The sequence below is a fragment of the Streptosporangium sandarakinum genome (genome assembly GCF_013409935.1).
GTDB classification, from domain to species: domain Bacteria; phylum Actinomycetota; class Actinomycetes; order Streptosporangiales; family Streptosporangiaceae; genus Streptosporangium; species Streptosporangium nondiastaticum.
On sequence record NZ_JACCCO010000002.1, the window covers coordinates 1,371,846 to 1,429,516 of the forward strand.

At 73.1% G+C, this 57,671-nt stretch carries 51 protein-coding genes and 1 tRNA gene (2 of these 52 cut by a window edge); 20 read left to right on the top strand and 32 right to left on the bottom strand.

The features are described from left to right. Both HDA43_RS24590 and HDA43_RS24595 read left to right on the top strand, forming a co-directional pair. On the top strand, positions 1-207 hold the 3' portion of the coding sequence (locus HDA43_RS24590) for a hypothetical protein (protein WP_179825537.1). 42 nt of this gene lie to the left of the window's left edge; the window shows 207 of its 249 coding nt (coding positions 43-249); its start codon lies off the left edge, out of view; the stop codon is at positions 205-207. Then, entirely contained in the window at positions 204-617 is a 414-nt protein-coding gene (locus HDA43_RS24595) for a type II toxin-antitoxin system VapC family toxin (protein WP_179825545.1), read from the top strand. Before HDA43_RS24590 ends, HDA43_RS24595 begins: the two co-directional genes overlap by 4 nt. A gap of 196 nt (positions 618-813) precedes the next feature. Here the strand turns inward: HDA43_RS24595 and HDA43_RS24600 are convergent, their stop codons facing one another. After that, positions 814-1,905 carry an ROK family protein gene (locus HDA43_RS24600; protein ID WP_179825547.1) on the bottom strand — a complete coding sequence of 364 codons (1,092 nt, stop codon included), beginning with the start codon at positions 1,903-1,905 and terminating at the stop codon, positions 814-816. Positions 1,906-1,914: 9 nt separating this feature from the next. Then, entirely contained in the window at positions 1,915-3,105 is a 1,191-nt protein-coding gene (locus tag HDA43_RS24605) for an FIST signal transduction protein (protein ID WP_312873520.1), read from the bottom strand. Positions 3,106-3,257: 152 nt separating this feature from the next. Here HDA43_RS24605 and HDA43_RS24610 point away from each other — a divergent pair, with 152 nt between their 5' ends. Both HDA43_RS24610 and HDA43_RS24615 read left to right on the top strand, forming a co-directional pair. Beyond that, a complete protein-coding gene (locus tag HDA43_RS24610) occupies positions 3,258-4,655 on the top strand; it encodes a sigma 54-interacting transcriptional regulator (RefSeq protein WP_179825550.1) in 1,398 nt (465 codons plus the stop codon). 50 nt (positions 4,656-4,705) lie between these two features. After that, complete coding sequence (locus HDA43_RS24615; protein WP_179825552.1) at positions 4,706-6,655, top strand: vWA domain-containing protein; 1,950 nt, start codon at positions 4,706-4,708, stop codon at positions 6,653-6,655. 75 nt (positions 6,656-6,730) lie between these two features. Here the strand turns inward: HDA43_RS24615 and HDA43_RS24620 are convergent, their stop codons facing one another. After that, positions 6,731-7,153, bottom strand: coding sequence for a DUF6292 family protein (locus HDA43_RS24620; RefSeq protein WP_179825554.1), 423 nt, complete (start codon positions 7,151-7,153; stop codon positions 6,731-6,733). Between the two features lie 354 nt (positions 7,154-7,507). Between HDA43_RS24620 and HDA43_RS24625 the strand changes: the two genes are divergently transcribed. Next, a complete protein-coding gene (locus tag HDA43_RS24625) occupies positions 7,508-7,951 on the top strand; it encodes a hypothetical protein (protein ID WP_179825556.1) in 444 nt (147 codons plus the stop codon). A 157-nt stretch (positions 7,952-8,108) separates the two neighbouring features. Here the strand turns inward: HDA43_RS24625 and HDA43_RS24630 are convergent, their stop codons facing one another. Then, positions 8,109-9,248 (bottom strand): cystathionine gamma-synthase, encoded by a 1,140-nt coding sequence (locus HDA43_RS24630; RefSeq protein ID WP_179825557.1) that lies wholly within the window; start codon positions 9,246-9,248, stop codon positions 8,109-8,111. A 130-nt stretch (positions 9,249-9,378) separates the two neighbouring features. After that, positions 9,379-9,624 carry a hypothetical protein gene (locus HDA43_RS24635; protein ID WP_179825558.1) on the bottom strand — a complete coding sequence of 82 codons (246 nt, stop codon included), beginning with the start codon at positions 9,622-9,624 and terminating at the stop codon, positions 9,379-9,381. A gap of 136 nt (positions 9,625-9,760) precedes the next feature. Here HDA43_RS24635 and HDA43_RS24640 point away from each other — a divergent pair, with 136 nt between their 5' ends. After that, the gene (locus HDA43_RS24640; RefSeq protein WP_179825559.1) at positions 9,761-10,957 is read left to right on the top strand and encodes a sensor histidine kinase; all 1,197 of its coding nucleotides are present in this window, start codon (positions 9,761-9,763) and stop codon (positions 10,955-10,957) included. Positions 10,958-11,156: 199 nt separating this feature from the next. Here HDA43_RS24640 and HDA43_RS24645 read toward each other — a convergent pair whose 3' ends face one another. Next, entirely contained in the window at positions 11,157-12,527 is a 1,371-nt protein-coding gene (locus HDA43_RS24645) for a cystathionine beta-synthase (RefSeq protein WP_179825560.1), read from the bottom strand. Positions 12,528-12,665: 138 nt separating this feature from the next. Here HDA43_RS24645 and HDA43_RS24650 point away from each other — a divergent pair, with 138 nt between their 5' ends. The 3 genes from HDA43_RS24650 (at position 12,666) to HDA43_RS24660 (ending at position 16,489) form a co-directional block, all read left to right on the top strand. Beyond that, positions 12,666-13,640 (top strand): SGNH/GDSL hydrolase family protein, encoded by a 975-nt coding sequence (locus HDA43_RS24650; RefSeq protein WP_179825561.1) that lies wholly within the window; start codon positions 12,666-12,668, stop codon positions 13,638-13,640. A 53-nt stretch (positions 13,641-13,693) separates the two neighbouring features. Then, positions 13,694-15,064, top strand: coding sequence for an outer membrane protein assembly factor BamB family protein (locus tag HDA43_RS24655; protein WP_179825562.1), 1,371 nt, complete (start codon positions 13,694-13,696; stop codon positions 15,062-15,064). A 204-nt stretch (positions 15,065-15,268) separates the two neighbouring features. Continuing rightward, positions 15,269-16,489: an acetyl-CoA C-acetyltransferase gene (locus HDA43_RS24660; RefSeq protein ID WP_179825563.1), complete on the top strand. Its 1,221-nt coding sequence runs from the start codon at positions 15,269-15,271 to the stop codon at positions 16,487-16,489. 171 nt (positions 16,490-16,660) lie between these two features. On the opposite strand, the gene HDA43_RS24665 is transcribed toward HDA43_RS24660, so the two are convergent. From HDA43_RS24665 to mfd, 14 genes are all read right to left on the bottom strand, one after another. Then, complete coding sequence (locus HDA43_RS24665) at positions 16,661-17,071, bottom strand: PPOX class F420-dependent oxidoreductase (protein ID WP_179825564.1); 411 nt, start codon at positions 17,069-17,071, stop codon at positions 16,661-16,663. Between the two features lie 69 nt (positions 17,072-17,140). Continuing rightward, positions 17,141-17,494: a DUF4287 domain-containing protein gene (locus tag HDA43_RS36760; RefSeq protein WP_376770521.1), complete on the bottom strand. Its 354-nt coding sequence runs from the start codon at positions 17,492-17,494 to the stop codon at positions 17,141-17,143. A 133-nt stretch (positions 17,495-17,627) separates the two neighbouring features. Continuing rightward, on the bottom strand, positions 17,628-18,410 hold the full coding sequence (locus HDA43_RS24675) for a Bax inhibitor-1/YccA family protein (protein WP_179825566.1): 783 nt from the start codon (positions 18,408-18,410) through the stop codon (positions 17,628-17,630). 264 nt (positions 18,411-18,674) lie between these two features. Next, positions 18,675-18,747: transfer RNA gene (locus HDA43_RS24680), tRNA-Leu, on the bottom strand. Between the two features lie 168 nt (positions 18,748-18,915). Continuing rightward, positions 18,916-20,232, bottom strand: coding sequence for an FAD-dependent oxidoreductase (locus HDA43_RS24685; RefSeq protein WP_179825568.1), 1,317 nt, complete (start codon positions 20,230-20,232; stop codon positions 18,916-18,918). Positions 20,233-20,401: 169 nt separating this feature from the next. Further along, positions 20,402-21,199 carry a uracil-DNA glycosylase gene (locus HDA43_RS24690; protein WP_179825570.1) on the bottom strand — a complete coding sequence of 266 codons (798 nt, stop codon included), beginning with the start codon at positions 21,197-21,199 and terminating at the stop codon, positions 20,402-20,404. A gap of 184 nt (positions 21,200-21,383) precedes the next feature. Further along, on the bottom strand, positions 21,384-22,772 hold the full coding sequence (locus HDA43_RS24695) for a hypothetical protein (protein WP_179825572.1): 1,389 nt from the start codon (positions 22,770-22,772) through the stop codon (positions 21,384-21,386). Positions 22,773-22,941: 169 nt separating this feature from the next. Then, positions 22,942-23,901, bottom strand: coding sequence for a Ppx/GppA phosphatase family protein (locus HDA43_RS24700; RefSeq protein WP_179825574.1), 960 nt, complete (start codon positions 23,899-23,901; stop codon positions 22,942-22,944). Continuing rightward, positions 23,898-24,449 (bottom strand): DUF501 domain-containing protein, encoded by a 552-nt coding sequence (locus HDA43_RS24705; RefSeq protein WP_179825576.1) that lies wholly within the window; start codon positions 24,447-24,449, stop codon positions 23,898-23,900. The genes HDA43_RS24700 and HDA43_RS24705 overlap by 4 nt, the downstream gene beginning before the upstream one ends. 41 nt (positions 24,450-24,490) lie before the next feature. Then, positions 24,491-24,913 carry an FtsB family cell division protein gene (locus tag HDA43_RS24710; protein ID WP_312873521.1) on the bottom strand — a complete coding sequence of 141 codons (423 nt, stop codon included), beginning with the start codon at positions 24,911-24,913 and terminating at the stop codon, positions 24,491-24,493. Positions 24,914-25,035: 122 nt separating this feature from the next. Further along, positions 25,036-26,313 (bottom strand): phosphopyruvate hydratase, encoded by a 1,278-nt coding sequence (gene eno / locus HDA43_RS24715; protein WP_179825578.1) that lies wholly within the window; start codon positions 26,311-26,313, stop codon positions 25,036-25,038. Between the two features lie 77 nt (positions 26,314-26,390). Further along, positions 26,391-27,368, bottom strand: a complete 978-nt coding sequence (locus HDA43_RS24720; RefSeq protein ID WP_179825580.1) for a nucleoside triphosphate pyrophosphohydrolase — start codon at positions 27,366-27,368, stop codon at positions 26,391-26,393. A 10-nt stretch (positions 27,369-27,378) separates the two neighbouring features. Next, a complete protein-coding gene (locus HDA43_RS24725) occupies positions 27,379-27,993 on the bottom strand; it encodes a SurA N-terminal domain-containing protein (protein ID WP_179825581.1) in 615 nt (204 codons plus the stop codon). 114 nt (positions 27,994-28,107) lie between these two features. Beyond that, the gene (gene mfd / locus HDA43_RS24730) at positions 28,108-31,677 is read right to left on the bottom strand and encodes a transcription-repair coupling factor (RefSeq protein WP_179825583.1); all 3,570 of its coding nucleotides are present in this window, start codon (positions 31,675-31,677) and stop codon (positions 28,108-28,110) included. A 152-nt stretch (positions 31,678-31,829) separates the two neighbouring features. Here mfd and HDA43_RS24735 point away from each other — a divergent pair, with 152 nt between their 5' ends. The 3 genes from HDA43_RS24735 to HDA43_RS24745 all read left to right on the top strand — a co-directional run bounded on the left by HDA43_RS24735 (position 31,830) and on the right by HDA43_RS24745 (position 34,899). After that, on the top strand, positions 31,830-32,558 hold the full coding sequence (locus HDA43_RS24735; protein ID WP_179825585.1) for a class I SAM-dependent methyltransferase: 729 nt from the start codon (positions 31,830-31,832) through the stop codon (positions 32,556-32,558). Between the two features lie 115 nt (positions 32,559-32,673). Further along, entirely contained in the window at positions 32,674-33,915 is a 1,242-nt protein-coding gene (gene cysC / locus HDA43_RS24740) for an adenylyl-sulfate kinase (RefSeq protein WP_179825586.1), read from the top strand. Positions 33,916-33,945: 30 nt separating this feature from the next. Then, a complete protein-coding gene (locus tag HDA43_RS24745; protein WP_179825588.1) occupies positions 33,946-34,899 on the top strand; it encodes a sulfite exporter TauE/SafE family protein in 954 nt (317 codons plus the stop codon). Here HDA43_RS24745 and HDA43_RS35325 read toward each other — a convergent pair. Next, the gene (locus HDA43_RS35325; protein ID WP_246424500.1) at positions 34,783-35,853 is read right to left on the bottom strand and encodes a glycoside hydrolase family 26 protein; all 1,071 of its coding nucleotides are present in this window, start codon (positions 35,851-35,853) and stop codon (positions 34,783-34,785) included. The genes HDA43_RS24745 and HDA43_RS35325 overlap by 117 nt on opposite strands. Before the next feature lie 833 nt (positions 35,854-36,686). Between HDA43_RS35325 and HDA43_RS24755 the strand changes: the two genes are divergently transcribed. From HDA43_RS24755 to HDA43_RS24790, 8 genes are all read left to right on the top strand, one after another. Beyond that, entirely contained in the window at positions 36,687-37,574 is an 888-nt protein-coding gene (locus HDA43_RS24755; RefSeq protein WP_179825590.1) for a Wzz/FepE/Etk N-terminal domain-containing protein, read from the top strand. Continuing rightward, entirely contained in the window at positions 37,571-38,905 is a 1,335-nt protein-coding gene (locus HDA43_RS24760; RefSeq protein WP_312873522.1) for an O-antigen ligase family protein, read from the top strand. Before HDA43_RS24755 ends, HDA43_RS24760 begins: the two co-directional genes overlap by 4 nt. Further along, the gene (locus HDA43_RS24765) at positions 38,902-39,903 is read left to right on the top strand and encodes a hypothetical protein (protein ID WP_179825592.1); all 1,002 of its coding nucleotides are present in this window, start codon (positions 38,902-38,904) and stop codon (positions 39,901-39,903) included. Before HDA43_RS24760 ends, HDA43_RS24765 begins: the two co-directional genes overlap by 4 nt. 128 nt (positions 39,904-40,031) lie before the next feature. Continuing rightward, a complete protein-coding gene (locus HDA43_RS24770) occupies positions 40,032-40,844 on the top strand; it encodes a sulfotransferase family protein (RefSeq protein WP_312873523.1) in 813 nt (270 codons plus the stop codon). Beyond that, the gene (locus HDA43_RS24775) at positions 40,832-42,523 is read left to right on the top strand and encodes a lipopolysaccharide biosynthesis protein (RefSeq protein ID WP_246424501.1); all 1,692 of its coding nucleotides are present in this window, start codon (positions 40,832-40,834) and stop codon (positions 42,521-42,523) included. The genes HDA43_RS24770 and HDA43_RS24775 overlap by 13 nt, the downstream gene beginning before the upstream one ends. Further along, a complete protein-coding gene (locus HDA43_RS24780; protein WP_179825596.1) occupies positions 42,520-43,425 on the top strand; it encodes a sulfotransferase in 906 nt (301 codons plus the stop codon). The genes HDA43_RS24775 and HDA43_RS24780 overlap by 4 nt, the downstream gene beginning before the upstream one ends. Before the next feature lie 300 nt (positions 43,426-43,725). Then, positions 43,726-45,471, top strand: coding sequence for a ricin-type beta-trefoil lectin domain protein (locus HDA43_RS24785; RefSeq protein WP_179825598.1), 1,746 nt, complete (start codon positions 43,726-43,728; stop codon positions 45,469-45,471). Further along, positions 45,472-47,067 carry a sigma-70 family RNA polymerase sigma factor gene (locus tag HDA43_RS24790; protein ID WP_179825599.1) on the top strand — a complete coding sequence of 532 codons (1,596 nt, stop codon included), beginning with the start codon at positions 45,472-45,474 and terminating at the stop codon, positions 47,065-47,067. A gap of 47 nt (positions 47,068-47,114) precedes the next feature. On the opposite strand, the gene HDA43_RS24795 is transcribed toward HDA43_RS24790, so the two are convergent. The 11 genes from HDA43_RS24795 to HDA43_RS24845 all read right to left on the bottom strand — a co-directional run. Beyond that, positions 47,115-47,765, bottom strand: a complete 651-nt coding sequence (locus HDA43_RS24795) for a TetR/AcrR family transcriptional regulator (protein ID WP_179825601.1) — start codon at positions 47,763-47,765, stop codon at positions 47,115-47,117. A 117-nt stretch (positions 47,766-47,882) separates the two neighbouring features. Beyond that, on the bottom strand, positions 47,883-48,689 hold the full coding sequence (locus tag HDA43_RS36080) for a WecB/TagA/CpsF family glycosyltransferase (RefSeq protein ID WP_390001011.1): 807 nt from the start codon (positions 48,687-48,689) through the stop codon (positions 47,883-47,885). Positions 48,690-48,853: 164 nt separating this feature from the next. Beyond that, positions 48,854-49,792, bottom strand: a complete 939-nt coding sequence (locus HDA43_RS24805) for a glycosyltransferase family 2 protein (RefSeq protein ID WP_179825605.1) — start codon at positions 49,790-49,792, stop codon at positions 48,854-48,856. Further along, entirely contained in the window at positions 49,789-50,847 is a 1,059-nt protein-coding gene (locus HDA43_RS24810; protein ID WP_312873524.1) for a sulfotransferase, read from the bottom strand. The genes HDA43_RS24805 and HDA43_RS24810 overlap by 4 nt, the downstream gene beginning before the upstream one ends. Positions 50,848-51,076: 229 nt before the next feature. Next, entirely contained in the window at positions 51,077-52,339 is a 1,263-nt protein-coding gene (gene cysN, locus HDA43_RS24815; protein ID WP_179825609.1) for a sulfate adenylyltransferase subunit CysN, read from the bottom strand. Positions 52,340-52,436: 97 nt separating this feature from the next. Further along, on the bottom strand, positions 52,437-53,351 hold the full coding sequence (gene cysD, locus HDA43_RS24820) for a sulfate adenylyltransferase subunit CysD (protein ID WP_179825610.1): 915 nt from the start codon (positions 53,349-53,351) through the stop codon (positions 52,437-52,439). A gap of 19 nt (positions 53,352-53,370) precedes the next feature. Beyond that, positions 53,371-54,138: a 3'(2'),5'-bisphosphate nucleotidase CysQ gene (locus HDA43_RS24825; protein WP_179825612.1), complete on the bottom strand. Its 768-nt coding sequence runs from the start codon at positions 54,136-54,138 to the stop codon at positions 53,371-53,373. 1 nt (position 54,139) lies between these two features. Beyond that, the gene (locus tag HDA43_RS24830; RefSeq protein WP_312873525.1) at positions 54,140-55,585 is read right to left on the bottom strand and encodes an exopolysaccharide biosynthesis polyprenyl glycosylphosphotransferase; all 1,446 of its coding nucleotides are present in this window, start codon (positions 55,583-55,585) and stop codon (positions 54,140-54,142) included. A 167-nt stretch (positions 55,586-55,752) separates the two neighbouring features. Further along, positions 55,753-56,349, bottom strand: coding sequence for an aminoacyl-tRNA hydrolase (gene pth / locus HDA43_RS24835; protein ID WP_218912399.1), 597 nt, complete (start codon positions 56,347-56,349; stop codon positions 55,753-55,755). A 74-nt stretch (positions 56,350-56,423) separates the two neighbouring features. Further along, the gene (locus HDA43_RS24840) at positions 56,424-57,041 is read right to left on the bottom strand and encodes a 50S ribosomal protein L25/general stress protein Ctc (RefSeq protein WP_179825616.1); all 618 of its coding nucleotides are present in this window, start codon (positions 57,039-57,041) and stop codon (positions 56,424-56,426) included. A gap of 199 nt (positions 57,042-57,240) precedes the next feature. Continuing rightward, positions 57,241-57,671, bottom strand: the end of a protein-coding gene (locus HDA43_RS24845) for a ribose-phosphate diphosphokinase (RefSeq protein WP_179825618.1). 547 nt of this gene lie beyond the right edge of the window; 431 of the gene's 978 nt are visible here — the last part of the coding sequence; its start codon lies beyond the right edge, outside the window — the gene reads right to left on this strand; the stop codon is at positions 57,241-57,243.

The following is a 57,671-nucleotide window of genomic DNA, read 5'->3' on the forward strand; positions in this document are numbered from 1 at the left end:
GACAGGCTTCAGCCTCACCAGGCGCGAGAGCTGCGTGCCGTCGCGCTGCGGCTGGTGGAGTCCGGCGAGATCGCGGACCGGCCGGAGAGCGAGCCGCCGGTCAGGCGCCGCCGCCTGGCTTTCATCGGCACCATGGACTCGGGCGTCGGAGATCTTGCGGAACGGCACGAAGAGATCCTCGGCGAGGGGTTGAATCGTCCAATGTGACGACGCTCCTCGACACCGGACCGCTGGTGGCCGCCCTGGACATCGCGGACAAGCATCACTTCCGCTGCGCGGAACTCCTCGAAACCGCGCCGGGCCCCCTGCTGGTTCCGGTCCCCGTGATGGTCGAGGTGTGCTGGCTGATCGAGAAGCATCGGGGGTCCCTGGCGGAAGCCGCGTTCCTCGACTCACTCGACGCCGGGGAACTGACATTGATCTCTCTTGAGAGAGAAGACATCACACGTATCGCCGAACTGGTGCGCACCTACAGGAACCTGCCCCTCGGGGCGGTGGACGCCTCAGTGATCGCGATAGCCGAGCGGCTGGGACTGCCCACGGTGGCGACCCTGGATCACCGCCACTTCAACGTCGTACGCCCCCGCCATGTTCAGGCTCTCCGGTTGCTCCCATGAGTCACCGCGTTCCCGGGAAAGCGACGAGCGGCCACCACAGGTGGCGGGAGAGCGGCCAGCTGGAGCGCGCGGTCGAGACGGCGGGTGGTCCCGAGCGGTTCGAGGTGGGGGTGCGGCACCTTGAGGACGAGGCCCGGGTGTGGCGTCCGGCCGAGCCGACTTCGGTGACGAGCGGCTCAAGGTCGGCTGGTCCCGTTCAGCGGGACCAGTAGCGGTCGGCGGCGAGGACGAGGGCGGCGGCGCCGACCAGGCCCGCGTCCTGGCCCAGGGCGGCCGGGACGACCTTGACCCGCCGGGCGAAGCCCATCCGCGCGTGCTCCCGCAGCGCCGCCCGCAGCGGCTCGAACAGCAGCGGCCCGGCCTGGGAGAGACCGCCGCCGACGGTGACCACGTCGAGGTCGCAGAGGTTCACCGCGGAGGCGATGGCCACGCCCAGCGCCCGGCCCGCGCGGTCCAGCGCCGCGAGGGCGATCTCGTCGCCCGCGGCGGCGTCCAGGGCGAGCCGCCGCCCGCTGGCCGCCGTCTCCTCCACGTAATCGGGGCCGGTGCCCGGTTCCTCCGCCTGGCCGGGGCCGGTGCCGTGGCCGGTATCCGGTTCCGCGACCGCCTCGCCGTACGGCGGGACGTCCGGCCCGGCGTCCGGCTGCCCGGATCGCTCGACGGCGCCCGGGACCCAGCCCTGTTCGACCGCCCAGGCCGCCAGGCCCGGGCCTCGGGCGACGGCCTCCAGGCAGCCCCGGCCGCCGCACCGGCACTCGGGTCCGTCCGGATCGACCACGACGTGCCCGATGTGCCCGGCGTTGCCGCTACCGCCGTCGATCAGCCGGCCGCCGAGGATCAGCCCGCCGCCCACACCCGTGGAGACGACCATGCCGAGCATGTCGGCGCTGCCCCGGCCCGCGCCGCGCCAGTGCTCGGCGACGGCCAGGCAGACCGCGTCGTTGTGGACGCGCACCGGGACCCCGGGGAACCGCGAGGCGAGCCGGGCCCGCAGCGGGAAACCGCGCCACCCGGGCATGTTCAGCGGCGAGACCTCGCCCTCGGGCCAGGTCATCGGGCCGCCGCAGCCCACCCCGACCCCGGCGACCATGCCGCTCCCGAGGTCGTCGCGGCCCGCCGTACGCAGCACGGAGCCGATGAGGTCGACGAGCGTCTCCCACAGGGCCGCCGCGTCACCGCCGGGCGGCGTCGCGACCCGGCGGGCCTCCTGGACGTTTCCGGTGGGGTCCACGAGGGCGACGGCGAACTTCGTCCCCCCGACGTCCACGGCGAGCACCGACTGGGGCATCCGCCGATCCTACGGCCCCTCCACGGGCGGCCGGGAGGAGAAGACCAGGACGGAGGCGGTGAACCCGTGCACGTGGTTGTGCCCGGCGACCGGGCCGACCTCCCCCGCCGCGAAGAACCCGGCCACGCTGACCGGGCCGAGGGTGTCGCGGACCGCGGCGGCGTCGTGGTCGGAGCTGCCGAACATGGCCGAGCCCCGGCCGTTGCAGGAGAACAGCAGCGCGCCGTCCACGTCGCCGAACTCCTCCCGGTGGGCGTCGAGCAGCTCGTAGAGGTCCTCGTCGGCGGTGGCGGCGTCGCGCACCTGGAAGCGCACGGTACGGCCGATCTCGACGACGTCGCCGATGGCCACCGCCTCCCGCTCGGGGTCGATGCCGAGCACGCCCCGGATCAGGAAGTCGCCGCGCTCGTGCCGTTCGGCGTACTCGTCCATGGCGACGCCGATCTGCAGACCGGAGGCGACCAGCTCCCGGTCGTCCTCGTCCAGCGCGCTGACGATCTCCTCCAACCGGGCGAGGGCGGGCTGGCCGGCGAGCTCCAGGAGGAGGTTGTCCTCGGCGGCGGTGACGGCCATCGTGGGGCCGATCGGGCGGCACCCCTGGCTGACCAGGGTGCTGACGTTGAGCGGGCCGCCGAGCAGCACGCCGACGGCGCCCTCGGTGTGGACCTGCCCGTCGGCGAACAGCCGCACCGCCCCGCGCCCCCCGGTCGCGTTGGCCATGCCGCCGACCAGCGGGAGGCTGCCCAGCACCTCGTGGGAGCGCTCGACGAAGCCGTCGGTGGGGAAGCTGTAGGGATCGGCGAGCAGGATGGCCGCGTGGTCGTCCGGGGTGTTCTCCGGCAGGCCGACCACGACGAACCGGTCCTCGGTGCGCAGGGTGTCCAGGGCGAAGGTCGTCAGCCGCGCCCCGTCGAGCGTCGCGGCCCAGGCGCTCACCGAGGGCGTGGTCTCCACGCCCTGGCCGTCGCCGATCACCCCCGTGGCGCTGCATCCGATCACCGCGGCGCCCTCGGCCATCCGCATCGCCCGCAGCCCCGCGCGGGCGACCTCGTCGGGGTCGTCACCGCAGATGAAGAAGCAGAGCAGGTCAGGTGATCCGCTGAGGCCGCCCAAGGCCTGGCGGACCGCGTTCTCGGCCGCCCCGACCAGATCGGTTCCGACGGCGAGACCATCGGCGAAACGGCTCGTCAACAGCGCCACACGCCTCGCCTCTCCTTCTTGCCCGAAATCTTGTCCTGGAGCGATTCTCCCCACTGATGGACCAAGCACGCCCACCGCCGACCAACAATGGCGAAGATCCGAAACCGGGATAAGAGTGCCGGTTTCGGAGCGGGCGACGTAGGCTCGGTTCCGTGCCTCACATTCCAGAGCCACGGACTCTGCGCGAGCTGCGCGCGAGCGGCCATATCCACCGAACCGTCAAGGCCGAGATCCGCGAGAACCTCCTGGCCCGGCTCAGGTCGGGGGAGCCGCGGTTCCAGGGCATCGTGGGATTCGACGACACCGTCCTGCCCCAGCTGGAGCGGGCCCTGCTCGCCGGGCACGACCTGGTCCTGCTGGGCGAGCGCGGCCAGGGCAAGACCCGGCTGATCCGCACCGTCGCCGGTCTGCTCGACGAGTGGACCCCCGTGGTGGACGGCTGCGAGATCAACGACCACCCGTACGCGCCCTCCTGCGTCCGCTGCCGCCGCCTGGCCGGTGAGCTGGGCGAGGAGCTGCCGGTCTCCTGGCGGCACCGGGACGAGCGCTACGGCGAGAAGCTCGCCACGCCCGACACCTCCGTCGGCGACCTGATCGGCGACGTCGACCCCATCAAGATCGCTGAGGGGCGCACGCTCGGCGACCCGGAGACCGTCCACTACGGCCTGGTGCCGCGGAGCAACCGGGGCGTCTTCTCCGTCAACGAGCTGCCCGACCTCGCCGAGCGCATCCAGGTGGCGCTGCTCAACGTGCTGGAGGAGCGCGACATCCAGGTGCGCGGCTACAACCTGCGGCTGCCGCTGGACCTCCTGCTGATCGCCAGCGCCAACCCCGAGGACTACACCAACCGCGGGCGGATCATCACCCCGTTGAAGGACCGCTTCGGCGCGGAGATCCGCACCCACTACCCGCTGTCGATCGAGACCGAGCTCTCCCTCATCCGGCAGGAGGCCGACCTCGACCACGTCGGCGCCGACCTGCCCGACCACCTGATCGAGACGATCGCCCGCTTCACCCGGCTGGTCCGCGAGTCCACCGCGGTGGACTCGCGGTCGGGCGTGTCGGCCCGCTTCTCCATCGCCGCCGCCGAGACCGCCGCGGCCTCGGCCGTACGGCGGGCCGCCCTGACCGGCGAGGAGCGCGCGGTGGCCCGGGTGGCCGACCTGCCGGGCATCGTGCACACGCTGCGGGGCAAGGTGGAGTTCGAGGTCAGCGAGGAGGGCCGGGAGACCGAGGTGCTGGCCCACCTGCTGCGCCGGGCGGTGGCCGAGACGTTCCGCGGCACGCTGGGCGGCATGGACCTCAGCGCGCTGCTGGAGAAGTTCTCCCAGGGCGCCCAGGTCGAGTCCGGGCCGCTGGTCCCGGCCTCGGAGCTGCTGCGCAGGATCGGCCCGGTGTCAGGCCTGGCGAAGATCATGGAACGGCTCGGCATCGGCGACGAGTCGCCGGGGCACGCCGCGGCGGCCCTGGAGTTCGCCATGGAGGGGCTTTACCTCCTGCGCCGGCTGTCCAAGGACGAGGTGGGCGGCGGGGCGGTCTACCGCACCTGATCCGCCCGCCGGCGGAACGCCGCCGGCCCATCGCATCGGGAAGGGTCACCATGTCCTACCGCTATGGCGAGTACCGGGACGGCCCGGACCCGCTGGCCCCGCCGTACGACGTGCGTTCGGCGCTGGACCAGATGGGCGACTCCGTGCTGTCCGGCTCCAACCCCGCGCACGCGCTGCGCGACCTGCTCCGGCAGGGCCTGCCCGGCGCGCGGGACCGGCGGGGGCTGGACGACCTGCTCCGCGAGGTACGGCGCCGCCGTCGCGAGCTGCGCGAGCGCGGCCGCCTCGACGGGACGCTGGAGCGGGCCCGCGCCCTGCTGGACCGGGCCCTCGAACAGGAGCGGGCCGCTCTGTTCCCCGACCCCTCCGACGAGGCCCGGCTGCGCGAGGCCGAGCTGGACGGGCTGCCGGAGGACACCGCGAGCGCGATCCGAGAGCTGACGGACTACCGGTGGCGGTCGCAGGAGGCGCGGCGGACCTTCGAGGAGCTGCGCGACCTGCTGCGCCGGGAGGTGCTCGACAGCCAGTTCCGCGGCATGCGGCAGGCGCTGGCCGACCCCGACCCCGAGGCGATGGAGCGGGTCCGGCGGATGATGTCGGACCTGAACGACATGCTCGACCGGGACTCCCGGGGCGAACACACCCAGGCCGACTTTAACGACTTCATGTCGAAATATGGGGACATGTTCCCGGAGGCGCCGCGCAACCTGGAGGAGCTGGTCGACATCCTCGCCCGGCGGGCCGCCGCCACCCAGCGCCTGCTGGCCTCCCTCACCCCGAGCCAGCGCGAGGAACTGGCCGACCTGATGAGCCAGACGCTGGAGCAGGCCGGCCTGGACGAGGAGATGCGCCGCCTGGGCGAGGCCCTCCACAACCGCCGCCCCGACCTCGCCTGGAACACCCCCGAGCGGCTGACCGGCGAGGACCCGATGGGGATGGGCGACGCGGTCACCGCCCTGGACGAGCTCGCCGACCTCACCCAGCTGGAGGCGGCGCTGCGCCAGGACTACCCCGGCGCCCGCCTCGACGACATCGACGAGGCCGCGATCCGCCGCGCCCTGGGCCGCTCCGCGGTCGACGACCTGGAGGCGCTCAGGCAGGTCGAGCGCGAGCTGGAGCAGCAGGGCTACCTCCGCCGCAAGCGCGGCAAGCTGGAGCTGACCCCCAAGGCCGTCCGCCGCCTGGGCGAGACCGCCCTGCGCCGCGTCTTCGCCTCCCTCGACGCCGGGCGCCACGGCGACCACGACCAGACCGACGCCGGTTCCGCCGGGGAGCTGACCGGCTCCTCCCGGCCGTGGCGGTTCGGCGACGAGCAGCCCATCGACGTGGTCCGCACGGTCGTCAACGCCGTACGGCGCGGCGGCCGGGGCGGCGGAGCGGTGGCCCTGTCGGTCGACGACTTCGAGGTGGCCGAGACCGAACGGCGCACGGCCGCGGCCGTCTGCCTGCTGGTGGACCTCTCCTACTCGATGGCCCTGCGCGGCACGTGGGCGGCGGCCAAACAGACCGCGCTGGCCCTGCAGGCGCTGGTCGGCTCGAAGTTCCCGCAGGACTCGGTGCAGATCATCGGCTTCTCCAACTACGCCAGGGTCCTCGCGCCCGACGAGCTGGCCGGGCTGGAGTGGGACATGGTCCAGGGCACCAACCTGCACCACGCGCTGCTGATCGCGGGGCGGCACCTGGACCGCCACCCCGACTTCGAGCCGGTCGTGCTCGTGGTCACCGACGGCGAGCCCACCGCCCACCTGCGGCGCAACGGCTCGGCGGCCTTCGAGTGGCCGCCCACGAGCGAGACGCTGGAGCTGACGCTCGCCGAGGTGGACAAGATGACGCGCCGCCGGGCGACGCTCAACGTCTTCATGCTCGCCGACGACGAGCGGCTGCGGGACTTCGTCAACGAGGTGGCCCGCCGCAACGGCGGCCGGGTGTTCTCCTCCAGCGCCGACCGCCTCGGAGAGTACGTCGTCAGCGACTTCCTGCGGACCCGCCGCGCCCGCTGACCCGCCGCGCCCGGCCGGCCCGCCGTCCGCCTCCGTTTCGGAAGGCCGGGTACGGCGCGGCCGGTCCGGCCGGGCTCAGGCGCCGGCGTAGGCCAGGTAGGAGTTGAGCGCCAGGTCGAAGCCGTCGCGGTAGTGGCGGTAGGAGCGGTAGCAGGGCCGCCAGGCCGTGCTGTTGCCCACCCCGGCCCGCGCGTCCACCACGGCCGCCGGCACCCGTTCCGGGCGCGGCAGCAGGCCGCCGCCGAGATAGCGGGCGTCGGCCAGGGCCGTGCAGGTCTCACGGTCGCCGGAGACGTAGCGGCCCCGCCGCCAGCCGCTCTCCTCGTCCCACACCAGCGCGTCCCCGCCGGTCAGGAGGATCGTGGCGGCGCGCGGATCGCACGGCCCCTCCCACCAGTCGGCGACCTCGGCGCCCAGCGCCTCGACGACGCGGCTCACGTAGAGGGCCGGCTGACGCCGCCACTCCTCGGTGTACGGCTCGACATGTCTTACACCCACTGGGGGCACTCCCTTGTGCCGTCGTCCACGATCGGTTTCACCACCCGCCCGGAACGGCCACGACCAGAGCCGCCTGAGGCCTCACACACGGGAACGAGTTCGCCAGTGATCCTACTCACCCCGGCGGGGTGCTCAGGGGCGAAATGCGAAGATCTACCCTCGCGTGACACCGGAACCGGCCTCCCGCCGCCCGCGTGTCCGGCCTGGCCCCGGCCGGACCCCGCCCGGACACCGGCCCTCGCGGCGCCGCTCGCGGCGGGCCACGTTCCGAGAACGATCATCGGCCAGGGAAGTGTCGGTAAGGCCCGAGCGAGCCGTAGGCGGGCGGGATCACCGCGGGTTAGTGTCTGGCGCATGACAGACCTGCTGCTCTGGCTCCACATCGGCTTCGCGATCTTCACGCTGGGGCCGCTCACCGCCGCCACCATGTCCACCCCGAGGTTCATCCGCGCCGGAGACGTCAACGTCCTGCGGTACCTGCACCAGACCACCCGCATATACGCCGTCGCGGCCCTGGGGGTGTTCCTGTTCGGCGCGCTGCTGGGCCGCGAGTATCTCGGCAGGCCCTACCTGTCGATCTCGATGACGCTGTTCATCGTCGCCCTGGCGCTCCTCGCCCTGGTGGTCCGCGACCAGGGCATCGCCCTGCGGATCCTCGGCCGCGAGGGCGGCGGGACCGCCGAGAGCCCGAAGGGCGACGCGAAGGTCCAGGTCGGCCGGGTCGCCGCGCTCTCCGGTGTGATCACCGTGATCTGGCTGGTCATCCTGGTGATGATGGTCTGGGGCAGCCCCTCCTGACCGGCCCGGCCCGGCCGGTCGCCCGCGGCGCGGCGAGACTTCCGCGAGGGCGGCCCGGCACGACCGTCCGGAGGCACGGCCGCCCGTACGGCCGGCCGTGCCTCCGGCCCGGCGACGCCTCCACGCCGGGCCGTACGGCCGTGCCCCTCTCAGTCCGTCAGCCCAGCGCCCGGGTCAGGTCGGCGAGCAGGTCGTCGATCGACTCGATGCCGACCGACAGCCGGACGAGGTCGGAGGGGACCTCCAGCGGCGAGCCCACCGCCGAGGCGTGGGTCATCCGGCCCGGATGCTCGACCAGCGACTCCACCCCGCCGAGCGACTCGCCGAGGGTGAACAGCTTCGTCCGGTTGCAGATCTCGACCGCCTCGGCCTCGCCGCCGGCGACCCGGAAGGAGACCATGCCGCCGAAGCGCCTCATCTGCTTGGCGGCCACCTCGTGGCCGGGGTGCTCGGGCAGGCCCGGGTAGAGCACCGACGACACCTTGGGGTGGGCCAGCAGCAGGTCCACGACCCGCTCGGCGTTGTCGCAGTGGCGCTCCATCCGCACCGCGAGCGTCTTGAGGCCCCGCAGGGTCAGCCACGCGTCGAACGGGCCGGCCACCGCGCCCATGGCGTTCTGGTGATAGGCGAGCTTCTCGCCCACCTCGGCGTCGCGCGCGACGAGCGCCCCGCCGACCACGTCGGAGTGGCCGCCCACGTACTTGGTGGTGGAGTGCACCACGATGTCCGCGCCCAGCGACAGCGGCTGCTGGAGGTACGGCGAGGCGAACGTGTTGTCCACCACCAGCAGCGCGCCGTTCTCGTGCGCGAGATGGGCCAGCGCCTCGATGTCGAAGACGCTCAGCAGCGGGTTGGTCGGCGTCTCGACCCAGACGATCTTCGTCTTCGGGGTCATCGCGGACGCCACCGCGTCCAGGTCCCCGAGCGGCACCGCGTCGTAGTGCAGCGACCAGGGCTCGTGCACCTTGGCGAAGAGCCGGTAGGTGCCGCCGTAGGCGTCGTTCGGGATGATGACGTGGTCGCCCGGCCGGCAGACGGCGCGCAGCACGGTGTCCTCGGCCGCCAGGCCGGACGCGAACGCCAGGCCCCGGGCGCCGCCCTCGACGGCCGCGACGGCCTCCTCCAGGGCGGCCCTGGTCGGGTTGGCCGACCGGCTGTACTCATATCCGGAGCGCAGGCCCCCGACGCCGTCCTGCTTGTAGGTGGAGACGGCGTAGATCGGCGGGACGACCGCCCCGGTGACCGGGTCGGGCTCCTGGCCTGCGTGGATCGCCAGTGTTTCGAATCCTTCACTCATGAGGCCAACGCTACTCGGAAGCGGCGGGCGGACCACCCGGTACGGTCCCCTTCCGCCACCTCCGGTCCGCGCCGCCCCGAACCGCCGTGTTCTCCGGCTCCCGCCGTCCAGGGCCGCCGGGCCCTCCGGCTCAGGCCGCCCTGGGCCGGTACTCCCCGGCGTCCGTCCGCGGCAGCCGGATGATCTCACCGGCCGCCTCCCCCGCGTCCGCTGCGTCCCCCGTGGCGCCCTCCGGCGGCGTCCCGGCGCCCTTCCTGCTCATGGCGGCCTCCCTGCCCTTGGCGGCGGCGCGCGACAGCAGGACCGGGTCCGCCATGGCCAGGCAGAGCCCGATCGCGAATCCGATGGTCAGCAGCACGGTCCCGATGACGGTCATGGTTCCTCCCCTTCGACGCATCGAGCATCTCCCGCGGCCCCCGTCCCGCGCCTCCGCTGAAGGACCGGTCCTGCCGGCCACCGGTCGGCCGAACGGCCGATTCACCACACCGACCGGGGGCCTAGGCTCGGTGAGCGTGGGTGAGTCACATCGCGTCGTTCACTGGATCAGACGGCTCAGCGAGATCGCGCTGATCGGCTGGCTGGCGCTGCTGCTCCTGATCGACGTCGCGGTGGCGATGGGCCTCCACACCTGGCCGGTGTGGCCCAACCTGCTGTGCGGCACGGTCGGCGTCCTCGCCGTGCTGTGGCGGCGCACCCGCCTGGTGAGCGGCTTCCGCGCCTTCCTGGCGCTGTCGTTCTGCGTCACCCTGGTCATCCAGGTCACCGGCGGCGACGGCAGGCCGGGATTCGCCGAGATCGGGGCGCTGCTGGTCCTCACCGTCAGCGGGCTGCGCTCGATCGAGCCGGTCCGGCGCGCGGCGCTGTTCTCCCTGGCGGCGATGGTCGTGCTGGAGTTCTCGGCCTGGCGCCTGCGGCTGGCCCCCCAGATCGTGGCCACCGCGTTCGCCCTCTTCGTGCCCTGGGCGTTCGCGGCCGGGGCGGGCGCCTACCTCCGCTTCCAGCTGGAGCGCCGCCGGGAGGCGGTGGCCGCGGTACGGCGGTCCGAGCGCCTGGAGCTGGCCAGGGAGCTGCACGACCTGGTCGCCCACCACATCACCGGGATCGTCGTGCAGGCGCAGGCCGCCCGGGTCGTCGCCGAGCAGAAACCCGACGCCGTGGCCCCCGCGCTGGACGCGATCGCCGGCGCCGGGGTCGACGCGCTGACCTCGATGCGCCGCCTGGTCAGCGTGCTGCGCGCCGAGGACGAGGCGGCCCGCTCCCCGGGCAGCACGCTGCGGGACATGCGGCTGCTGGTCGAGCGGTTCTCCGCCGGCGGCCCCACGGTCGCCTTCGACATCGGCGCGGGCATCGACGACGGCACCCTTCCCCCGGAGGTGCTGACGACCCTCCACCGGGTGCTGCAGGAGTCGCTGACCAACGTCCGCCGCCACGCCCCGGACGCGGGCTGGGTGGAGGCGGACCTGAGGCCGGTCGGCGTCCCGCCCGGGACCGTGGTGCTGCGCGTCCGCAACTACGGCTCGGCGTCCGACGGCCGGTTCTCCCGGCTGGGCGGCGGGTTCGGCCTCGTGGGCATGGCCGAGCGCGTCGAGGCGCTGGGCGGCCGGCTGACCGCGGGCCCCACCCCCGAGGGCGCCTGGGAGGTGGTGGCGGAGTGCCCGCTGGAACGGCCGGCCGCCGCCGGTGGCCGGCGCGACCCGTTCCCCGGCTGACCGGTCCGGTCTCCGCGCACGGCGACCGGGCCGTTCCCGCCCGGCCGCCGCAGATCACCGACCCCGAGGGCAGGCGCTGGGCGTGACCGGGCCGTTCCCGCCCGGCCGCCGCCCTTCCCGGCGGCCGGGACCGCCGGGAGCCACCCGCGAGGGCCGAAGAGACCGGAACCGCCCGCGGAGGCCGCGGGAGACGCCGGGATCAGTGGTTGGCGAGGAAGGCCAGCAGGTCGTGGCGGGTGAGCAGGCCGACCGGCTTGCCGTCGTCGAGCACGACCGCCGCGTCGGCCTTCTCCAGCGCCTCGACCGCGATGGAGACGGGCTCGCCCGCCCCGATCATCGGCAGCGGCTGCGACATGTGGTCGGCCAGCGGGTCGTGCGGCGAGACCTTGCCGCGGTAGAGGGCGTCGAGCAGGTCGCGCTCCAGGATCGAGCCGACCACCTCGGCGGCCATGACCGGCGGCTCCTCCTTCATCACCGGGAGCTGCGACACGCCGTACTCGCGCATGATCGAGATGGCGGTGTCCACCGACTCGTGCGGGTGGGTGTGCACGAACTCCGGCATGCCGGAGCCCTTGCGGGTCAGCACGTCCCTGACCAGGCCCTCCTCGCTGGAGGTGGTCAGGAAGCCGTAGTCGGCCATCCACTCGTCGTTGAAGATCTTCGACAGGTAGCCCCGGCCGCCGTCGGGCAGCAGCACGACGACCACGTCGTCCGGGCCGGCCTGCTGGGCGACGCGCAGCGCGGCGACCGTCGCCATCCCGCAGGAGCCGCCGACCAGCAGCGCCTCCTCGCGGGCCAGGCGGCGGGTCATGCCGAAGGAGTCCTTGTCGGAGACCGCGATGATCTCGTCGCAGATCGTGGTGTCGTAGGTGGCCGGCCAGATGTCCTCGCCGACGCCCTCCACCAGGTACGGCCGGCCGGTGCCGCCGGAGTAGACGGAGCCCTCCGGGTCGGCGCCGATGATCTTCACGCGGCCGCCGGAGACCTCCTTGAGGTAGCGGCCGGTGCCGCTGATCGTGCCACCGGTGCCGACACCCGCCACGAAGTGGGTGATCCGCCCCTCGGTCTGCTCCCAGATCTCCGGGCCGGTGGAGTGGTAGTGGCTCTCGGGGTTGTGGGGGTTGGAGTACTGGTCGGGCTTCCAGGCGCCCGGGATCTCCCTGGCCAGGCGGTCGGAGACCGAGTAGTAGGAGTTCGGGTGGTCGGGCGAGACCGCCGTCGGGCAGACCACGACCTCGGCGCCGTAGGCGCGGAGCACCGAGATCTTGTCCTGGGCCACCTTGTCCGGCACGACGAACAGGCACTTGTAGCCACGCTGCTGCGCCACGATGGCCAGGCCGACACCGGTGTTGCCCGAGGTGGGCTCCACGATGGTGCCGCCGGGGCGCAACTCACCGGACTTCTCCGCAGCGTCGATCATCCGCACCGCGATCCGGTCCTTCACCGAACCACCCGGGTTGAAATACTCGACCTTGGCGAGCACCTGGGCCGGGACCCCCGCCGTCACCTTGTTGAGCCGGACGAGCGGCGTGTTGCCCATCAGATCGACGAGCGAGTCGTATACGCGCACGGCGAAGATCACCTCGAAATACCATAGCTTTGTCAGCTGTTGTGTGGAACGCCGCGGTCCCCGTGGGTGGCTGGGACTCGGCTGGCTGTCTTTCAAGGCCAACGCTACCGTCGTGTCGTATCGAGGGGGCAACGCCACGTGATATGGACACCAGGGGCCGCACGGGCCGCGCGGCGCATCGCGGCCGCCGCCGCGGTGGGCGGAGGGGGGCTGACCGCGCTCGGCGCGCTCACCTATGGGCTGCTGTTCACCGAGGCGGTGGTGGCCCGGCGCATCGTCGGCCGCCCGCACGGCATGGAGGGCCCGCCGGCCGACGGGATCTACGGTGACTTCGACGGCGAGCCGATCCGCATGGTGATGCTCGGCGACTCCACCTCGGTGGGGCTCGGCACCACCGACCCCGCCGACACCCCCGCGGTGCTGATGGCCTCCAGCCTGGCCGGCATCGCAGGGCGGCCGGTCCGGCTGACCGTGGTCGGCAGGTCGGGGGCGGCCTCCGTCGATCTGGGCGACCAGGTGGACCGGGCACTGGGGGCGCTGCCCGACATCGCGGTCATCTTCATCGGCGCCAACGACGTCACCACGCAGACGCCGCCCGCGCGGGCCGTACGGCACCTGCAGAAGGCGGTGCGGCGGCTGCGGGAGGCCGGGGCCGAGGTGGTCGTGGGAACCTGCCCGGACCTCGGCACGGTCCGGCCGATCGCCCAGCCGCTGCGCTGGGTGACCCGGCGCTGGAGCCGCCAGCTCGCCGCCGCGCAGACGGTCGCGGTGGTGGAGGCCGGCGGGCGGACGGTCGCCTTCGCCGACATGCTCGGCCCGGAGTTCGACACGAATCCGGACGAGATGTTCGGGCCCGATCGATTCCACCCATCTGTCGAAGGCTACCTACAGGTTGCTTACGCGGTGCTACCGTCTGTAGGCAATGCGCTGGGACTGTGGCCCGAGCCTCGGCCGCGGCGCAGCGAGTCGATCTACCTCGCGGCGGCCATGGCCGCGGAGGAGCCCGGCGCCGAGGTCTCCGCGACCCGCGTCGCCGGCCGGGCCACCGGACCCCACGGACGATGGGTGACGATGCTCCGCCGGCGTCCCTGGGTCCAGCCTCGCGACGCCTGACCCCGGTCACCCTCCGCGTCGAGGCCGTCACGCCTCGCCCGCATTGGAGTGGAATGCCCGCCATCCGGCCCCCCGCGAAACCGATCCTGGCGCTCGCCGGAGCCCTGGCCCTGTCCGGTTCCGCCCTGTCCGGCTGCTCCGGCAGCGAAGCGGCCACCCCCGCCTATCCCACCTGGCACAACCCGGACGTGAACGCGGTCAGCCGCACCGTCTCGGCCGGGGGCGTCGCCGCGACGACCTCCCTGCTGCCCGGCGGCACGTTGGAGACGGTGGCACTCGACCTCGCCTCGGGCCGGAGACTGTGGGCCCAGCCGGCGACCATGGCGGGCCGGCTGCCGGGGATGGGAGTCCCGGCCCCGGCCCTCGTCGAGACCGGCGGCGGTCAGGCCGTCGCGGTGACCGTCGATCCGTTCCGGCGCGGCCGGTGGAACGCCCTGCTCGTCGCCCGTGACGCCCGGACCGGCGCGCGGCGGTGGACCCGCCCGCTGCACTCCACGTTCGGGCCGCAGCGGTGCGGGGCGCTGGTGTGCGTGCCGGAGAACACCGCCCTGGAGACGGCCCGGATGGTCGTACTCGACCCGGCCACCGGCAAGGTGCTGTGGAGGCTCCCCGGGATCGCCGAGGTGGAGTGGTCCGACGCCTCCCGCGCCGTCCTGCTGCGCCTGGCCCGGCACCCCGTCCTGGAGTCGCGCGACCTGAGGACCGGAAAGCTCGGCTGGAAGCTGCCGGTGGAGCAGCCGCTCGGCGCGGGGGTCGACCTCTCGGGCGGCTGGTCGTTCGGGGCGACCTCCGGCAACCTCGTCGGCTACGTCGCGCCGTACACCGACCCCTCGACGAAGAAGCCTTCCACCTTCGGGTTCTTCTCCGTCAGGACCGCCGACGGCACGGTCAACTGGATCCGCCCCTCGGTGGTGCGGGTCTACCCCAGCGGCAGCCCCGGTTTCGCGCCGGTGGTCCGCCCGGTCGACGCGCAGGGCCGGTACGGCGGGTTCGCCCGGCTCGACGCCGAGAGCGGCCGGGTCCTCGGCCAGATCCCCCCGGAACGGATCCCCGGCTCCGGCTGGTGGCTGGCCTTCCCCGAGCGGATGGACACGCTCGGCTTCCTCAAGCACGGCAAGGCCGGCACGGTCTTCGACCTCACCACCGGCCGCCCCGGCGAGATCACCGGGCGGCGCGGCTGGTCCTTCTGCGTCACCGATCCCAAGCCGCTCGCGTTGAAGAACCAGGTCCCCGGCTTCTACTCGGTGGCCTCCCTGTGCGAGTTCGACCTCGCCAAGGGGGAGAAGGTCACGCCGCGGGGGCCCGGCGCGCCGCCGGCGTGGTTCACCGGCAGCCAGAGCGGCTGGCGGATCTGGCGCGACGAGAAGGGCGGCCTGCACGGCGTCGAGGACGGCACCGGCACCGCCCCCGGCATGTACGGCTGAGGCGGGGACGGCACCGCCCCCGCCCCGGCCATGTACGGCCGAGCCGGCCCGCACCGCCCCCGGCGTGTACGGCCGACCAGTTCCGCCCCCCGGCGGATCGCCTGCCGTACAAAGTTCTGTTTTCTGCGGCCCCGGGTCGTGGCATTCGGGCTACCGCGCGGTAACCTCCGCAGGAGGAGAGGCACACGAACCCAGGAGAGCCACATGCCCGAGGCAGTCATCGTCGCGACCGCACGCTCGCCGATCGGCCGCGCCTTCAAGGGGTCCCTCAAGGACATCCGTCCCGACGACCTGACCGCGCAGATCATCAAGGCCGCGCTGGCGAAGGTGCCGCAGCTCGACCCGGCCGCCATCGACGACCTGATGCTCGGCTGCGGCCTGCCCGGGGGCGAGCAGGGGTACAACATGGGCCGGGTGGTCGCCACCCTCCTCGGGCTGGACGGCGTGCCCGGCACCACGATCACCCGTTACTGCTCGTCCTCGCTGCAGACCACCCGGATGGCCCTGCACGCCATCAAGGCGGGCGAGGGCGACGTGTTCGTCTCCGCGGGCGTGGAGTGCGTCTCCCGCTTCGCCAAGGGCAACTCCGACTCGCTGCCCGAGACGATGAACCCCCTGTTCGACGAGGCCAGGGCCCGTACGGCGCGGTCCGCCGAGGGCGGGGGCGACGTCTGGCGCGACCCGCGCGAGGACGGCGCGCTGCCCGACATCTACATCGCGATGGGCCAGACCGCCGAGAACGTCGCCGCGCTGCGGGGCGTGTCCCGCCAGGAGCAGGACGAGTTCGGCGTCCGCTCGCAGAACCTCGCCGAGAAGGCGATCGCCAACGGCTTCTGGGAGACCGACATCACCCCGGTGACGTTGCCCGACGGGACCGTGGTGAGCAAGGACGACGGTCCCCGGGCGGGCACCACCTACGAGGCGGTCTCGCAGCTCAAGCCGGTCTTCCGCCCCGACGGGACGGTCACCGCGGGCAACTGCTGCCCGCTGAACGACGGCGCCGCCGCGGTGATCGTGATGAGCGACACCAAGGCCGCCGAGCTGGGCATCACCCCGCTGGCCCGGGTCGTCTCCACCGGCGTGACCGGCCTGTCCCCGGAGATCATGGGCCTCGGGCCGGTCGAGGCCTCCCGGCAGGCCCTGGCGCGGGCGGGCATGTCCATCGGCGACGTCGACCTCGTCGAGATCAACGAGGCGTTCGCGGCCCAGGTCATCCCGTCCTACCAGGAGCTCGGCATCGACCTCGACCGGCTCAACGTCAACGGCGGCGCCATCGCGGTGGGCCACCCGTTCGGCATGACCGGCGCCCGGATCACCTCCACGCTGATCAACAGCCTGCGGTTCCACGACCGCTCGATCGGCCTGGAGACCATGTGCGTGGGCGGAGGCCAGGGCATGGCCATGGTCCTGGAGCGCCTCAGCTAGGTCCTGTTCCCCGGATCGTCCCGCCCGCCGCGGTCGCTCAGGCGGAGATCCACTGAACGGGACCCGGGTTCCGCGTGCCGGGGCCGCCCGCGGGGTCGCACCCCGCGGGCGGCCCTCGCCGTTCCGGGCCGGCCCCGCGGGACCGGCCCGGCGCGGGGCCGGCGGGGCCGCTCAGCCGTGCACGTCCGGTCCGGCGCGGGTGAGGTCGATCCGCATGACGACCCGCCGCTCGCGTTCCATGGCCGCCCGGTAGTCGTCCCAGTCGGGGTGCTCGCCGGAGATGTCGCGGTAGTAGGAGACGAGGTGCTCCATCGCCTCGGGCAGCGAGACGATCTCCGCGGTCCCCTCGATCTGGATCCACGGGCCGAAGAAGGCATCGGTCGTCACGCAGAGCGCCACGTTCGGGTCCCTGCGGGCGTTGCGGACCTTCGCCGCGGTCTCGCGGCTGCTGACGACGGCTCGTCCTTCGGCGTCCAGGCCCACGGTGACCGGGGACATCTGCGGGCGGCCGTCGGCGTGCCGGGTGAGCATGACGGCCCGGTGGTTGTCGCGGATGAAGTCGCGTGCTCTGTCAAGATCCATGCCCCCATCATGCGGGTGGCACGGGCAAGCCCGCACCCCCGGGCGGGGCACGGGCTTGGGATAGACGACTTACAGATAACGGCTGCGGCGGTGACGCTCGTGCTCGTGGACGATGGCCGCGGCGTAGCCGTGGGTCAGCCCGTGCTCTGTTGCGAGCCAGTTGGCCCGCTCGTCGCAACGGAGGAAGGACGGGCCGTTGTCGATGGCCTGGAACCACTCTGGGAGTGCGCGTCCCGTGATATCGGGAACCCTTGCGATCAGTTTGCTCTGCGTCTCCGGTGAGTGGTTCAACGACATGGACACCTCCAGGAATAGGGCTTCCTTTGCTCGACAGTGCATCACGATCCTCCGGATGGCAAGCCCCCGTCCGCAAGGGCGCCGCCGTGTTCCGTCATCCACTGCTCGCTCCTCATCAACCGTCATGCCCATCTTCCGTAAGGGAAACCCCTCTTCCCGGTAAGAAAGAACCTTCGTGCGGGAGAGCCCTCCGGGAAGCGCGAACCCCCGTCGGAGCGACTCCGGCGGGGGTTCGGGCGGGACGGCGGCGCGGCGGTCGCTAGTCCCGTGTGAAGTAGCTGATCAGTCGCAGGATCTCCAGGTAGAGCCAGACCAGGGTGACCGTCAGGCCGAAGGCCATCAGCCAGGAGTACCGCTCGGGGACGCCGGCCCGCACGCCCTCCTCCACCGAGTTGAAGTCGAGCAGCAGGAAGAAGCAGCCGATCAGGATGGCGGCGACGCTGAAGGCGTAGGACAGCAGGCCGTCACCGGTGCGCAGGCCGAGGCCGCCGTCCATGAAGTAACCGGCGATCCAGTTGACGAGCATGAGACCCATCAGCGCCAGGCCCGCGGCCACGACGAACTTGGTGAACTTCGGCGTCACCCGGACGATCCGCAGCGCGTACACCGCGAGGGTGCCGCCGAAGGCCAGCGCCGTGCCGAGCACCGCCTGCAGGACGATGCCGTTGGTCTGCTCGTTGTAGATGTGGCTCACCACGCCGACGGCCACGCCGTAGCCGACGGCGTAGCCGAGGATCAGCACGGGGTTGGTGCTCTGCTTGAAAGAGACGATCAGGGCGAGCACCAGGCCGACGATCACGCCGAGCATCATGGCGGCGGGGCCGAGGTTCAGCGCCCAGGCCGCCGCGGCGGAGACGACCAGCGTGCCGAGCGTGATGAACCCGCGCACGACCACGTCGTCGATCGTCATGGCCCGCTGGGCGGGCGGTGCGTACGACGGCCTGTCGTACATCCCCTGAAGCTGCTCGGGGGTCGGCGTCGGCGTGCCCCAGCCTCGCTGGTGCGCGTTCGCCTGCCGGAATACCGGGTTTCTGCTCTCCATCACTGCCTCCACGCTGCGACCTGCACGATGAATGATCGGATCGGTCGTCACACGGCCGTATCGCATTGATCTTCGTTGGACCGGCCCCGCGGACACGGGGCCGGCGTTCGCCGCCGGGCAGGCCGTACGGCTACCGCCGTAGATCTCAACGCATGGGCCATCCGTGCGGTTCCCGTCTTTCCCGCCGGATCTCCGGATCTCAGGCCGGCGGCCTTCCGGCCGGGCGGGAACCCCCGGGGGACGGCGCCGGGCAAGATCGGCAAGTGCCCCCGGAGGGACTCGAACCCTCACTCGAACCCTTTTAAGGGGTTTGCCTCTGCCGTTGGGCTACGGGGACGCCGCAATCATACGTAACGGACCACTCATCCGAGGAGCACAGCTTTGTATCAGGCGTCACACAAACCATGATCGATGTATGCGATAGAGCCCCCGGAAGGACAGGGCCTTCCGGGGGCTCGGGTCGCGGGGTCCGGCACGCCGCGCGGGGGCGGTCCGGGCCGTGGGATCAGGTCGTCGCGGCCTCACGGAACTCGGTGCGGGGCTCGTGGATCTCCCGGAGCGAGACGGTCTCCCGCTTGAAGAACAGCGCCAGGGTCCAGTCGGCCACCACGCGGACCTTGCGGTTGAAGGTGGGGATCCGCGACATGTGGTACGTCCGGTGCATGAACCAGGCGGGCATCCCGCGGAGCTTGAGGCCGTAGACGTTGGCCACGCCCTTGTACAGGCCCAGGCCGGCGACCGCGCCGACGTACTTGTGCCGGTAGTCGACCAGCTGCTGCCCGTGGAGCTGACGGGTGAGGTTGTCGGCGAGGACCTTGGCCTGCCGTACGGCGTGCTGGGCGTTGGGCGCGCAGTACTGGCCGGGGTTGGTCACGTCGGGCACGCCCGCCACGTCGCCGGCGGCGTAGGCGTCCTGGACGCCGGCCACCGTCAGGCGGGTGGTGGTCTTGATCCGGCCGCGCTCGTCCAGCGGCAGGTCGCCGGCGTTGACGACCGGGCTGGGCTTGACGCCCGCGGTCCACACGATGGTGGCCGACTCGAACTCCTCGCCGTCGGAGAGCTTGACGTGGCCGCCGACGCAGGACTCCAGGCGGGTGCCGAGCTTGATCTCGATGCCGCGCTCGCGCAGCTGCTCGGCGGTCCACTTGCCCATCTCGGGGCCGACCTCGGGGAGGATGCGGTCGGTCGCCTCGACCAGGACCCAGCGGATGTCGTCGCGGGTGACGCTGCGGTAGTAGCGCACCGCGTCCAGCGACATGTCCTCCAGCTCGGCCAGGGCCTCGACGCCCGCGAAGCCGCCGCCGACCACGACGAACGTCAGCGCTCGGCGGCGCAGCGCCTCGTCGTCGTCGGACTCGGCCCGGTCGAGCAGGGCGAGGACCCGGTTGCGCAGCGCGGTCGCCTCGCCGATCGTCTTGAAGCCGATGGCGGCGTCGGCGAGACCGGGGACGGGGAGCGTGCGGGAGATCGAGCCGGCGGCCATGACGATGATGTCGTAGCCGATCTCGTGCTCGGTGCCGACGTTCGGCGCGAAAGTGACCTTCTTGGACGCGTGGTCGACCTTGGTGACCTTGCCGTTGAGGATCGTCGCCTTCTTCAGCACCCGGCGGAGCGGGACCACGACGTGGCGGGGCGAGATGTTCCCGGCGGCGGCCTCGGGGAGGAACGGCTGGTAGGTCATGTACGACTCGGGGGTGAGGACGGTGATCCGCACGCTGCCGTCGCGCAGTTCGTTGCGGAGCGTGTGCTGCAGGCGCAGCACGGTGTAGAGGCCGACGTAGCCCCCACCGACGACCACGACGTGCTTGGAGTTGCGGTTCACTTCAGCGCCATCCTTATCCTTTGCTTTGTGAAAGCTTTCACAAGCCTATGTCGATTCGTCGGATGATGCCACTGCGGGGGGTGCAAAAGTTGAAGATCTTCTCAGTCTGATCCGGAAAAACCGCGCATTTCGCCCAGAAGATCTCGAAATTATTCACTTGTGATTGACTTCACAACTTTCTCAGCGTGTTCGCCCGGGTGAAGACGGCGTCGAGCATGCCGGTGGTGACCCTGCCGGTGAAGGTGTTCTGCTGGCTCGGGTGGTAGCACCCCAGCAGGTGGGCGGGGACGCCGTCGCGGGAGATCTCCACCTCGGCGCCGTGCCCGAAGGCCGGTCGCGGGCGCGGCAGGTCGTATCCGGCCTCCCGCAGCGCCGGCCAGACCGCCTGCCAGGCGAAACCGCCCAGCGCGACCACCACCCGCACGCTGCCGGCGACCCTCGCGATCTCCTCGGTCAGCCACGGGGAGCACGCCGCCCGCTCCGCCGGATCGGGCTTGTTGGCGGGCGGGGCGCACCGCACGGCCGCCACCATGCGCGTCCCGATGAGCCGCTGTCCGTCGCCGGCGTGGACGCTGGTCTCCTGAACGGCCAGGCCGGTCCGGTACAGCGAGGCGAACAGCCAGTCGCCGCTGCGGTCGCCGGTGAAGATCCGGCCGGTGCGGTTGCCCCCGTGCGCCGCCGGGGCCAGCCCGACGATGAGGATCCCCGGCTTCTCCTCGCCCCAGCCCGCGATGGGCCTGCCCCAGTAGGTCTCCCCGGCGAACGCCCGCCGCTTGACCACCGCGACCTCCTCCCGCCAGTCCACCAGGCGCGGGCAGGCCCGGCAGACCGACTGCCGGGCCGTCAGCTCGGCGAGCGTGCCGCTCGTCCTGGCCAGCTCCGCCACCTCGGCGGCATCGTGGGCGACGGGGGTGTCGGGCCGGGCCGGGTCGCCCGGCCAGCCGGATCCGGGAGGAACACAGGTCATGCCTTCGATGGTGCCCGACGTGAGGGGATGCCCCGGACCGGAAAAGGCGGGCAGGACGCAGAAGGCGGACACGAAAAGGCGGCGCCCGCCGGACGCGGACGCCGCCTTCCTCTTCTCGCTCGGACCCGTCCGGGCGGGCGTCAGGCTCGCACACCGCCCGTCCGGGTCCGCCCGGTCATCGGTACTACGCCTTGCAGACCGCCTCGTAGGACGCCGACGCGTTGCCGCCGCCGACGATCTCCAGCGTGGCGGTGCCGGACTTGGTGCCGATCGAGTCGGCGCCGTAGGCCACTTCCTGGCTACCGGCCGAGGCGAAGTCGAGCTCGCCGGACTTCACCGTCGCGCCGTTGACCTTCAGGACGTACTTGACCTTCATCGCGCCCTCGGCGTAGATGGTGCCGCTGACGGCCAGGGAGGCCCTGGAGCACGCGACCTCGGTCTGCGAGGCCGTGAACTTGGAGATGTAGGCCTTCGGCGCGGGGGCCGCCTCGCAGGCGACCTTGGCCGAGGCGGTGCCGGAGGTCGGACCGCCCGCGATCTCGATCGCCCGCCTGGCGGTGCCGGACTCCGACGCCTTCCAGGAGTCGGTCAGGGTACGGCTCTGCGGGCCGTGGCCGTAGAAGGAGACGGTCTCCCAGGAGCCGGCGACGCCGTCACGGATCCAGCGGTACCGCACCGGGCCGTCCGCGTCGGAGACGCGGATGGTGCCGGAGAAGGTGCGGGTGACCGGGCAGGTGCCGGAGTAGTCGGCCGGGGCGGCGACGGAGGCGGTGACCTTCGGCGAGTGGTCCTCGCAGTGGATCCTGAAGTAGGAGCCGTCCGAGGAGCCGCCGCGGCCGACGACCTCAAGCCGCACCTGACCGCGCAGGTCACGGCCCGGCTCGATCACGTACTGGACCCGGCGCGAACCGTTCACGTAGACCGAGTCGCGGTCGACGACGCGGCCGTTGACGACCCACTGGTAGCGCACCCAGCGCTTGCCGGAGGTGCTGATCCGGCCGGTCGCGACGGCCTTGCAGTCACGCTCGTCCACCCAGACGCGGGTGGCGGTCCAGTGACGGTGGGGACGGGGCTTGACGACCTCTTCCTTGCCGCCGTCGCCCTTGTCCTCACCGCAGGCGACGGTGAAGTAGCCCTTGGCCGAGGTGACCTTGCGCGGCGCCAGGACCTGGACCGAGTTCCAGCTCTTGAGGTCGCCGCCCTTGAAGGTGGCGGACTCCTTCACCGCGACGTACTTGACGCCCTTGCCCTTGAGGGTGACCTTCTTGATGCCGCTCTTGGAGCCGTCACCGCGCAGCCAGCGGTAGGCGACGGTGGTCCTGCCGCCGTAGGCCTTCACCTTGATCTTCGAGGAGAAGGTCACCTTGACGGGACAGTCGGTGGACTTCGACGGGGACGCCTTGGGCGCGCCGACCGACACCGCGGCCTTCGGGACGCCGTGGGCCGCCGAGGCCCGCGCCTGAGTGGAACCACTGGCCGCCGCTGCGGGCGAGGCCAGCAGTCCCGCCGTCATGGTCGCCAGCATGGCCGTACCGGCGCTCAGGACGGCTAGCTTACGTGCTAGTCCGGACATGAGGGGTTGCTCCGTTCGTTAGGAACACGTAGATCGCTCCGGAGACGGTTGCCGCCCCGACACCAGCTGTGCCGGGCCCCACGGCAAAGCCTCGCTAAAGCTTCTTTACCTAACCATAAACGGAAAGACCCCTCAATACCTCATCAATAGGAGAATTGTCTAGAGTCTGTCATGGTTTAGCGATAGACCAGGCGATTCCGTCCAGAATGTCGTGTTCGCTGACCACGACCTCCTCGAAGCCGTACCGCTCCATGACGCGGTCGAGGATGAGCGCCCCCGCGACGATGACGTCGACCCGGCCGGGGTGCATGACGGGGACCGCCGCCCGCTCGTCGTGCGTCATCTCCAGCAGGCGCGCGGAGATCTGGTGCACCCGCGTCGCCGGAATTCGCGAATGATGAATTTTCCGCGGGTCGTATTCCGAAAGGTCGAGCGCCATTCCCGCGACCGTCGTCACCGACCCGGCGAGCCCCACCAGCGTGAGCGCCCGCTCCACCGGGACCTCGCCGGAGACCCGGTCGAGCGCGTCGTCGACGTCGGCCACCAGCGCCTCGACCACCTCGGCGGGCGGCGGGCTCGCCGCGCCGCGCAGGTGCCGCTCGGTCAGCCGCACGCAGCCGATGTCCACCGACAGCGCGGCCTCCACGTGCGTCGAGCCGACCACGAACTCGGTGGAGCCGCCGCCGATGTCCACCACCAGGTACGGCGGGCGGGTGCCCTCCGGGCACGGCAGGCCGGTCTCGGGCGAGAGCCGTACGAGGTCGTGGGTGGCGCCGGTGAAGGACAGCTGCGCCTCCTCGGCCCCCGTGACCACCTCGGGCTCCACCCCGAAGACGCCGCGCACGCCGTCCACGAAGTCCTGCCGGTTGGCGGCGTCCCTCGTCGCGCTGGTGGCCACCACGCGGACCGCCGAGGCCCCGTGCCGCTCGATGAGCCCGGCGTAGCCGCGCATCGCGGCGAACGTGCGCTCCAGGGCCTCGGGGGCGAGCCTGCCGGTCTCGTCCACGCCCTGCCCGAGCCGGACGATCTCCATCCGCCGGTCCACGTCGGTCAGGGTGTCGTGGGCGACGTCCGCGATCAGCAGTCGGACGGAGTTGGTGCCACAGTCGATCGCGGCGACGCGGGTCACGGGGTCTCCTGTTCGGTGGTCGAGGCGGGGGCCGCTCCGGGCTCGGGATCGGGGGCGGGGCAGCACGGCCCGTCGGCCCACCACTCGCCGAGCGCGTCGAGCGCCTCGCGGCCGAAGGGGTTGCTCCCCGGCGCCGCCAGCTCGTGCGCGACCAGGGCGTGCAGGCACTTGACCCGGGCGGGCATGCCCCCGCTGCTCTGCATGTCACGGGGCAGCGGCGCGAGGCCCTCCTCGGCGGCGGCCTTGTCGCGGCGGGCGACGTAGTCGTCGTGGGCCGCCCGGTAGGCGCGGGCGAGCTCGGGGTCGTCGGCGAGCCTGGCCTGCATCTCGCGCATCACGCCGGAGGTCTCCAGCCGGCCGATGGCCGAGGCCGCCTTCGGGCAGGTGAGGTAGAACAGCGTCGGGAACGGCGTGCCGTCGGGCAGCCGGGGGGCCGTCTCCACCACGTCGGGCAGCCCGCACGGGCAGCGGTGCGCCACCGCCCGCAGGCCGCGCGGCGTCCGGCCGAGCTGCCGCTCCACCGCCGCCACATCGCGATCGTCCACCATCGTGACACCCCCTGAGAAAGACGACACCAAGGGTATCGGGGTCATCCCCCGGCCCCGGCCGCCTTCCGGCCCCGGCCGGTGTCGGCGGCCTCGACCGACTGCCACAAGGTCTCGTACCAGGGCGCCTTCACGGCCTTCTTCGGCCCCGCCGCGCTCTTGCGCCGCTCCGCCGCGCGGTCGTCACCCATCACGACGTAGCACTTCTGCCCGGGGTCGCAGTAGAAGAGCCGCTCCCTGGCCGTCTTCTTGATGTAGCCGGGGTCCATGAGCTGCCTGCGGCGGTCGTCCAGGGCCTTGATCGCGGCCAGCTCCCTGGCCTGCGCCTGCTCCAGCTGGGCGATCTGGCGGCGCTGCGCGACGTACTCCCGGATCGGGTAGGCGAGGCTCATCGCGATCGCGCACACCACGACCGCCAGCACCGCGGCCCGCCCCGTCAGCTGCGGCCGTCTCGCCAACGCACCCACCCGCCTCTCTTCACCCCGGGTCCAGGGGTCCGTACGGCCGGCCCGCGCGGACCCGCGGGGGCCGGCCTCCCTCGCGTACGGCCCGTGCCCCGGCAAACCGGGCGCAAGCCGCACAGGCGAACCTACCCCTGGAACCTCGGGAAAGCGGCGCGACCCGCGTAGCGGGCGGCGTCGTCGAGGAGTTCCTCGATGCGCAGGAGCTGGTTGTACTTGGCCACCCGGTCGGAGCGGGCCGGGGCGCCGGTCTTGATCTGGCCGCAGTTGACGGCCACGGCGAGGTCGGCGATCGTCGTGTCCTCGGTCTCGCCGGAGCGGTGGCTCATCATGCAGCGGTAGCCGCTGCGGTGGGCCAGGTCCACCGCGTCGAGGGTCTCGGTCAGGGTGCCGATCTGGTTGACCTTGACCAGCAGCGCGTTGGCCGCGCCCTCGGCGATGCCGCGGGCCAGGCGCTCGGGGTTGGTGACGAACAGGTCGTCGCCGACGAGCTGCACCCGGCCGCCGAGCCGCTCGGTGATGGCCTTCCAGCCCTCCCAGTCGCTCTCGTCCAGCGGGTCCTCGATGGAGACCAGCGGGTAGGAGCCGACCAGGTCCTCATAGAAGTCGATCAGCTCGGCGGCCGAGCAGCCCTTGCCGTCGATGGTGTAGACGCCGTTGTCGTGGAACTCCGAGGCGGCCACGTCGAGGGCCAGCGCGACGTCCTCGCCGGGCGTGTAGCCGGCCTTCCCGATGGCGACCATGATCAGGTCCAGCGCGTCGCGGTTGGACGGCAGGCTCGGCGCGAAGCCACCCTCGTCGCCCAGGCCGGTGGCGTAGCCCTTCTCCTTCAGCACCGCCTTGAGCGCGTGGTAGACCTCGGTGCCCATCCGCACGGCCTCGCGGAACGTCTCCGCCCCGATCGGCGCGATCATGAACTCCTGGATGTCCACGTTCGTGTCGGCGTGCGCGCCGCCGTTGAGGATGTTCATCATCGGCACGGGCAGCAGGTGCGCGTTGGGGCCGCCGAGGTAGCGGAACAGCGGCAGCTCGGCGCTGTCGGCGGCGGCCTTGGCCACGGCCAGGGAGACGCCCAGGATCGCGTTGGCGCCCAGGCGGGACTTGTTCGGCGTGCCGTCCAGGTCGATCATGACCTGGTCGATGGTGCGCTGCTCGGCGGCGTCGAACCCGACGATCTCGTCGGCGATCTCGTCGGTCACGCCGAGGACGGCCTTCTCGACACCCTTGCCGCCGAAGCGCTCGTCGCCGTCGCGCAGCTCCACGGCCTCGAACTGGCCGGTGGACGCGCCGCTCGGCACCGCGGCCCGGCCCTGGCTGCCGTCGTCCAGCAGGATGTCGACCTCGACCGTCGGGTTGCCCCGGGAGTCAAGGATCTCACGAGCGGTGACGCCCTCGATGGAAGCCACGAAGCACTCCTAAAGTCGCAGGACAGTTTGCCGCAGAAGCCTATCGAGGCCCGCCCCGCGACACGGTGACCGCCGTCCTACCCGTCGGTACGGCGGCCCTCGTCCCGCGTCTCCCAGGCGCGGACCCGATCACGGTAGGCGCGGGCCGCGGCGCGCAGCTCGGCCTCCGGGTCGAGCCCGGCCGCCTGCGCCTGCCGTACCAGCGCGAAGAGCCGGGCCCCGAGGTCGTCCCCGGCCGAGTCGTCGAGATCGGCGGGGGCGCCGGCGCGCTCGGCGCGCCGCAGGAGCTGGGCGGCGAGGGAGAGCGCGGGCTGCCCCATCGGGACGCCGTCCAGGACCGACCCGGCGTCACCGGCGTTCTTGGCCGCGCGCTCGGCGGCCTTGATGACCTCCCAGTTGTCGCTGACCTCCTCGGCGCCCTCGACCCTGACGTCGGCGAAGACGTGCGGGTGACGCCGGACCAGCTTGGCGACGATCGCGTCGGCCACGTCGTCGATGTCGAAGCCGCCCTCGGCGTCCGGCCGGTCGCGGGCGACGCGGGCGTGGAAGACCACCTGGAGCAGCAGGTCGCCCAGCTCCTCGCGCAGGGCGGCGCGGTCGCCCTCCTCGATGGTCTCCAGCACCTCGTAGGCCTCTTCGAGGAGGTACGGCACCAGCGACTCGTGGGTCTGCTTCGCGTCCCACGGGCAGCCGGTCCGCAGCCGGTCCATCACCGACACCAGGTCCAGCAGCCGGGCGCCTGGCAGGTCATAGGAGCCCGGGACGACCTCGATCAGCGGCGGCTCGTCGAGCGCCAGCGCGGCGTGGCCGACCGAGCGCATCAGCGCCTCGTCGGCCTCCAGCCACACGACGGTCTCCGCCTGCGCCCGCCGGACCAGGGCGGCGGGGTCGGCGGTCACGACCTCGACGGTGATCCCGGCCTCGGCGAGGTAGGGCAGGAGCGGGTGGCCGGCCGCCTGAGTGAGCACCGGGCCCTCCTCCAGGACCTGCCAGGCGCGCCTGCTGAGCAGCCCCGGTGCGACCCGGGGCGAGGTGGTGACGACGATCAGGGGCATGCCCCCGAGGTTACCCAGCCGGCTCCGACGCCTTGCCGAAGCGGTCCTCGGCGGTGAAGATCTGCGGCTGCTCCTGGCTCGGCTGCGGGTTGATCCTGCCGAACCGCGGGTTCCACTCGATCGGCACGGACCTCAGGTCGTCGATCACCTGCTGCTGGCCGCGCTGCAGGGCCTCCTGGTCGGCACCGCCGCCGTACTTGGCCATGAGCTTGGTGATCATCAGGCTCGCCCGGGTGTAGGCGCGCACCTGCGAGGGCGCCACGGCCTTCTGCAGGAGCTGCTGCTCGTACTGGGCGGCGCCGCCCTGGGAGTTGATCACCTGGTCGACCTCGCCCTCGGTGACCGTGACGCCCTTGCTCCCGGCGACCTTGGCGTACTGCCTGGCGGTGGCGAGCTGGTAGAGCACCACCTGCGGGACGCTGCCGGGGAACTGCTGCTTCACCGCGGACATGTCCGCCCTGTCCAGCGCGGCCTCGTACTCCTGGACGTTGCGGTCCAGCTCGCCGGAGCTGATCCGGTCGCCGCCGACGACGGCGGCGGCACCGACCTGCGAGGGGGAGCAGGCCGTCAGAGCGACACCGGTGGCGGCGACCGCCAGGATGACGCGAACTCGAGTCGACTTCACACGCGATCCCTTCACGACAAACGCCGCTTACCTTACCGTCACGCCCGGCGGGAAGCCCTCCGGGAGCGGGGCTCCCGCCCCGCGGGAGGCTCCCCGGGGACCCTCTTCGGGGGCCTACGCCTTCGGAGCGCCCTCCAGGAACATCGCCTGGACCAGGTCGCCGCACCACTTCAGCAGGTCCAGGTCGCGCAGCGGCTGCCCGCCGAGCGGCCGGGTCTTGGGTACGGGCACCAGCAGCATGCCGGCCGCCTGCTTCAGCAGCGCCTTGGGGTAGAGACGCTGCAGCCGCACCTGCTGGGAGTCCTTCAGGTGCACCGGGGCGAACCTGATGTTCTGGCCCTGCAGGGTGACGTCGGTGAGGCCGGCCGTACGGGCGCGGATCCGGAAGCGGGCGACCTCCAGCAGGTTCTCCACCGGCTGGGGCGGCCTGCCGTACCGGTCGACGAGCTCGTCGCGCACCGCGGCGACCTGGGCGTCGGAGGCGACGGCGGCGATCCGCTTGTACGCCTCCAGGCGCAGCCGCTCGGAGGTGACGTAGTCGTGCGGGATGTGGGCGTCGATGGGCAGCTCGACCTTGACCTCCGGCCGCTCGGCCTCCTCGGCCGGCACGCCGGACACCTTGGCCTTCTGCTCCTGGACGGCCTCGGCCATCATCCGGACGTAGAGGTCGAAGCCGACGCCGGCGATGAAGCCGGACTGCTCGGCGCCGAGGATGTTGCCCGCGCCGCGCAGCTCCAGGTCCTTCATCGCCACGTACATGCCCGCGCCCATCTCGGTGTGCTGGGAGATGGTGGCCAGCCGCTCGTGGGCGGTCTCGGTGAGCGGCTTCTCCGGCGGGTACAGGAAGTAGGCGTAGCCGCGCTCGCGGCCCCGGCCGACCCGGCCGCGCAGCTGGTGCAGCTGGGACAGGCCGTAGTTGTCGGCCCGGTCCACGATCAGCGTGTTGGCGTTGGGCACGTCCAGCCCGGACTCGACGATCGTGGTGGAGACGAGCACGTCGAACTCGCGCTCCCAGAAGCCCACCATGATCTTCTCAAGCTGGTGCTCCTGCATCTGGCCGTGCGCGACGGCGACCCTGGCCTCGGGCACCAGCTCGCGCAGCCTCGCGGCGACCTTGCCGATGCTGGAGACACGGTTGTGCACGAAGAAGACCTGGCCGTCGCGCATCAGCTCGCGCCGGATCGCCGCGCCGATCTGCCGCTCGTCGTAGGGGCCGACGAAGGTCAGGATGGGGTGGCGCTCCTCCGGCGGGGTGAGGATCGTCGACATCTCGCGGATGCCGGTCAGGCCCATCTCCAGGGTGCGCGGGATCGGCGTGGCGGACATGGCGAGCACGTCGACCTGGGTCCGCAGGTGCTTCATGGCCTCCTTGTGCTCGACGCCGAACCGCTGCTCCTCGTCGATGATGATCAGCCCGAGGTCCTTGAACCTGACCTCGGGGGAGAACAGCCGGTGGGTGCCGATCACCACGTCCACCGCGCCGTCGCGCAGGCCCTCGACGGTCGCGGAGATCTCGGCGTCGGTCTGGAAGCGCGACATCGGCCGCACGTTCAGCGGGAAGCCGGAGAATCGCTCGGCGAAGGTGGACAGGTGCTGCTGGACCAGCAGCGTGGTGGGCACCAGCACCGCCACCTGCTTGCCGTCCTGCACGGCCTTGAACGCCGCGCGCACCGCGATCTCGGTCTTGCCGTAGCCGACGTCGCCGCAGATCAGCCGGTCCATCGGGACGCCGCGCTCCATGTCGCGCTTGACCTCCTCGATGGCTTCGAGCTGGTCGCCGGTCTCGGCGTAGGGGAAGGCGTCCTCCATCTCGCGCTGCCAGGGCGTGTCGGGGCCGAACGCGTGGCCGGGCGAGGCCATCCGGGCCGAGTAGAGGCGGATCAGCTCCCCGGCGATCTCCCGGACCGCCTTCTTCGCCTTGGTCTTGGCCTTGGCCCAGTCGGCGCCGCCCATCCGGTTCAGGGTGGGCGACTCGCCGCCGACGTAGCGGGTGACCTCGTCGAGCTGGTCGGTGGGGACGTAAAGACGGTCGCCCTTGGCGTACTCGATGACGAGGTACTCGCGGGTGGCGCCCTGCACGGTCCGCTGCACCATCTCCACGTAGCGGCCCACGCCGTGCTGCTCGTGCACGACGTGGTCGCCGACCTTGAGCTGCAGCGGGTCGACCATGTTGCGGCGCTTGGACGGCAGGCGCCGCATGTCCTTGGTGGACGCCTTCTGACCGACCAGGTCCAGGTGGGTCAGCACGGCCAGGAAGGAGTTGACGAAGCCGTGCTCGACCAGGCCGGTGCTGACGTGCACGACCCCCGGCTCCGGCCGGCGGCCGAGGTCGCGCTCCAGGCGGGCGGGCATGTCCGCGCCGCGCAGCAGCTCGGCCATCCGCTCGGCGGGGCCGTACCCCTCGCTGAGCAGCACGACGACCTTGTCCTGGTCCAGCCAGCCCTTGATGTCGCTCAGCGCCCGCTGGGTGTCGCCGCGGTAGGACTCGGCCTCGTGCGCCGGCAGGACCACCGCCCCGCCGTCCGGGACCGTCTCGGAGGGCTCCCCGGGCCCGCCGTCCGCTCCGGCGCCGAACGGCGCGATCGACCACCACGGCTGGCCGAGCTCCCCGGCCCGCTCGCGGACGTCCTCCAGGCTGCGGAACGCCGCCGCCCCCAGGTCGATCGGCGCCTCGCCGCCGGACGCGGCGTTGATCCAGGACGCCTCCAGGAACTCCTGGCTGGTGCGCACCAGGTCGTCGGCGCGGCCGCGGATGCGCTCGGGGTCGCAGACGAACACCGCCGACCGGGCCGGCAGGTGGTCCAGCAGCAGGTCCATCTCCCCGGCCAGGACCGGCGCGAACGCCTCCATGCCCTCCATGGCGACGCCGTCGGCGAGCTGGTCGAGGATCTCCGCGAGCGCGGGGTGGCGCTCGGCCAGCTCGCGGGCGCGGGCGCGGACGTCGTCGGTCAGCAGCAGCTCGCGGCAGGGCGCGGCGAACAGCCCCTCCTCGGCCGCCTCCAGCGACCGCTGGTCGGCGACCTTGAACCAGCGGATCTCCTCCACCGAGTCGCCCCAGAACTCCAGCCGCAGCGGGTGCTCCTCGGTCGGCGGGAAGACGTCCAGCAGGCCGCCCCGGACGGCCACCTCGCCGCGCTTCTCGACCATGTCGACGCGGTTGTAGCCGTTCTCCACGAGCCGCGCGACGACCTGGTCGAGGTCGGCGTCGTCGCCGGCGCGCAGCCGTACCGGCGAGAGGTCGCCCAGGCCGCGCACGATCGGCTGGAGCACCGCGCGCACCGGCGCGACGATCACCCGCAGCGGGCCCGCGGCGGCGTCGCCCTCGATCGGGTGCGCCAGCCTGCGCAGTACGGCCAGCCGCTGGCCCACCGTGTCGCTGCGCGGCGACAGCCGCTCGTGCGGCAGCGTCTCCCAGGCCGGGAAGACCGCGACCGTGGCGGGGTCGAGGAGACTTCCGACGGCGGCGGCGAGGTCCTCGGCCTCACGGCCGGTGGCGGTCACCGCGAGCACCGTGCGCCCGCCCCCCTCGGCGCCGTCGCGGGCCAGCGCGGCCACGGCGAACGGCCGCAGCGCCGGTGGAGCGACCAGCGGCACGTCGGAGAGGTCTCCCGCGCGCACGCTCTCCAGCGGAGAGGCCAGCTTCGGCTCGGAGACGACAAGGTCCAGCAGTCCGGAAAGGCTCATCAGTTTTCGCCCACAGCCCCACGACGGAAAACACGACTGCCCCCGGCCGGCGGGCGCGGGGGTGACCTCCCAAGGCTACTTGCACACGCCGGTCCTCCGTCGAGAGTGGTAAATGCACGGCGAATCGTCATGTGTTGACTACTCTCGGTGACATGTCTGAGGTACGGTCGGTCGTCGGTCACGACGACATGTTCGGTCGGCGCATCCGCGAGCAGTGGGCGGGGCTGTCGGGGCGGCGGCTAGACGTCCTGATGGCCGGGTGCGGCCGGGCGGATCCGCTGGATCTGGGGCGGGTGGAGGCGCGCGTCACCGGGATCGACGAGGATCTGCCGGTGCTGCGCGAGAGCACCTCCGCCCGCAAGGATCTCGATTCCTGGACGCTCGGAGACCTGCGGACGGTGCCGGTGCCGCCGCGGGCGTTCGACGTCGTGTACGTGTCCTTCCTGCTGGAACGGCTGGACCATCCCGAGCTGGTGCTCGACCGGCTGCTGACCGGTCTGCGGCCGGGCGGGCTGATGCTGGTGCGGATGCGTGACCGGGCCTCGGCCTACGGCACGTGCGACCGGCTGCTGCCCGCGCCGCTGCGGCGGCTGCTGTGGCGCAGGTTCGCCCCGAAGGACGCCGTGGGGCCGCTGCCGGCCCGCTACCGGCCGGTCACCTCCCGTCAGGGGATGCACTCCTTCTGCCTGACGCGCGGGCTGATGGTCACCGACGACGCCTCGTGCCGGAGCGGCCCGGCGCTGAAGGGGCGGCTGGCGGGCCTGGTGGCCTTCGCCTGCTCGGCGGTGGAGAAGCTCTCAAGGGGCGGACTGCCGGCCTCGCACGATGAGATCATCATGGTCATCCGCAACCCGCACAGCCACTTCGCCCGGGTGATCTGACCGGCCGCGGGCTGGTGCGAGCGCTTCGGTTGCGAGTAAGCTGGCGAAATCCGACTAAGTCGATCGGAATTGTTGGTCGACATCAGGGAGCAATGGGCGTGGGGACGGCGGGGAGATGACGGCGGAGACGACGGCGGCGCACGAGCACACCCCCGACGCCCGCGAGCTGGCCGACCTGGAGCTGCTGCTCTCGGGCGCGTTCCACCCGCTCACCGGCTTCATGGGACCGGCCGACGCGCACGCGGTGACCGGGCACGGCACGCTGGCCGACGGCACGCCGTGGCCGGCGCCCGTCACCCTCGCCCTTCCCGAGGACCACCCGGCCGCCCCCGGTGACCGCGTCACGCTCCGCGACCCCGAGGGCGCCGCGCTGGCCGCGCTGACCGTCACCGAACGGCGCGACGGCCTGGCCGCCGGGCCGGTGGAGGCGCTGGGCGCGGCCGAGCACGGGCCGTTCGCCCGGCTGCGCCGTACGCCGGAGGAGGTCCGCAAGGAGCTGGCCGGACGGCCGGCGCTGGCGGTCACCATGCGCGGCCCGCTCGACGACCTGGAGGAGATCCGGGCCGTCGCCCGGGAGCTGGACGCGGTCGTCCTGCTGCTGCCCCTGGTGTTCGGCGAGGACGGGCCCGCGGTGGTCCGCGCCGCGCTGCGCGCCCGCGACCTGCTGCCGGAGGGCACGCTCGTGGCCGCGGTGCCGCTCGCGCCCCGCGAGGAGACGGCCGTCGACCTGGAGCTGCGCGAGCGGGTGGCCGAGGCGTACGGCGCCGCCGAGCACCTGGCCGGCCCCGAGCCGGTGACCATCCCCGGCCCGCCGCACCGCCGCGGGCTGGTGGTCTTCTTCACCGGCCTGTCCGGATCGGGCAAGTCCACCGTCGCCCGGGGGCTGCGCGACGCGCTGCTGGAGCGCGGCAGCCGTACGGTGACCTACCTCGACGGCGACGTGGTGCGCCGCCTGCTGTCGGCGGGGCTGAGCTTCTCCCGTCAGGACCGCGACCTCAACATCCGCCGGATCGGGTTCGTCGCCGCCGAGGTCGCCCGGCACGGCGGGCTGGCGATCTGCGCCCCCATCGCGCCGTACGCCGCGACCCGCGCCGAGGTCCGCGCCATGGTCGAGGCCGTCGGCGGCGACTTCCTGCTCGTCCACGTGGCCACGCCCCTGGAGGAGTGCGAGCGGCGCGACCGCAAGGGGCTGTACGCCAGGGCGCGCGCCGGGCTGATCCCCGAGTTCACCGGCGTCTCCGACCCCTACGAGGAGCCCGACGACGCCGACCTGGTCATCGACACCACCGGCGTCTCCGTCGAGGACGCCGTCGGCCGGGTGCTCGATCCGCTGGTCCGTGGAGGGTGGGTCCGCTGAGACCCCCGAGCGAGGAGTGGTGAGCGACTCATGGACATCGACCTCCCTTTGGCCCTCGGGTCCTTCCTCGTCGCGATCATCGTCGGGCTGACCGGCATGGGCGGCGGCGCGCTCATGACGCCGATGATGATGCTGTTCTTCAACGTGCCGCCGCTGGCCGCCGTCTCCAGCGACCTCGTCGCCTCGGCCGTGATGAAGCCGGTGGGCGGGCTCGTCCACCTGCGGCGCGGCACGGTCAGCCTGCGACTCGTCGGCTGGCTGTGCGCGGGGTCGGTGCCCGGCGCCTTCTGCGGGGTGCTGGTGGCCCGCGCGTTCGGGGACGGCGAGGCGATCCAGCAGACGATCAAGTACGCCCTGGGCGTCGCGCTGCTGCTGGCCGTCGCGGGCCTGGTCGCCAAGGCGTGGCTGGCGCGGCGCGAAGGGCCCGTCTCGGCGGACCTGGGGTCCATCGTCGTGCGCCCAATCCCGACCTTACTGGTCGGTACGATCGGTGGAATCGTGGTCGGCATCTCCTCCGTGGGATCCGGCTCACTGATCATCGTGGCGCTGCTCGCCCTCTACCCGGCGCTGAAGTCCAACCAGCTCGTCGGCACCGACCTCGTCCAGGCCGTGCCGCTGGTCGCCTCGGCCGCCCTGGGCCACCTGCTGTTCGGCGATTTCCAGCTCGACCTCACCACCTCGCTGCTGGCCGGCTCGATCCCCGGCGTCTACCTCGGCGCGCGGATCTCCTCCCGGGCCCCCGGCGGGGTGATCCGGGCGATCCTCGCGGTGGTGCTGCTGGCCTCGGCGCTGAAGCTCCTCGGCGTGGGCAACGCCGCCCTGCTGTGGATCCTCGCCGCGGCGGTGGCCGCCGGAGCCGCGGGCTGGTCACTCCTGCGGCACCGGGGTGGCTCCGAGGTAGGGGTCGCGGACGAGGCCGGCGAAGGCCCGGGCCGCGTCGGCGGTGGCGTCGAAACGGGTGTCGCCGCGCGGCGCGCGCGGTGAGTCGAAGTACACCAGCGCCTTGATCTGCGGATAGAGCCGCATCTCCCGGCGGACCGCGGCGAAGAACTCCGCCTTGGCGCCGGGCCTGCCGGGACGCTCGAACACGCCCCACTCGGCGAGCATGATCGGCTTGTCCGGGAAGCGCCACCGCATCCAGCGATGGAACCCGGGCCAGCCGGCGGCGTCCGGGCGCGTCCGGTCCACCAGCCCGGCGAAGCCGCCCGTCCCGGCGGAGGGGTCCGTCCGCGTGGAGGGGTCCGTCCCTGTGGAGGGGTCCGTTCGGCCCTCGGCGGGGTGGTCCGTCACGGCGGATGAGCCCGTCCCGGCAGAGGGACCGGTCCCGGCGGATGAGCCCGTCCGGCCCTCGGCGGAGGGGTCCAGGTAGGGGTCCAGGGCGACCCAGTCGACCACGTCGTCGCCGGGGTAGAGCCGCGCGAACCACGGCGCGACGGCCCAGTTGGGCGCGCCCATGTAGGTCATGACGGTGACCGCGTTGCGCACCCCCCGCTCGCGCAGGCGCGTCACCACGTGCCGGAACATCGCCGCGTAGTCGGCGGCGGTCATCCCCGAGCCGGGCTCCTCGCGCACGTCGTTCTCCGGTTCGTGGTGGACGGTCAGGAAGAACCTCCCGGGGAAGGTCCGCCGGATGTGCCCGGCCAGCCGGTCGATCCGCCGGTCCAGCGCACCCCGGGCGATCTCGGCCCAGGTGCGGTCGAAGGACGGCTTCCAGTTGACCAGCAGCAGCCGGGGACCACCGGGACCGGCGGCGATCGAGCGTTCCTCGGCGGTGGGGAACAGCTCCGCGCCCCGGTGGTAGACGTGCACGATGCCGGCCCGGCGGCCCATGCGGGTCTCGGCCCGCTCCAGCGCCCGCGCCGGGGACCTCCCGGTGAAGACCTCCGGCGCGATGCCCCACCACGCCCCGCAGGTGGGGACGAGGACGGCGGTGGCCACGCAGGGCGCTCCCGGCGAGGGCGACCCCGGTGGGCCGTCGGGCCGGGCGGCCTCCGGCTCCGGCGCGCCGGTCCCCGATGGCCACGTTTCCGGCGGCCACGCGTCCGGCGGCGTTACTCCGGGGGCTCCTGGCATTTCCGGAGTTCCGGGCGTTCCCGGGGTTCCGGGCGTTCCGGATGCTCCCGGGACCTTCGCCGGGGGGCGCGGCGGGAGCCCAGGCCCGGTCGGCGCGGGGCCGCAGGCGCCGAGGGCCGCAAGCGCCACGAGGACCGGGGCCCCCGAAACGACCAATCCCGCCTTTCTCCGCAAAACACCCGGACAACCCGTTATTCCCACCAAAACAGCCCCCATATTCTTTTCCCGCGACCTTCGCGGGCCTTTCAACCGGATTCCACACCGGCCGCACCACCGCATTGACGACCCTTTCTCCCGGATTCCGCTCCGGGTCGCGCCGCCACCGGCGGTGAACCGCGTCGTCATCGGCCACCGACCGGACCGCCGCCGGGCACAGGTCGTACGGCCTGCGGAAACGACGATCCGGCGCGGGTGGCGACGCGCCGGAGCCGCGCGAGAGCGGCGAATAGGAAATATCCGATAAACGCTGGCCATCGCGCCGCTACAGGCGAGAACAATCTAAAGAAAATCTTGTGTATCGGTCCGGGAAACCGAAAAGCCGACCTATAGTTCCTAGGGTTCTCCAAGCGCCGACCCGCCCGAGCGGGGCGCACGCCAACGGCCCCCCTCCCGAGGGAAAGGGCTTCCAGGCGCGGCGACCCTCATGAAGCCCCGCGCCGACCGGGCCGTGTCGATCCCCGTGAAGGAGGTGCGTTCGATTGACGGCGTTTCACCCGAGCCCGTTCCCGGGCGCACCCGCCCGCCGCCCCGGCGGAGACCTGGCGGACTACACGTCCCTGCTCCGCCGCAGGTGGCCGATCCTGCTGATCTTCATCACCGCCGGCCTCGGCTGCGGCGGCCTCCTGCTCCGGGTGGTCCCGCCCTCCTACACCGCCTCCGCGCAGGTGCTCGTCTCCCCCACCGGCCTCCCCGAGCAGGTCAACCAGGTCACCAACCGCCAGCGCGAGCCGCTCAACCTCGACACCGAGGCCCAGATCGCCAAGTCCGCGGTCGTGGCGGCCCGGGTCCGCGCCCTGCTCGGCCGTTCCCCCGGACCCGTCGAGGTCTCCGTCCCGCCCAACACCTCGGTCCTCGGCCTCTCCTACACCGCCGCCGATCCTCGCGCCGCCGCCGCCGGGGCGTCCGCCTACGCCAGGGCCTATCTCACCAACCGCGGCGAGTCGGCCGAGCAGGCGCGCGACGCACAGCTGCGGGCGCTCCTGGCCAAGCTGCGTCAGGTCAACACGAGCCTGGCGGCGGGCGCGGAGGCGCTGCCCCGCCTGGCCAGGGGCACCGCCGAACGCACCCTGGCCGCCCACCGGCAGAACGTCCTGGGTCGTCAGTCCGCGAGCCTGACCCTCCGGTACGACGCGCTGCGGACCGTCGCCGTCACCCCCGGGTCGGTGATCAGCGACGCCGTGCCGCCGGCCGGGCCCAGCGCGCCCAGCCCCCCGCTGTATCTCGGCAGCGGACTGATGACCGGCCTGCTCGCCGGGGCGGGCCTCGCCCGATGGCTGCCCGAGCGCCCGGCCACCCGTCCCCGTCCCCGTCCTCGACCCGGCGCCCGGCGCCTGGCCGCGCCCGGCGAGGCGGCCGCCCGGTGGTGAGCCTGCCGCACCGCGCCGCCTGGCCGATCGCCGCGCTGCTGGTCGGATACCCGCTGTGGTGGGCGCTGGGCCTCGGCGGGTTGTCGGTGATCGCGCTCGCCCCGGCGATGGCGCTGGTCCTGTGGCGGCGACGGCCGATCAGGATGCCGCGCGGCTTCGGGCTCTGGCTGCTGCTGCTGGCCGGATACCTCGTCAGCGCGCTCATGCTCGGCGAGATGCCCCCGGGCACCTACGGCGAGTTCGGCCCCGGGCGGATCGCGGGATACCTCATGCGCCTGGCCCTCTACGCCTCATTGACGATCATGGTCCTCTACCTCGGCAACCTGACCGAGCGGGAGCTCCCCCAGCTCACCCTGGTCCGCATGCTGGGCGCGCTGTTCGTCACGACCGTCGCGGGCGGTCTGCTGGGGGTGGTCGCCCCGCACGCCGACTTCACCTCGCCCGTCGAACGGCTGCTGCCCGGTGCGGTCAGCGGCAACCCCTTCGTCCACAACCTGATCCACCCCACCGCGGCGCAGGTGCAGAAGGTGCTCGGCCACGCCTCCCCGCGCCCGGAGGCGCCCTTCGAGTGGGCCAACGCCTGGGGCAGCAACATCTCGGTGCTGCTCGTCTGGTTCGTGGTCGGCTGGTGGGTGTACGGCGGGCCGCGCCGGCGACTGGCCGTGCCGCCGCTGCTCGCGCTGGCCGCCGTGCCGATCGTCTACTCCCTCAACCGGGGCCTGTGGATCGGCCTGGGCGTCGGCGTGGCCTACCTGCTTCTGCGCCTGGGAGGCCGGACCCGCGCCGTGCTCTGCGCGGCCGTCGCCGCGGCGGCGCTGGCGTTCCTGCTCTCCCCGCTGCGGACGATGGTCGCCCAGCGCTTGGACAACCCGCACAGCAACGACATCCGCGCCTTCACCGTCTCGGCCACCGTCGCCGCCGCACGCACCTCCCCGGTGATCGGCTACGGCAACACCCGCAACGCCACCGGCAACCACCGCACGATCACCACCGGGAAGACCGACTGGTGCGACACCTGCGGACATCCCCCGCTGGGCAGCGACGGCCAGCTCTGGCACCTGATGATCACGCAGGGGTTCACCGGAGCCGCGCTGTACGTGGCCTTCTTCGCCGGAGCCGTCCGCCGCCACTGGCGCGACCGGAGCCCGATCGGGATGGCCGGGGTCCTGGTGATGATCCTCACCCTGCTCTACATGTTCGTCTACGACGGGCTGGTCACACCGCTCGGCCTGTACCTGGTCTCTTTCGCGCTCCTGTGGCGGAACCAGACCGGCGCACCGTCCCCCGGCCGTCCCGGGCCGGTCGTCCGCAGAGGAGGCGTGTTCGATTGACCAGCCCCCGGACCGAGCCCCGGGCGGGCCGCGCCGGCGACGCCCGCGCCCGGCTGCGCTACCTCGACCGGACCGTCCGCCTGCTGTTCCCCGGCGCCGGCGAGATCCGCCCCTACAGCCTGCTCCCGCACCCCCTGCTCCCCCGCAGGCTCGCGCCGCGGCGGTGGTGGCACCCCGGCCGGAGGGTCATGGTGCCCTCCGGGGAGGACACCATCGAGACCTACCTCGGTGAGGCACTGAGCGCGCCGGTCCAGGTCGTGCTGCACGTCCGCCCGGCCCGGCGGGCCAACCGCAAGCCGATCCTGGAGGCCCGCACCCCGGACGGCCCGGCCGCCTTCGTGAAGATCGGCGACACCGACCGCGCCCGCGCCCTCGTCGCGCACGAGGCCCGGACGCTCGGCCTGCTGGCGGACGTGCCGCTGAAGACCGTCGTCCCCCCGGTCGTGCTGCACCACGGGACGTGGCGCGGCCTGTCCGTGCTCGCGCTGTCCCCGCTGCCCGTACGGCGCGGCCCCGTGCCCGAGGACCTGCTCGTCGAGGCGGTCGCCGAGATCAGCCGCCTCGGCCGGATCCACCGGGACGGCCGGGACGGCGGACCGGACGGGTTCACCCGGCACGACGGGGCCGGCGGAGCGGACGGGTTCGCCTGGCACGGCGACTTCTCACCGTGGAACATCGCGCGCGGTCCGGACGGGCGGCTGCTGGTGTGGGACTGGGAGCGGTTCGCCACCGGGGTGCCGCTCGGCTTCGACGCCGTCCACCACTTCTTCCAGCACGCGCTGCGCCGTACCGACCCCGCCGCCGCGGCCCGCGCCTGCGTGGCCCGTGCGCTGCGCGTCCTGGCGCCGTTCGGGCTGACCGCGGCCGAGGCCAGGCTGACCGCCGCCCGCTACCTCATCGCCCTGGCCGACCGGCACGCCGCCGACGGGCACTCCCCCCTCGGCCCGCCCGGCCGGTGGCTCGGCCCCGCCGTCGACTTCGAGGAGACCCTCATCTGAGGCGAGGAGGCCCTCGCCTGAGGCCACCCCCTTCCGGCAGGAGGGGGATTCCGACCTGATCCCCACACGCAGAGGAGTTCGCAGTGATCCCCGGGGTGAAGCGCCCGGCCCATGCCGTGTCCCGTGCCGTGGGACGACTGACCGCCGGGCAGCGGCTCCTGCCGTCCTTCCTGATCATCGGGGCGCAGCGCTGTGGCACCACCTCGCTGTACCGGGCGCTGGCGCGGCATCCGCTGATCCTCAAACCGGTGCTCCACAAGGGCGTCCACTACTTCGACGTGGCCTACGACCGGGGGCTTCCGTGGTACCGCGCCCACTTCCCGCTCCGGGCCCGGACCGCGCGCCTGGCCCACCGGTACGGCTGCCGCCCCCAGGCGTTCGAGTCGTCCCCCTACTACCTGTTCCACCCGCTCGCCGGTCCCCGGATCGCCCGCGACCTGCCCGGGGTGAAGCTGATCGTGCTGGTCCGCGACCCCGTCGAGCGCGCCTTCTCCGCGCACGCCCACGAGCTGGCCCGGGGCTTCGAGACCGAGCCCGATTTCGCCCGCGCGGTGGAGCTGGAGGAGGAGCGGCTGGCCGGGGCCGAGGACGCCCTGCGCGCCTGCCCGCACTCGGTGAGCCACGCCCACCGCCACCACGCCTACCTCGCCCGGGGCCGCTACGCCGAGCAGCTCGCCCGCCTGGAGCCCCTGTTCGGCCGGGACCGGCTGCTCGTCCTGGACAGCGGGCGGTTCTTCGCCGATCCGGAGGTCGTCTACGACCGGGTGCTGGAGTTCCTCGGCCTGCCGCACCTCGGCGACCCGCGGTTCGAACGGCACAACGCCCGGCCGCGGCCCGCCCCGATGCCCGGGCCGCTCCGCCGCGAGCTGGCCGGCCGCTTCGAGGAGCCCGACGCCCGGCTCTCACCGTGGCTCGGCGCGGAGCCGTCATGGCGGCGCTGACCCGACCCGGGCCGCACGATGACGCCGGCCCGGCCCGCGCCGTCCCGCGCATCCGCGTCCCACGCTCCCGGACCGGCCGCCGGAAGTCCGTCCTGGCCGCGCTGACCTCCTCGCGCCCGCCGGACCGCACCGCACCGGGTGGACCGGGCTCGATGCGCGGGACGGCGCGGGCCGGGCTGGCGGGCCTGGCCGGGGCCGGTGTGGGCGCCGCCGCGCAGTTCGCGACGGTCGTGCTGGTCACCCGAGGGACGGACCGGCAGACGGCGGGAGCGTTCTTCACCTCGACGGCGCTGTGCCTGACCGCCGCCGGGATCCTGCGCCTGGACGCCGGAAACGGACTGGTCCGTCTCATCGCCCGGTCACACCCCCTGGGGTACGGCCCCGCCCGCGGCTACGTCCGCGCGGCGTTCGTCCCGGTCGCGGCGCTCTCGCTGGCCGTCGCCGCCGTCGCCGTCCTCCGCCCGGCCGACCCCGCGTCGCGTGTGCTGGCCGCCGCGCTGCCGGCGGTGGTGTGCGCGGACGTCGCGGTGGCCGCGACCCGCGGGTTCGGCGCGATGCGGCCCACCGTCCTGCTCACCGGCCTGTTCCTGCCGTCGGCCCAGCTCGCCGGGGTGACACTGGTCCTCTGGGCCGCGCACACCGGCGCGGGCGGCCCCGCGCCGGCCGCCGTGAACACCGGGGCCTTCGTGAACACCGTGGAGCCAGTGGACGCCGTCACGCTCACGGCGCTCGCGGCGGCCTGGGCCTGGCCGTACGCGGTGGTCCTGGCGACGGCCGCGCTCTGGCTGCGCCGGCGGCTGCCGCGCGGACCGCGCCCGCCGGGCGCCGCGCTCGACCTGTGGCGCGACACCTGGCCCCGGTCGGCCGCCGCCGCGCTCCAGTCGGTCTTCCAACGGCTGGACGTCCTGGTCGTCGCGGCGCTCGCCGGCCCGGCGGAGGCGGCCGTCTACACCGCGGCGACCCGGTTCAAGGTCGTGGGACAGCTCGCCGGGCAGGGGCTGGCCCAGGCGGTGCAGCCCGGACTGGTGCGCGCGCTGGCCGGAGGAGACCTGCCGCGCGCCCGCGCGCTGTACCAGTCGGCCACGATGTGGCTGGTCGTGCCGACCTGGCCGATCTGGCTGGGCTACGCCGCGTTCGCGCCGTGGCTGCTCGGCGTGTTCGGCGACGGCTACGCCTCCGGCGTGCCGGTGGCGCTCGTGCTGGCCGGGACGATGATGGCCGCCACCGCCTGCGGCATGGCCGACGTGGCGCTGTCCGCGGCCGGGCACACCCGTTCCAGCCTGGCCAACCTGGTGGCGGCCGTCGCGACGACCGTGGCGCTGGACGTGCTGCTGGTGCCCTCCGCGGGCGTGCTCGGCGCCGCCCTCGGCTGGTCCGGGGGCACGCTGGTCAAGAACCTGCTCCCGCTGTGGCGGATCCACCGGCGCTACGGCCTGCGCCCCTTCGGCGCGCACAGCGTCGCCGCGCTGACACCGTGGCGTCCGCCGCGCCGTACGGCCTCCCCGCCCGCGTCCGCGGACATGAACGACGCGGACCGCGGGGCGGACGGGGACCTGTGCCACGCCACAGACCACGATGCGGACCACGATGCGGACAGGGATCCGGGCCATGATCCGGGCAGTGCCGCGGAGCGTGGTGCCGGCGGGGAGCCGGGCCGCCGAGCCGGAGGCCGCCGATGACGCCCGTGCTGGTGACCGGGTTGCCGAGGAGCGGCACGAGCTGGACGGGCAAGATGCTCGCCGCCGGGGGCGAGCTGGTCTACGTCAACGAGCCGCTGAACCCCGGGCATCCGCCCGGCGGCTGCCCGGGGGTGCTCGACGCCCGCGTGACCCACCGGTTCCAGTACATCTGCCCGGACAACGAGGCGGTCTGGCTGCGTGCCTTCGCCGACACCGTCGCGCTGCGCTACCGATTCCTGGCCGAGCTGCGCCGTAACCGCTCGCCGTACGACCTGGCACGGCTGGTCCGGTACGGCACGGCGTTCACGCTGGGCAGGCTGGCCGGGCGGCGGGCGTTGCTGGACGATCCCTTCGCACTGTTCTCGGCCGGCTGGTTCGCCGAGCGGCTGGGCTGCCGGGTGATCCTGCTGCTCCGCGACCCGGTGGGGCTGGTGGGGAGCTGGCGGCGGCTCGGCTGGGCGGTCAGCCCCCGGGAGCTGCTCGGGCAGCCGCTGCTGGTCCGCGACCACCCGTGCCTGGCGGAGCTGCGCACGCTGGCGGACTGCCGGGACCCGGTGACGACGACCGTCGCCCTGTGGCGGGCCGCCCGGGACGTCGCCGTCGCCCTCGCCGCGCGGCACCCCGGCATCCTGCTGGTGAGCTACGAGGAGCTGGCCGCCGACCCGGTGCGGGGTTTCCGCGGCCTGTACGACTGGGCGGGCCTGACCTGGTCCTCCCGCGCCGAACGCCGCGTCTCCCACGCCTGCACCGCGTCCGCCGGACGGCCGGGCGGCGGTTTCGCCTGGAGCGGCCTGTCCCGCACCGCGTACCGCCCGATGGACTCCCGGCGGGCGGCGGCCGCGGCCGCGGCGCGGCTGAGCCGCGAGGAGGCCCACCGGGTCAGGCGGCTGGCCGCTCCCTGATCCGCACGGCCGGCCACTGCACGGACGGTCCCCGCACGGCCGGCCACCGCACGAGCGGCCACCGTACGGACGATCACCGCACGGGCGGCCACCGCATGGCCGGTCACCGCACGAGCGGCCGTGGCCGCCCGGAAGGAGGGCGGTCACCGGCATGGCCGGCGACGAGCCCCCTCGGCTCCCACGCCACACGTGCGACCGTCTCGAACGCCACGGAACCACGACGGGACCGAAAAATTTCCGAAGCCGCGTAATCCAGGCGAACGGCCGGACTCCTTCCTCTGTGAACGAAAGGAGCTCGGATTGAGCAAGTTGAGATCCATCCTCATGGCGGCGCTGCTGTTGTCGATGGGCGGGGCGGGCCTGGCGGCGCCGTCGCCCGCCGTGGCGGCGGCTCCGGCGGCCCAGTCGCGGTTCGCCTGTGACGGGGTGGATGCCGAGGACAAGGGCTGGGTGCTGCCGATCTACGTCCACCAACCCGGGCAGGACGCCTGGGAGGCCGACAGCGCCGCCCTGCTGAACACCATCTGGGAGACCGACCAGACGGTCGACTCCAGCGCCGAGCGGTTCGGGGTCTCCCGGCGGATCCGGTTCGTGCAGGACGGTGACTGCCGTCCGGTGGTGGCGAAGCTGCCGTTCACCAAGGGTCGCAACCGAGCCGAGATGGGCAAGGCGATGGCCGAGAACCTCGCCTCCCAGCCGGCCCTGGTGCGTACGCTCTGGCAGACCAACCGGGTCAAGCCGTTGTACCTCGTCAGGGACAACGAGATCACGGACTCCTGCACGGGCGGCGGTGCCAACGCCGGCCTGAGCACCGGCAACGTCATCCTCCCGCGCTGGTGCTGGAGCGAGGCCGGGCTCACCCACGAGCTGATCCACAGCTTCGGGCTCTCGCACTGCGACGGGGGCGGCGTGAACGGCAACGACCCGGTCTGCCGGAACATGGGCACCCGGAAGGAGTGCACGAGCGACCCCGCGTCCAACTATCACCTCGACTCGTGCCGGATCGACGACTTCCGTTACTTCGAGCCGACGCCGGTACGGCAGCCGGAGCTGGAGAGGATCAGGAACGTCGCGTTCAGCCCGTACCTGATCCAGGACCAGCCGAGTCCGGTGTGGCGGTTCCGCATCAGGGTGGTGGACGGCGGCAGATGCCTCGACGGGAGCGCGGCACAGGTCGTGCAGCGCGCGTGCACGGACGGCTCCGCGCAGACGTGGCAGCGCGGCATCGACGACGACGGGTACCTCACGATCCGCAACGCGGCGACCGGCCACTGCCTCACCATGGCGGACACCGTCGTGACCGGCCCGTGCGCGAAGAAGGACAAGGCGCAGCAGTGGCTGCCGGACGCCGGTCAGGACAGGACCAATTTCACCAGCCGCGCCGGCGGGAAGCCGGCCGTCAAGGACAACCGTGACGGCGGAGCGGTGGTACGCGACGGCAAGGGTGAGTTCGTGGCCGAGCTGCTGGGCGGCCTGGCCTCCTCACCCACCCGGCCGAGCACCCCGGCCCCGACGGCCACGTCACAGTCGACCACCCGGCCGACCGCCTCGCCGACCACCCGCCCGACCGCCGGACCGACCGCTCGGCCGACCGCGACGCCGACCTCCGTTCCGGAGCCGGCCGTCACGTCGGGCCCGGTCGAGTCGCTCGACCCCGCCCCCGCCGAGGCTCCCGTGCGGGGCCGCAACGTCCGGTTCAGGAGCACGTACGGCACCTGCCTGACCTCGTCAGGCACCAGGGTGCGCCTCGGCGCCTGCGGCGCCAGGTGGAACGTCGTGACGGTCGGCGAGCACGTGCAGGTGCGCCGCCAGAACCGCTGCATGGCGCTCGGCAAGGCCAGCGGCGGCAAGCGCCCGGTCGTCCTGGTCAGGTGCAGCGGGGCCGCCAAGGGACAGCGCTGGCTGCTGGAGAAGGCGGGCGGCTCGATCACGCTGAAGAGCGCGACCACGAAGGCCACCCGGCTCATCGCCTCCTCCGCCAAGCCCGCCGGCGTCTACGCCAAAGCCGCGTACCAGAAGGATTCCGTCAAATTTACAATCAGATAAGTGATCAACCCGGAAAGTGATGATCTGGCCCTGACCCGAATGGTCAGGGCCGGGGACGATCGTGCCGTCTCCGAGTTGTACGAGCGGCACCATCCGGCCGTCATCGCTTTCGCCCGCCGCCTGTGCCAGGATCCGCACACCGCCGAGGACCTGGCCAGCGAGGCGTTCGCGCGGACCCTGCGGACCGTCCGGAACGGCCCGGCCGGTCCGACCGGCGACTGGCGTCCCTATCTGTACGCGGTGGTCCGCAACACGGCGGCGGAGTGGGCGCGCTCCGATCAGCGGTTCGTCCTGACCGACGAGTTCCGCGAGGACGACCTCACGACGGCCGCTCCGGAGCCGCCGGACGATCTCGTGACCCGCGCCTACCGCTCGCTGCCCGCACGCTGGCGGACCGTGCTCTGGCACACCCTGATCGAGGACGAGGAGCCCGAGCGGGTCGCGAAGATCCTCGGCATCACTCCCGGCAACGTCGGCGTGCTGGCCTTCCGCGCCCGCGAGGGGCTGCGCAGGGCGTACCTGGCCGCGTACGCGTCCGGCGCGTCGCCTCGCTGCCGGGAGTACGCCGAGCCGCTGGCGGCGGTCGTGCGCAAGAGAACCGGCCGTCTTCCGCGGGCGCTGCGCGGGCACCTGGAGTCCTGCGCGAGCTGCGCCCGGGCGCACGCGGAGCTGCTCGACCTCAACGCCACACTCCGCGCGGCGCTGCCGATCGCCCTGTTCCCGCTCGCCCTGGGAGCGGAGAAGTGGATCGCGGCGGGAGCGGGGACACCGGGCACGGCGGGAGCCGGGACACCGACCGGAGCAGGGATCGGGACACCAAGCACGGCAGGGACCGGGACGCCGGGCACGACAGGGGCCGGGACGCCGGTCGCCGCGCCGAAGGGGGCCGCGATGCCGGGCTGGGTGATCCCGGTGTCGGGGGCGACGGCGATCATCGCCGCCGTGGCCGTGACCGTGGCCGTGTTCAACCCGCCACCGGACCAGGCCCCCTCCCCGTCCGCGCAGGTCGCCGCTCCCGCGCCGGGCGCGTCACCCACCCCGAGGCCCACCCGCGTGAGGACCCGGGCACCCGAGCCCACCCGCGTGAGGACCAAGGCTCCCTCCCGCGGGAGAACCCCGGCCGTCCGCGTGACGACCCCGGGACCCGCGTCGCGGTCCCCCCGCGAGCCCACTCCCCGGCCGGGCACCCGGATCGCCCACGCGGGCCGATGCGTCGGTGCGGCGGGTGGGCTGGTGGCGGCGCTGCCGTGCGCCGACCCGCGTACGGCCTGGCGCACGCGGGGCGGCGCCCAGCGGTTCCAGCTCGTCAACGTCGTCAGCGGACGCTGCCTGGCCGCCGGTGAGCGGTACGACACCGTCGCCTTCAACGGCGGCGGCATGCTCGCGGTCCGGATCAAACCATGCGCCTCCGTCCCGGCCCAGCGCTGGCACCGCCCGGCCTTCAGCGACGGCGTGCGCCGGCTGGTGAGCGTCCCTTCCGGCAAGGCGCTGTCCATCGGCAAGGAGTTCGCCGGCAAGCGTCCGCCGACGGCGTTCATCCTCTACGGCCCCTACACGGGCTCAGCCGATCAGCGCGTCACCCTCGTGGACGACTGATCCGCGGAAGCGTGCGGGGCGACGCCCACGAGCCGGACCGCGTCCGTTCACCGGGCGTCCCCTCCTTCGGAGAGGGGGTGCCGGTTCCGGGTGGCGAGGTCGAAGATGGTCGCCAGCTCGTCCGCGTAGTGGGAGAGGTCGAGGTCGGGTTCGGTTCGCAGCAGGAACGGCAGGCCGTCCACGGACCGCTGGACGGTCGCGGCCATCACGAAGGTGTCGAAGTCGCGGAACTCGCCGGTGGCCTGCCCCCAGCGCAGGATCTCCTCAAGGGAGCCGAGGACCTGCCGTTCGGTCGCGGCGTCGTAGGAGCCGCCGTCGCCGTCCTGCCCGCGGAAGTCGAGGAAGATCTCCATCAGGGCCTGCATCTGCGCCCGGTGTTCGGCGACGAACTCCACCACGCCGGTGATATAGGCCCGTAGCGCGCTTCGGGCGTCGGGCCGGCCGGCCAGCCGTTCGGTCATGAACCGCCCGATCGCCTGGTGGACCTCGGTGACGACCGCGCCGATCAGCTCGTCCTTGCCCGCGAAGTGGTAGGAGATGAGCCGGGTGCTGCTCAGCCCGGCCCGCTCGGCGATACGGGCGAAGGAGGTCTGCGGGTAGCCCAGCTCGGCGATCGTCTCGATGGTCGCCGCCACGATCTGCGCGCGGCGGGCGGTCGCGGCGAGCGAGCGCCCCTCACCTGCCTGGCTTACTCGCATGAGTAAAAGCTAGTTCGGCCGGGTGAACCAGGTCAACCGGGACACGGAGTCCGGTTGACCTGGTTCACCCGGGGCGCGGAGCCCGGGAACGTGGCCGGACCGGCCGGGAGGCGGTGCTCAGGAGAAGAGCCGGCGCAGGAGGCAGGAGCCCAGGAGCCGGAGCGTGAAGGGCAGGTCGTGGCGGAGGTAGCGGCGGGCAAGCCGGCCGGGCTCGTGAACCAGGCGGAACAGCCACTCCAGCCCCGCCCCCCGCATCCACACCGGTGCCCGGGGCGTCGCCCCGGCCGCGAACGCGATGGCCGAGCCGCACCCCACGAACCAGGTGCCGGGAAGGTCGTCCCGGAGCCGCGCGATGAGCCGCTCCTGCTTGGGGAAGCCGAGCCCGACGAAGACCAGCCGGGGCGCGGCGGCCACCAGCGCCTCCCTGATCTCGTCGTGGCCGCCGGGGTCCGTATCGAACCCGTACGGCGGAGCCTGCGTGCCCGCGACGACGAGCGCGGGATGGCGCCGGACCAGCCGGTCGGCCGCCTGCCGGGCCACCCCCGGCGGGCCGCCGAGGAGGTAGACCGGGTGGCGGTAGAAGGCGGCCGCCTCCGACAGCGACCAGATCAGGTCGGCCCCGGCGACCCTCGCCGGCAGGGGTGTGCCGAGCAGCCTGGCCGCCCACACCAGCGGCATGCCGTCGGCGATCGACAGGTCGGCCCGCTCGACGAGCTCGCGCGCCCCGGGGTCGTGGGCGGCGGTCCAGGCGATGTCCATGTTGGGGGTGACGAGGTGGCCGCCCTCGCCGCGTTTCAGCGCGCCGACCACGTGGTCGACGACTTCCCCCTCGGTCATCGGGTCGATCGTGAGGCCCGCCACGCGCACCCGGTGGCGCGGCCGCCCGTGGTCGTCGCCGGGCCACGGCCGCCGCTGGGCGCGCACCGCCTCCCGGGCGGGTCGGTGTGCGTCCCGGGCGGCCGTCTCCGGAACGGCTCCGCGCGTTCGGCCGGCCCGACGTGCCGCCTGACCGGTCCAGCCGGCCTCCTGGCCGGCCTGACGCGTCTTCTTCGGGGCCTGATGCGTCTCCTGGACGGCCCGGAGCGCCATCAGATGCCGCGCCCGAGGTTGTGGAGCGTCCCGAGGACGGTCCCGGCCGGCACCAGGCCCGCGGCCACGGCGAGCGCGAGAGGCACCCGGGGCTCACCGCGGCGCGCGGTGAACGCCCGCCAGGCCCAGCGGCCCGCCTCCCTCCGCCGGCCGAGGGCGGCGTGGTGGAAGGCGAGCTGGCCGTAGACCCGCGCCGCGCCGCGCGGGTCCACGACCAGATCGGGGTGCCGGGCGAGCATCCACTCCAGCCCGGCGATTCGGTCGGCCCAGCGGGTCGCGTACGCCGAACCGCCCCAGCGCACCCGCACCAGGGGACGGTCCACGTGCGCGATCGGGTGGCGCGCGGCCGCGCGCAGCGCGAGGTCCCAGTCTTCGTTCTGGCCCCCCGGCGCGCTCTCGTCGGCCCAGAAGGCGCCCCGCCGGAACAGGAACGTCGAGGAGTGGACCATCACCATGCGCGAGCGCAGCAGGTGCGCCCGGGTGACGGTGCCGGTCCCGGCCAGCCGGGGGACGCGGCGCGAGCCGTACTCGACCTCGATGGCGCAGCTGGAGAACTCCGCGCCGGGCCGCGACTCCAGGGCGGCGACCTGGGCGGCGACCTTGCCGGGCGCCCATTCGTCGTCGTCGTCGCAGAAGGCCACCAGGTCGGTGCCGAGCACCGCGATGCCGGTGTTGCGGGCCCCCGGCAGGCCGGGGCTGAGGCGGTTGGCCACCACCCGGACCCGGCGCGGCGTCTCCTCGCCGGAGGCGGCCGGGCACCGGGCGGCCAGGAGGTCGGCCGTCCGGTCGGCGACCGCCGCCGGGTCGCCGCCGTCGACGACGACGACCACCTCCAGGGGGCCGGGGTGGTCCTGGCCGAGCGCGGCGCGGATCGCGGCGCGCAGCCGGTCGGGCCGATGCCCCCGCGTGGGGATGACCACGCCCACCGATGGGCTCACGCCGGCCTCCTGTCGTAGCCGTACTTGATCATGAGTGGCCAGGTCAGTGTGGCGACCAGGCGCCGGTGCCGCGCCGGGGCGGCGGTGCGCCAGCCGTCGTCGGGATCCAGGCCGATCGGGCCGACCGTGAAACGCACGGGGTTGCCGGAGACCGTGTGGGCCGGGGAGAGGTCGGCCCGGCCCACGGAGAGGAAGTCGAGGCGGGGCGCGAGACCGGCCTCGACGGCCAGGCGGCCGAGGACGGCGGCCGGGGCGTCGAGCAGATCCTCGTAGCGGACCCGGGTGACGCGGGCGCCGCCGCGCGCCAGCAGTTCCAGGCTGAGGTTCTGGGCGAGCCAGTGCAGCGAGGTGCGGGCCGGCGACCAGCGGGTCATCGGCCGGCCGTCCTCCGGGCGGGGCACCCGCCTGCGCCAGGAGTGGGCGACCGCGCGGGGGTCGCGCACGACGTGCACCACGCGCACGTCGAGCCCAGCCGCAGCCAGGCAGAAGGCGGTGGAGGCGTGCTTGCTGGAGTCGACCACGACCGGCCTGCCGGAGACCTCGGCCGCCGCGTCGTACAGGCGGCGGTGCGCCGCGGCGTACTCGGCGAGCTCGGGAGACTCCGCGAACTCCGCTGACCGCACGGCCTCCGAGGGCGTCACGGGCCTCGCGAGCCCCGGGCGCTCCGCGCGCCCGGAGGACCCGGCGGACACCGCAGACGTCGCGGGCCCGGTGGACCCTGCGCGCGCCGGAGACCCGGCGAGGCGGCGGGCCAGCTCGGGAACGCACCGGGTGCGGTCCACCCGGCGCCTGAGCCGGAGCATCCGGTGAGCGAGGTCGTCCGGCCAGCCGCCGAACGCGCGCTCGCCGACCTCCCGCCAGAACGGGCACGCGCTGAACGGCCGCCGGCAGCCGCAGGGCTCGTCCGCCAGCACGCCCCTGGCCCAGAGGTGGACGACCTCGCCGAGCGGCGCGACGCCGGGGACCTCGCCGAGCAGGCGCTCCAGCAGGGTGGTCCCGCTGCGGCCGAGACCGCCGAGGAAGACGACCCGGGCGGGAGGCGGCTTGTCAGGCACGGCACGAATCCTTACCCGTCGGATACGGAACGTGCACATCTTAGTGCGGAGAGTTACCGACCCATCGCGGAAAGGACAAAGGATCTACCTGGGGCACGCCGGGCCGGACCGGTCGTCCGGCCCGGCGGCCCGCTCGGACCGGACGATCGGTCCGGCGGCCCGCGGATCGTCACACCCGCCGCGGTCGTCCGGGCGGGCCCGCGCCACGGCGGGGATCCGCGGAACAGGTCTAACGGGCGTCGGTGATCATCCCGGCGCCGACGGTGTTGTTGGTGGCCTCGTCCACGAGGATGAAGCCGCCGGTGAGGCGGTTCCTCGCGTAGTCGTCCACGAACAGGGGCTGGGTGACGCGGAGCGAGACGCGCCCGATCTCGTTCAGCCCGAGGGAGCCGGCCTCCTCGTCGCGGTGCAGGGTGTTGACGTCGAGCCGGTAGTGCAGGTCCTTGACCAGCACCCGGGCCGTGCGGGTGGTGTGCTTGATGGTCAGCTTGGTGCGCGGCGCCAGCTTGGTGGCGTCGGACATCCAGCAGACCATCGCCTCCAGCTCCTGGGTGACCTGCGGCTGGTTGTTGGGCCGGCAGATCATGTCACCGCGTGAGATGTCGATGTCGTCCTCAAGGCGGAGCGTCACCGACATCGGTGCGAACGCCTCCTGCACCGGGCCGTCGAAGGTGTCGATCGAGGCGATGCGGGTGCTCAGCCCCGACGGCAGGTGCACGACCTCGTCGCCGGGCTTCAGCACGCCGCCCGCGACCTGCCCGGCGTATCCCCGGTAGTCGTGCAGGGCCGGGTCGGTGGCGCGCTGCGGCCGGATGACGTACTGGACCGGGAAGCGCACGTCGACCAGGTTGCGGTCGGAGGCGATGTGCACGTTCTCCAGGTGGTGCAGCAGGGAGGAGCCGTTGTACCACGGCATGTTCTCCGAGCGGGACACCACGTTGTCGCCGTGCAGCGCCGAGATCGGGATGAACGTCAGGTCCGGGGCGTTCAGCTTGGCGGCGAACGCCGTGAACTCCTCGCGGATCTCCTCGAACCGCTCCTGGGAGTAGTCGACCAGGTCCATCTTGTTCACCGCGAGCACCAGGTGCGGCACCCGCAGCAGCGTGGTGAGGAACGCGTGCCGCCGCGACTGCTCCAGCACGCCCTTGCGGGCGTCGATCAGGACGATCGCCAGGTCGGCGGTGGAGGCGCCGGTCACCATGTTGCGGGTGTACTGGATGTGCCCGGGGGTGTCGGCGATGATGAACTTCCGCCGGGGCGTGGCGAAGTAGCGGTAGGCCACGTCGATCGTGATGCCCTGCTCCCGCTCGGCGCGCAGGCCGTCGGTGAGCAGCGACAGGTCGGTGTACTCGGTGCCGCGGTCGCGGGAGGTGCGCTCGACCGCCTCCAGCTGGTCTTCGAAGATCGCCTTGGAGTCGAAGAGCAGCCGCCCGATGAGGGTCGACTTGCCGTCGTCGACGCTGCCCGCCGTGGCGAAGCGAAGGATGTCCATCAGAACCGCTCTCCAGAGGTCGTACGGCGTGCGCGGGAGGGCCGCGCGGGAAGGGGCTGCCGGGCCGGGCGGGCCGGCCGGGAAGGAACCGCGCTCACTAGAAGTAGCCCTCCCGCTTGCGGTCCTCCATCGACGCCTCGGAGGCCCGGTCGTCGGCGCGGGTGGCGCCGCGCTCGGTGATCCGGGTGGCGGCGATCTCGGCGATGATCTCCTCGACCGTGGCGGCGGCGGACTGGACGGCGCCGGTGCAGGTCACGTCGCCGACCGTGCGGTAGCGGACCACGGCCTCGAAGACCTGCTCGTCCTCGTCGCGGGTGACGAACTCGCTCTCCGACAGCAGCATGCCGTCGCGCTCGAACACCTTGCGCGTGTGGGCGTAGTAGATCGAGGGGATCTCGATGCCCTCACGCCGGATGTAGTCCCAGATGTCCAGCTCGGTCCAGTTGGACAGCGGGAACACCCGGATGTGCTCGCCCTTACGGATCTTCGCGTTGTAGAGGTTCCACAGCTCGGGGCGCTGGTTCTTCGGGTCCCACTGGCCGAACTCGTCACGGAAGGAGAACACCCGCTCCTTGGCTCGGGCCTTCTCCTCGTCGCGGCGGGCGCCGCCGAACACCGCGTCGAACTCGCCGTCCTCGATGGCGTCCAGCAGCGTGGTGGTCTGCAGCCGGTTGCGGGAGGCCCGGCGGCCGGTCTCCTCGGTCACCCGGCCGGCGTCGATGGAGTCCTGGACGCTGGCCACGACCAGGCGTGCGCCGAGCTCGTCGGCGCGGCGGTCGCGGAACTCGATGACCTCGGGGAAGTTGTGGCCGGTGTCGACGTGCAGCAGGGGGAAGGGGATCGGGGCCGGCCAGAACGCCTTCTCCGCGATGCGGAGCATGACGATGGAGTCCTTACCGCCTGAGAAGAGGAGACAGGGACGCTCGAACTCGGCCGCCACCTCACGCATGATGTGAATGGACTCTGCCTCGAGGACGTCGAGCTGCGACGTGGTGTAGTCGCACTGGAGCATCAGACTCTCCTAGCGGTGCTTATCGGTGCAGGTCCCGGATGCCGTCAAGCAATGCTGGCGCCAGTTCCGGTAGGGAAACAAGGATATCCGGCAGTGAGGGGTCTCCCTGGTTGTAACGGAGCGGCGAGCCGTCGATCCGGCTGGCGTGCGCTCCGGCGGCCAGGGCCACGGCGACCGGCGCGGCGGAGTCCCATTCGTACTGGCCGCCGGCGTGCACGTACGCCTCGACCTCGCCGGTGAGCACCGCGGAGATCTTCGCGCCGGCCGAGCCGATCGGCACCAGGTCGGCCCCGACGCGCTCGGCGAGGGCCCGGACGAACTCCGGCGGGCGGGTGCGGCTGACCGCGATCCGCGGCCTGCCTCCGGCGGCGGACGCCGGCCGTACGGGGGGTTCGAGGGTGGACAGGGTGCGGCCCTGCGCGGGCAGGGCGACCGCGCCGGCCGTCAGGGCGCCGCGCTCCCACAGAGCCACGTGGACCGCCCAGTCGGCGCGGCCCTCCTCGGCGAACTCGCGGGTGCCGTCGAGGGGATCGACGATCCACACCCGCTCCGCCGCGAGGCGGCGGGGGTCGAGGCGCTCCTCCCGGGTCGCCTCCTCCGACAGCACGGCGTCGCCGGGGCGCGAGCGGGCCAGGGCGTCCATGAGGAACAGGTGGGAGGCGGTGTCGCCCTCCTTGCGCAGGACCGCGGGGTCGCCGAACCCCAGCTCGGCGCGCAGCGCCAGCAGCCTCTCACCGGCCTGGGCCGCGAGATCCGCCGCGAGAACGTGGTCGTCCCGGATCGTCAATTCAGTGCGCTCCCGTTCCTCGTGCGGCGGCCACCCATGTCTTCCAGAGAATCTGCAGGTCCAGCGTGAGGGACCAGTTCTCTGCGTAACGCAGCTCCCACCGTACTGATTCCTCCCATGGAATGTCAGGGTGCCCGGTGAGCTGCCACAGGCCGGTCATCCCCGGCTTGACCGGCAGCCTGCGGCGGACGTCGTCGTCGTACCGGGCGACCTCCTCCGGCAGCGGCGGCCGCGGCCCCACGAGCGACATGTGGCCCAGCAGGACGTTGAGCAGCTGCGGCAGCTCGTCCAGGGAACGGCGGCGCAGCCGCGCGCCCAGCGGGGTCAGGCGCGGGTCGTGCCGGATCGCGTACGGCACGGCCCGGCCGTCCCCGCGCAGGCCGACCCGCCCGCGTTCGGCGCCGGCGGCCATGGTGCGGAAGGTGTAGAGGACGAACTCCGCTCCGTCACGGCCCACCCGTCGCCGCCGCAGGAGGACGGGCCCGGGGCCCGACGCCCGCACCGCCAGCGCCAGCGCGGCGAGCAGCGGCAGCAGCGCGGCCAGCAGCGCCGCGGCCGCGGCCCGGTCGAAGACGGCCTTGAGCGCGCGGCGGGAGCCGGTGATCCGCGGGTGCTCGGCGTACAGCAGCGGCAGCCCGGCCGCCAGGCGGACCGCGGTGCGCGGTCCGGCGGCCTCCAGCAGCGCCGGGGCGGCGACGAGGTCGGCGCCGGTCCGCTCCAGCCGCCAGGCGAGCCTGCGCAGCGCCGTGCCGTCCAGCTCCGGGCAGGCGAGCACGGCCACGGTGTCGGCCGCGGCCCGCCCCACCGCGAGCGGCACGTCGGACAGGTCGCCGAGGACGGGGACGCCCTCGACGTCGGCCCCGCCGTCGTACGGCACGCACGCCGCCACGACCTCCATGCCGTGGCGGCGCTCCCTGCGGAGCAGGCCGATCAGCTCGGCGACGGCGGCCCGCCGCCCGGCCGCCACGACCCGGTGCGCGCACCGGCCCCGCTCGCGCATCCGGCGCAGGCGGCGGCGCAGGCCGTACCGGCCGAGGAGGGCGAGCGCCGTGGCCAGCGGGACGGCCAGGACGACGTACCCACGGGCGGTCTCGGTGCGGGCGAGGTAGGCGCCGGAGGCCAGGGCTGCGGCGAGGGCGAACCCGCACCGCGCGATCCGCCGGTACTCCTCGGGGCCGAGGCCGGCCACGCGGGGCTCGTAGGCGCGGTTCAGCGCGGCCGCGCACACCCAGACCGGCGGCAGCGCGGCGCTCAGCGCGACGTACGGGGTGACGTCCGGGGTGCTGTCCCCGGAGCGCGCGAACAGCGCGAGGAGGCCGGCCACGGAGGAGCAGAGGAGGTCGGCGGCGACGGTGTACGCCCGGTGGCGGCGGGCCCAGGCGGGCAAGCGCGGGCGGGACGCCGACGTCGATCCCGGCCCGGTCGGGACGGCGTTCACGTCGCGCACGCGCTCCCCCAGCGTAGTCGATCGGCAACCGATGGTCACCGGATGCTACCGGGAAGAACGGCGGCCCAAGGCCGGAACGCACGTCCCCGGGGACGGTGTCACCTGGGCGGACCCGGCGGGCTTCGGCGCGACCGGCGCGGCGGATCCGCGGACGGGCCGCCCGGGTACTACCTGGGCGGGCCCGAGAGCTTCAGGTCGGCCGAGTGGAAGGCGTTCTGGGTGGCCTCCAGGCCGGAGGTGATCAGCGACTCGACCATGTCGGCGGCCCGGTCGACGAGGAACGGCAGGTCCTTGCGCTCGGCGGTGGCGAAGTCGCGCAGGACGAAGGCGGCGGGGTCCATCCGGCCGGGCGGGCGGCCGATGCCGAACCGCAGCCGCAGGTACTCCCGTGTGCCCAGGGACTTGGTGATCGACTTCAGCCCGTTGTGGCCGTTGTCGCCGCCGCCGAGCTTGGCGCGCAGCGCGCCGTACGGGATGTCGAGCTCGTCGTGGACGGCGATCACCCTGGCCGGGTCGACCTTGTAGAAGTCGGCGAGGGCCTTGACCGGGCCGCCGGAGAGGTTCATGTAGGACAGCGGCTTGGCCAGCACGGCGGGGGCGCCCGCCACGCGCCCCTCCAGCACCTCGGCGCGCGATCGGTGCGCCTTGAATCGCCCCCCGATGCGGGCGGCGAGCTCGTCGGCCACCATGAAGCCCGCGTTGTGCCGGTTACCGGCGTACTCCGGCCCGGGATTCCCCAGACCCACGACCAGCCAGCGGTCCATGGTCGGCGCCCCTTCCACATGCGCGTCAGGGCAGCCCGGTCGCGGGCTGCCCTGACAAGGTCCAGCAGATGAAACTACTCGGCGGCCTCGGCCGGCGCGGCCTCGGCGGTCTCGCCCTCGGCGGCGGCCTCGCCCTCACCCTCGGCGGCCTCCTCGACGGGGGCGGCGGCGGTGGTGACGTGCAGGACCAGGGTCTCGGGGTCGGCGACCAGGGTGGCGCCCTTGGGCAGCTTCAGGTCGCCCGCGGTGATCTGGGTGCCGACCTCCAGGCCCTCGACGTCGACCTCGACGCCGGTCGGGATGTGGGTCGCCTCGGCCTCGATGGCGATGGAGACGAGCTGCTGGTCGAGAACGCCGTCGGCGATCTCGCCCACCGTGGTGACCGGGATCTCGACGGTGACCTTCTCGCCGCGCTTGACGAGGAGGAGGTCGACGTGCTCCAGGAAGCCCTTGATCGGGTCGCGCTGGACGCCCTTGGGCAGGGCCAGCTCGTCGGCCGCGCCCTTGAGGCGGATCAGCACGTTCGGCGTGCGCAGGGCGAGCAGGAGCTCGTGGCCCGGGAGCATGAGGTGCTGCGGCTCGGTGCCGTGCCCGTACAGGACGACGGGGACCTTGTCCTCGCGGCGGATCTTGCGGGCGGCGCCCTTGCCGAACTGGGTGCGCGTCTCGGCGTTGATGACTACTTCGGACACGGCGGATCTCCTAGGGATCTTCGATGGGATCTGAAGGGCGCGCTCCCCCTCACCCGCCCTAGCGGAAGGCGTTACGAGCGCGCGCAACCCGAACAGCCTACCGGCACGCGGGCCGGGTTCGGCCCGCCGAGGCTCGGGTCGCCGCCTCGGCGGGGTCTCGCGGGGGTGTCGCGGAGGGTGCGGCGGGGTGCCGGGAGGATCAGGTGTCGCCCTCGAAGAGGCTGGTCACCGAGCCGTCGTTGAACACCTCACTGATCGCGCGGGCGATCAGCGGGGCGATCGACAGGACGGTGAGCTTGTCGAACCTCTTCTCCTCCTCCAGCGGGAGGGTGTTGGTGACGATCACCTCGGAGATGCCGGAGTTCTTCAGCCGGTCCACCGCGGGGTCGGAGAACACCGCGTGCGTGGCGGCCACGATCACGTCGGTGGCGCCCTGCTCGTACAGCGCGTCGGCGGCCTTGCAGATCGTGCCGGCGGTGTCGATCATGTCGTCGATCAGCACGCAGGTACGGCCCCGCACCTTGCCGACGACCTCGTTCACCTTCACCTGGTTGGCCACGTCGAGGTCGCGGCGCTTGTGGATGAAGGCCAGCGGGGTGCCGAGGGTGTCGGCCCAGCGCTCCGACAGCC

Coding starts and splice junctions, on each gene's coding strand:
- HDA43_RS24600 (WP_179825547.1), bottom strand. CDS start 1,905: ATGCCCCAGTCGGTGCTCGCCGTGGACGTCGGGGGGACGAAGTTCGCC.
- HDA43_RS24615 (WP_179825552.1), top strand. CDS start 4,706: ATGTCCTACCGCTATGGCGAGTACCGGGACGGCCCGGACCCGCTGGCC.
- HDA43_RS24625 (WP_179825556.1), top strand. CDS start 7,508: ATGACAGACCTGCTGCTCTGGCTCCACATCGGCTTCGCGATCTTCACG.
- HDA43_RS24630 (WP_179825557.1), bottom strand. CDS start 9,248: ATGAGTGAAGGATTCGAAACACTGGCGATCCACGCAGGCCAGGAGCCC.
- HDA43_RS24635 (WP_179825558.1), bottom strand. CDS start 9,624: ATGACCGTCATCGGGACCGTGCTGCTGACCATCGGATTCGCGATCGGG.
- HDA43_RS24655 (WP_179825562.1), top strand. CDS start 13,694: ATGCCCGCCATCCGGCCCCCCGCGAAACCGATCCTGGCGCTCGCCGGA.
- HDA43_RS24660 (WP_179825563.1), top strand. CDS start 15,269: ATGCCCGAGGCAGTCATCGTCGCGACCGCACGCTCGCCGATCGGCCGC.
- HDA43_RS24665 (WP_179825564.1), bottom strand. CDS start 17,071: ATGGATCTTGACAGAGCACGCGACTTCATCCGCGACAACCACCGGGCC.
- HDA43_RS36760 (WP_376770521.1), bottom strand. CDS start 17,494: ATGACGGTTGATGAGGAGCGAGCAGTGGATGACGGAACACGGCGGCGC.
- HDA43_RS24675 (WP_179825566.1), bottom strand. CDS start 18,410: ATGGAGAGCAGAAACCCGGTATTCCGGCAGGCGAACGCGCACCAGCGA.
- HDA43_RS24690 (WP_179825570.1), bottom strand. CDS start 21,199: ATGACCTGTGTTCCTCCCGGATCCGGCTGGCCGGGCGACCCGGCCCGG.
- HDA43_RS24695 (WP_179825572.1), bottom strand. CDS start 22,772: ATGTCCGGACTAGCACGTAAGCTAGCCGTCCTGAGCGCCGGTACGGCC.
- HDA43_RS24705 (WP_179825576.1), bottom strand. CDS start 24,449: ATGGTGGACGATCGCGATGTGGCGGCGGTGGAGCGGCAGCTCGGCCGG.
- HDA43_RS24720 (WP_179825580.1), bottom strand. CDS start 27,368: ATGCCCCTGATCGTCGTCACCACCTCGCCCCGGGTCGCACCGGGGCTG.
- mfd (WP_179825583.1), bottom strand. CDS start 31,677: ATGAGCCTTTCCGGACTGCTGGACCTTGTCGTCTCCGAGCCGAAGCTG.
- HDA43_RS24735 (WP_179825585.1), top strand. CDS start 31,830: ATGTCTGAGGTACGGTCGGTCGTCGGTCACGACGACATGTTCGGTCGG.
- cysC (WP_179825586.1), top strand. CDS start 32,674: ATGACGGCGGAGACGACGGCGGCGCACGAGCACACCCCCGACGCCCGC.
- HDA43_RS24745 (WP_179825588.1), top strand. CDS start 33,946: ATGGACATCGACCTCCCTTTGGCCCTCGGGTCCTTCCTCGTCGCGATC.
- HDA43_RS24775 (WP_246424501.1), top strand. CDS start 40,832: ATGGCGGCGCTGACCCGACCCGGGCCGCACGATGACGCCGGCCCGGCC.
- HDA43_RS24780 (WP_179825596.1), top strand. CDS start 42,520: ATGACGCCCGTGCTGGTGACCGGGTTGCCGAGGAGCGGCACGAGCTGG.
- HDA43_RS24795 (WP_179825601.1), bottom strand. CDS start 47,765: ATGCGAGTAAGCCAGGCAGGTGAGGGGCGCTCGCTCGCCGCGACCGCC.
- cysN (WP_179825609.1), bottom strand. CDS start 52,339: ATGGACATCCTTCGCTTCGCCACGGCGGGCAGCGTCGACGACGGCAAG.
- cysD (WP_179825610.1), bottom strand. CDS start 53,351: ATGCTCCAGTGCGACTACACCACGTCGCAGCTCGACGTCCTCGAGGCA.
- pth (WP_218912399.1), bottom strand. CDS start 56,349: ATGGACCGCTGGCTGGTCGTGGGTCTGGGGAATCCCGGGCCGGAGTAC.